Annotated in this window: 49 protein-coding genes and 1 tRNA gene (1 of these 50 running past the window's edge); 15 read left to right on the top strand and 35 right to left on the bottom strand. The window is 68.5% G+C overall.

What is annotated here, in order from left to right:
• Window positions 1-150: 150 nt before the first annotated feature.
• The 6 genes from ABN028_RS18145 to ABN028_RS18170 all read right to left on the bottom strand — a co-directional run bounded on the left by ABN028_RS18145 (window position 151) and on the right by ABN028_RS18170 (window position 6,977).
• On the bottom strand, window positions 151-615 hold the full coding sequence (locus ABN028_RS18145) for a hypothetical protein (protein ID WP_349697378.1): 465 nt from the start codon (window positions 613-615) through the stop codon (window positions 151-153).
• 254 nt (window positions 616-869) lie between these two features.
• Window positions 870-946 (bottom strand) — tRNA-Met (locus ABN028_RS18150).
• A gap of 82 nt (window positions 947-1,028) precedes the next feature.
• Complete coding sequence (locus ABN028_RS18155; RefSeq protein WP_349329747.1) at window positions 1,029-4,022, bottom strand: UPF0182 family membrane protein; 2,994 nt, start codon at window positions 4,020-4,022, stop codon at window positions 1,029-1,031.
• Window positions 4,023-4,199: 177 nt separating this feature from the next.
• On the bottom strand, window positions 4,200-5,252 hold the full coding sequence (locus tag ABN028_RS18160) for a YlbL family protein (protein ID WP_349697379.1): 1,053 nt from the start codon (window positions 5,250-5,252) through the stop codon (window positions 4,200-4,202).
• 229 nt (window positions 5,253-5,481) lie between these two features.
• Window positions 5,482-5,907: a molybdenum cofactor biosynthesis protein MoaE gene (locus ABN028_RS18165; RefSeq protein WP_349329749.1), complete on the bottom strand. Its 426-nt coding sequence runs from the start codon at window positions 5,905-5,907 to the stop codon at window positions 5,482-5,484.
• A 29-nt stretch (window positions 5,908-5,936) separates the two neighbouring features.
• Window positions 5,937-6,977: an NAD-dependent epimerase/dehydratase family protein gene (locus ABN028_RS18170; protein ID WP_349329750.1), complete on the bottom strand. Its 1,041-nt coding sequence runs from the start codon at window positions 6,975-6,977 to the stop codon at window positions 5,937-5,939.
• Window positions 6,978-7,206: 229 nt separating this feature from the next.
• Here ABN028_RS18170 and ABN028_RS18175 point away from each other — a divergent pair, with 229 nt between their 5' ends.
• Window positions 7,207-8,607: a zinc-dependent metalloprotease gene (locus tag ABN028_RS18175; protein WP_349697380.1), complete on the top strand. Its 1,401-nt coding sequence runs from the start codon at window positions 7,207-7,209 to the stop codon at window positions 8,605-8,607.
• Window positions 8,604-9,149 carry an NUDIX hydrolase gene (locus tag ABN028_RS18180; RefSeq protein ID WP_349697381.1) on the top strand — a complete coding sequence of 182 codons (546 nt, stop codon included), beginning with the start codon at window positions 8,604-8,606 and terminating at the stop codon, window positions 9,147-9,149. Before ABN028_RS18175 ends, ABN028_RS18180 begins: the two co-directional genes overlap by 4 nt.
• 62 nt (window positions 9,150-9,211) lie before the next feature.
• Here the strand turns inward: ABN028_RS18180 and ABN028_RS18185 are convergent, their stop codons facing one another.
• Window positions 9,212-9,409 (bottom strand): hypothetical protein, encoded by a 198-nt coding sequence (locus ABN028_RS18185; protein ID WP_349329753.1) that lies wholly within the window; start codon window positions 9,407-9,409, stop codon window positions 9,212-9,214.
• 210 nt (window positions 9,410-9,619) lie between these two features.
• Here ABN028_RS18185 and def point away from each other — a divergent pair, with 210 nt between their 5' ends.
• Window positions 9,620-10,177, top strand: a complete 558-nt coding sequence (gene def / locus ABN028_RS18190) for a peptide deformylase (RefSeq protein WP_349329755.1) — start codon at window positions 9,620-9,622, stop codon at window positions 10,175-10,177.
• Window positions 10,178-10,311: 134 nt separating this feature from the next.
• Here def and ABN028_RS18195 read toward each other — a convergent pair whose 3' ends face one another.
• The 3 genes from ABN028_RS18195 to ABN028_RS18205 all read right to left on the bottom strand — a co-directional run bounded on the left by ABN028_RS18195 (window position 10,312) and on the right by ABN028_RS18205 (window position 12,225).
• Window positions 10,312-10,857 carry an STAS domain-containing protein gene (locus ABN028_RS18195; RefSeq protein ID WP_349329757.1) on the bottom strand — a complete coding sequence of 182 codons (546 nt, stop codon included), beginning with the start codon at window positions 10,855-10,857 and terminating at the stop codon, window positions 10,312-10,314.
• Window positions 10,858-11,128: 271 nt separating this feature from the next.
• Entirely contained in the window at window positions 11,129-11,383 is a 255-nt protein-coding gene (locus ABN028_RS18200; RefSeq protein ID WP_349329758.1) for a hypothetical protein, read from the bottom strand.
• A gap of 323 nt (window positions 11,384-11,706) precedes the next feature.
• Entirely contained in the window at window positions 11,707-12,225 is a 519-nt protein-coding gene (locus ABN028_RS18205; protein WP_349697442.1) for a M48 metallopeptidase family protein, read from the bottom strand.
• Window positions 12,226-12,912: 687 nt separating this feature from the next.
• On the opposite strand from ABN028_RS18205, the gene ABN028_RS18210 reads away from it, so the two are divergent.
• Window positions 12,913-13,071: a DUF5679 domain-containing protein gene (locus ABN028_RS18210; protein WP_349329759.1), complete on the top strand. Its 159-nt coding sequence runs from the start codon at window positions 12,913-12,915 to the stop codon at window positions 13,069-13,071.
• A gap of 138 nt (window positions 13,072-13,209) precedes the next feature.
• Here the strand turns inward: ABN028_RS18210 and ABN028_RS18215 are convergent, their stop codons facing one another.
• Together ABN028_RS18215 and ABN028_RS18220 are read right to left on the bottom strand one after the other, a co-directional pair.
• On the bottom strand, window positions 13,210-13,578 hold the full coding sequence (locus ABN028_RS18215; RefSeq protein ID WP_349697382.1) for a DUF3817 domain-containing protein: 369 nt from the start codon (window positions 13,576-13,578) through the stop codon (window positions 13,210-13,212).
• Complete coding sequence (locus tag ABN028_RS18220; protein ID WP_349697383.1) at window positions 13,575-14,228, bottom strand: hypothetical protein; 654 nt, start codon at window positions 14,226-14,228, stop codon at window positions 13,575-13,577. The genes ABN028_RS18215 and ABN028_RS18220 overlap by 4 nt, the downstream gene beginning before the upstream one ends.
• Before the next feature lie 177 nt (window positions 14,229-14,405).
• On the opposite strand from ABN028_RS18220, the gene ABN028_RS18225 reads away from it, so the two are divergent.
• From ABN028_RS18225 to ABN028_RS18235, 3 genes are all read left to right on the top strand, one after another.
• A complete protein-coding gene (locus ABN028_RS18225) occupies window positions 14,406-15,572 on the top strand; it encodes a ThiF family adenylyltransferase (protein ID WP_349697384.1) in 1,167 nt (388 codons plus the stop codon).
• A gap of 70 nt (window positions 15,573-15,642) precedes the next feature.
• The gene (locus ABN028_RS18230) at window positions 15,643-16,521 is read left to right on the top strand and encodes an LLM class flavin-dependent oxidoreductase (RefSeq protein ID WP_349697385.1); all 879 of its coding nucleotides are present in this window, start codon (window positions 15,643-15,645) and stop codon (window positions 16,519-16,521) included.
• Between the two features lie 92 nt (window positions 16,522-16,613).
• On the top strand, window positions 16,614-17,987 hold the full coding sequence (locus tag ABN028_RS18235) for an ABC1 kinase family protein (protein WP_349329765.1): 1,374 nt from the start codon (window positions 16,614-16,616) through the stop codon (window positions 17,985-17,987).
• Between the two features lie 557 nt (window positions 17,988-18,544).
• Here ABN028_RS18235 and ABN028_RS35390 read toward each other — a convergent pair.
• From ABN028_RS35390 to nudC, 5 genes are all read right to left on the bottom strand, one after another.
• On the bottom strand, window positions 18,545-18,862 hold the full coding sequence (locus tag ABN028_RS35390; RefSeq protein WP_502877597.1) for a putative WhiB-interacting protein: 318 nt from the start codon (window positions 18,860-18,862) through the stop codon (window positions 18,545-18,547).
• Window positions 18,859-19,140, bottom strand: a complete 282-nt coding sequence (locus tag ABN028_RS18240; RefSeq protein ID WP_349690028.1) for a WhiB family transcriptional regulator — start codon at window positions 19,138-19,140, stop codon at window positions 18,859-18,861. Before ABN028_RS18240 ends, ABN028_RS35390 begins: the two co-directional genes overlap by 4 nt.
• Window positions 19,141-19,992: 852 nt before the next feature.
• Window positions 19,993-22,284 (bottom strand): ATP-dependent DNA helicase UvrD2, encoded by a 2,292-nt coding sequence (locus ABN028_RS18245; RefSeq protein ID WP_349697386.1) that lies wholly within the window; start codon window positions 22,282-22,284, stop codon window positions 19,993-19,995.
• A gap of 409 nt (window positions 22,285-22,693) precedes the next feature.
• Window positions 22,694-22,942 (bottom strand): mycoredoxin, encoded by a 249-nt coding sequence (locus ABN028_RS18250; protein ID WP_349697387.1) that lies wholly within the window; start codon window positions 22,940-22,942, stop codon window positions 22,694-22,696.
• A gap of 141 nt (window positions 22,943-23,083) precedes the next feature.
• A complete protein-coding gene (gene nudC / locus ABN028_RS18255; protein ID WP_349329771.1) occupies window positions 23,084-24,004 on the bottom strand; it encodes an NAD(+) diphosphatase in 921 nt (306 codons plus the stop codon).
• A 158-nt stretch (window positions 24,005-24,162) separates the two neighbouring features.
• On the opposite strand from nudC, the gene deoD reads away from it, so the two are divergent.
• From deoD to ABN028_RS18270, 3 genes are all read left to right on the top strand, one after another.
• Complete coding sequence (gene deoD, locus ABN028_RS18260; protein WP_349697388.1) at window positions 24,163-24,885, top strand: purine-nucleoside phosphorylase; 723 nt, start codon at window positions 24,163-24,165, stop codon at window positions 24,883-24,885.
• 152 nt (window positions 24,886-25,037) lie between these two features.
• Window positions 25,038-25,883, top strand: a complete 846-nt coding sequence (locus tag ABN028_RS18265) for a DUF1932 domain-containing protein (RefSeq protein WP_349697389.1) — start codon at window positions 25,038-25,040, stop codon at window positions 25,881-25,883.
• A 339-nt stretch (window positions 25,884-26,222) separates the two neighbouring features.
• The gene (locus ABN028_RS18270; RefSeq protein ID WP_349697390.1) at window positions 26,223-27,599 is read left to right on the top strand and encodes an alkaline phosphatase PhoX; all 1,377 of its coding nucleotides are present in this window, start codon (window positions 26,223-26,225) and stop codon (window positions 27,597-27,599) included.
• Window positions 27,600-27,630: 31 nt separating this feature from the next.
• Here ABN028_RS18270 and ABN028_RS18275 read toward each other — a convergent pair whose 3' ends face one another.
• Genes ABN028_RS18275 through ABN028_RS18285 form a run of 3 tightly spaced genes read right to left on the bottom strand, consistent with a single transcriptional unit; the run spans window position 27,631 to window position 31,125 of the window.
• On the bottom strand, window positions 27,631-28,578 hold the full coding sequence (locus ABN028_RS18275) for a carbohydrate ABC transporter permease (protein WP_349329775.1): 948 nt from the start codon (window positions 28,576-28,578) through the stop codon (window positions 27,631-27,633).
• Window positions 28,579-28,627: 49 nt separating this feature from the next.
• A complete protein-coding gene (locus ABN028_RS18280; protein ID WP_349329776.1) occupies window positions 28,628-29,599 on the bottom strand; it encodes an ABC transporter permease in 972 nt (323 codons plus the stop codon).
• Complete coding sequence (locus ABN028_RS18285) at window positions 29,596-31,125, bottom strand: substrate-binding domain-containing protein (RefSeq protein ID WP_349697391.1); 1,530 nt, start codon at window positions 31,123-31,125, stop codon at window positions 29,596-29,598. Before ABN028_RS18285 ends, ABN028_RS18280 begins: the two co-directional genes overlap by 4 nt.
• Before the next feature lie 170 nt (window positions 31,126-31,295).
• Here ABN028_RS18285 and ABN028_RS18290 point away from each other — a divergent pair, with 170 nt between their 5' ends.
• Entirely contained in the window at window positions 31,296-32,543 is a 1,248-nt protein-coding gene (locus ABN028_RS18290; RefSeq protein ID WP_349697392.1) for a GntR family transcriptional regulator, read from the top strand.
• A gap of 116 nt (window positions 32,544-32,659) precedes the next feature.
• Here ABN028_RS18290 and ABN028_RS18295 read toward each other — a convergent pair whose 3' ends face one another.
• From ABN028_RS18295 to ABN028_RS18365, 15 genes are all read right to left on the bottom strand, one after another.
• The gene (locus ABN028_RS18295; protein WP_349329779.1) at window positions 32,660-32,800 is read right to left on the bottom strand and encodes a hypothetical protein; all 141 of its coding nucleotides are present in this window, start codon (window positions 32,798-32,800) and stop codon (window positions 32,660-32,662) included.
• A gap of 196 nt (window positions 32,801-32,996) precedes the next feature.
• Window positions 32,997-33,695: a hypothetical protein gene (locus tag ABN028_RS18300; RefSeq protein WP_349329780.1), complete on the bottom strand. Its 699-nt coding sequence runs from the start codon at window positions 33,693-33,695 to the stop codon at window positions 32,997-32,999.
• 24 nt (window positions 33,696-33,719) lie between these two features.
• Entirely contained in the window at window positions 33,720-34,847 is a 1,128-nt protein-coding gene (locus ABN028_RS18305) for an ABC transporter ATP-binding protein (protein WP_349697393.1), read from the bottom strand.
• A 48-nt stretch (window positions 34,848-34,895) separates the two neighbouring features.
• Window positions 34,896-36,026, bottom strand: coding sequence for an ABC transporter ATP-binding protein (locus tag ABN028_RS18310; protein WP_349329782.1), 1,131 nt, complete (start codon window positions 36,024-36,026; stop codon window positions 34,896-34,898).
• A gap of 12 nt (window positions 36,027-36,038) precedes the next feature.
• On the bottom strand, window positions 36,039-37,061 hold the full coding sequence (locus ABN028_RS18315) for a carbohydrate ABC transporter permease (RefSeq protein ID WP_349690015.1): 1,023 nt from the start codon (window positions 37,059-37,061) through the stop codon (window positions 36,039-36,041).
• An 18-nt stretch (window positions 37,062-37,079) separates the two neighbouring features.
• Window positions 37,080-38,096, bottom strand: a complete 1,017-nt coding sequence (locus ABN028_RS18320; RefSeq protein ID WP_349697394.1) for a carbohydrate ABC transporter permease — start codon at window positions 38,094-38,096, stop codon at window positions 37,080-37,082.
• A gap of 10 nt (window positions 38,097-38,106) precedes the next feature.
• Window positions 38,107-39,795 carry an ABC transporter substrate-binding protein gene (locus ABN028_RS18325; RefSeq protein WP_349697395.1) on the bottom strand — a complete coding sequence of 563 codons (1,689 nt, stop codon included), beginning with the start codon at window positions 39,793-39,795 and terminating at the stop codon, window positions 38,107-38,109.
• Between the two features lie 87 nt (window positions 39,796-39,882).
• Window positions 39,883-41,517: an ABC transporter substrate-binding protein gene (locus ABN028_RS18330; protein ID WP_349697396.1), complete on the bottom strand. Its 1,635-nt coding sequence runs from the start codon at window positions 41,515-41,517 to the stop codon at window positions 39,883-39,885.
• A gap of 23 nt (window positions 41,518-41,540) precedes the next feature.
• Complete coding sequence (locus ABN028_RS18335) at window positions 41,541-43,430, bottom strand: WD40/YVTN/BNR-like repeat-containing protein (RefSeq protein ID WP_349697397.1); 1,890 nt, start codon at window positions 43,428-43,430, stop codon at window positions 41,541-41,543.
• Window positions 43,423-45,054, bottom strand: a complete 1,632-nt coding sequence (locus tag ABN028_RS18340) for a TCP-1/cpn60 chaperonin family protein (protein WP_349329788.1) — start codon at window positions 45,052-45,054, stop codon at window positions 43,423-43,425. Before ABN028_RS18340 ends, ABN028_RS18335 begins: the two co-directional genes overlap by 8 nt.
• Window positions 45,051-46,154: an ABC transporter ATP-binding protein gene (locus ABN028_RS18345; RefSeq protein WP_349329789.1), complete on the bottom strand. Its 1,104-nt coding sequence runs from the start codon at window positions 46,152-46,154 to the stop codon at window positions 45,051-45,053. The genes ABN028_RS18340 and ABN028_RS18345 overlap by 4 nt, the downstream gene beginning before the upstream one ends.
• Before the next feature lie 36 nt (window positions 46,155-46,190).
• Entirely contained in the window at window positions 46,191-46,964 is a 774-nt protein-coding gene (locus tag ABN028_RS18350) for a phytanoyl-CoA dioxygenase family protein (protein ID WP_349697398.1), read from the bottom strand.
• Window positions 46,965-47,011: 47 nt separating this feature from the next.
• Window positions 47,012-48,046, bottom strand: coding sequence for a LacI family DNA-binding transcriptional regulator (locus tag ABN028_RS18355; RefSeq protein ID WP_349697399.1), 1,035 nt, complete (start codon window positions 48,044-48,046; stop codon window positions 47,012-47,014).
• Window positions 48,047-48,224: 178 nt separating this feature from the next.
• Window positions 48,225-51,872 carry an ATP-dependent helicase gene (locus ABN028_RS18360; protein ID WP_349697400.1) on the bottom strand — a complete coding sequence of 1,216 codons (3,648 nt, stop codon included), beginning with the start codon at window positions 51,870-51,872 and terminating at the stop codon, window positions 48,225-48,227.
• Complete coding sequence (locus ABN028_RS18365) at window positions 51,869-55,177, bottom strand: ATP-dependent helicase (RefSeq protein WP_349329793.1); 3,309 nt, start codon at window positions 55,175-55,177, stop codon at window positions 51,869-51,871. The genes ABN028_RS18360 and ABN028_RS18365 overlap by 4 nt, the downstream gene beginning before the upstream one ends.
• A 463-nt stretch (window positions 55,178-55,640) precedes the next feature.
• Here ABN028_RS18365 and ABN028_RS18370 point away from each other — a divergent pair, with 463 nt between their 5' ends.
• The 4 genes from ABN028_RS18370 to ABN028_RS18385 form a co-directional block, all read left to right on the top strand.
• Window positions 55,641-56,159 (top strand): hypothetical protein, encoded by a 519-nt coding sequence (locus tag ABN028_RS18370; RefSeq protein WP_349697401.1) that lies wholly within the window; start codon window positions 55,641-55,643, stop codon window positions 56,157-56,159.
• A 2-nt stretch (window positions 56,160-56,161) separates the two neighbouring features.
• The gene (locus ABN028_RS18375) at window positions 56,162-56,527 is read left to right on the top strand and encodes a hypothetical protein (protein WP_349697402.1); all 366 of its coding nucleotides are present in this window, start codon (window positions 56,162-56,164) and stop codon (window positions 56,525-56,527) included.
• A gap of 1 nt (window position 56,528) precedes the next feature.
• Window positions 56,529-57,374, top strand: a complete 846-nt coding sequence (locus tag ABN028_RS18380) for a hypothetical protein (protein WP_349697403.1) — start codon at window positions 56,529-56,531, stop codon at window positions 57,372-57,374.
• Window positions 57,375-57,481: 107 nt separating this feature from the next.
• A protein-coding gene (locus ABN028_RS18385) for a hypothetical protein (RefSeq protein ID WP_349329797.1) crosses the window boundary here: on the top strand, window positions 57,482-57,671 show its 5' end (the start). The gene runs 416 nt beyond the window's last position; the window shows 190 of its 606 coding nt (coding positions 1-190); the start codon lies at window positions 57,482-57,484; its stop codon lies off the right edge, out of view.

Raw genomic sequence — 57,671 nt, forward strand, 5'->3', positions numbered from 1 at the left:
GCTGCCCACCGTCATCCGTCTTCTGCTGTCCAGACCCCATGGCCCCAGATGTCATCACTGTCCGTGCCCATCCCGCCGGACCCAGCCCGGCGTGTCGAGCCGGAAACACCGTTCAGTGCACAGTCCCCGAGCGAGTCGCGGGATCACCTGTCAGTCGGCTGGTGCCTCGGGGGGATCGATGTTGTGCAGCCGGAGCAGGCGCTGGCCGTGGGCAAGACGCGCGTGGAGTCGTTCAACCTCCTGGGCGATCGCGTCGGTGATGTCCGCCGTCGAGGAGTCGCGCAGGGTGGCCGCTGTAGCAGGGTCGCGCATGCTGCGCCTTAGCTCTTCGAGGGTCTGCTCGCACAAGTCGGCGGTCTGGTCCCGCCAGGCGGCGTGCTCTTCTCGTTGGTCCGCGACCTTTTCGCGTTCGTCGGCGATCGCTTCGCGTTCATCGAGGCGTCGCGCATGTCGCGCTGCGGTTGCCTGTTCGCGAAGCTTGGCGGCCTTCTTGCGGAGGTCTGCGGCGACCCGAGCGTGATCGACGGCCTCGGCCGACAGCTCCGCCGCAAGGGTCAGTTCAGCGTTGACCCACTCGTGCAGTTCCCCTGGCGGTCGACGCTCACTCGGCGTCATAACCACAGTGTATGAACCGCAACACGTAGCCCGGTCGCCGAGGGTGATCGACTACGACTCGCACCTCATAGCCAGTGCCTCATGATCTGCCGCCGTTCTCCATAGCGCACTCGGCGGACTACCCTCGATCAGCCGACTGTGACCAACCTGTTGGCCGGGTACACCTATGGCCGCCCGCAAGGGCCTGGTCACAAGTTTGGTCACATCGAGACTGAAAACGCCCCCGGAGATCAGGTCTCCGGGGGCGTTTTGCCTGGTAGCGGGGGCGGGATTCGAACCCGCGACCTCTGGGTTATGAGCCCAGCGAGCTACCGAACTGCTCCACCCCGCGTCGCCTGGACAAGAGTACGGGGATGGCTGGAGAACAGCAAATCGGGTCAATCCCCGCACCAGCCATCCCCGGCTGGCCTGCCTCAGCCCGCATCCGGTTCGTGTGGCTCCGTGCCGGTCGCGGGTGCTTCGGGCGTGGGGGTGGCGCCGTCCTCGGCACCGCCCTGCCCACCGCGACGGGCTTCCGCTGCCCGGGCGACGGCCGCCTGCGCGCGTTCCACGGCGTCGGCGTAGGCGCTGAGGTCACCCTCCTTCAGGGCAGCCTCGGCCTCCTCGAATGCCTCACTTGCTGCGGCCAGTTCGCGCGCCACTGCGTCGGAGGTAGGCGGTGCGGGCGACTCGCCAGGCTCCTCCGGCGGTTGCTCGCTGCCGGGGTTCTCGCCGGTGTCGGCGCCCGCGTTACCGGCGAACACCATGTCGAGCGCATCCTGCAGTGTCGGCCCGACCCCGATTCCACCCCCGAACGACGCGAGAACCAGCCGCATCAGCGGATAGGCCGCGTCACCGGAACCGCGCTGGACGTAGACCGGCTGGACGTAGAGCAGACCGCCTCCGACCGGGAGCGTCAGCAGGTTGCCCTTCTGGGCCTGGCTGTCACCACGGGTCAGCGGCAACATGGCGTCGGCCACCCTGGTGTCGGAGTCGAGCTTGTTGGCGATCTGGCTCGGCCCGTCGATCTGGGTCTCGTCGAGTTGGAGCACCTGGATCTTGCCGTAGTTCTTCGACGTGGCGTCGGCGTTGACGGCGACGAAGGCGGCGAGGTTCTCACGGTTGAAGTAGATGTAGGTCGACGTCAACGAGAACTCCGGCCCGTCCGCTCCCGGCATCTGCACCGACAGGTAGTACGCCGGCTGCTTCGTGGCGTCCTGCGCGCCCTTCGTCGGGTCTGCCGGCACCTTCCAACGTTCGGTGCCCTGGTAGAACGCGCCCGCGTCCGTCACGTGGTACTGCGCCAGCACCTCGCGCTGGATCTTCATCAGGTCCACCGGATAGCGGACGTGGCCCATCAGCGCCTTGGGCATCGCGGCCTTGGGCTCGACGGTGCCTGGGAACGCCTTCATCCAGGTACGCAGGATGGGATCCTTCTCATCCCAGGCGTACAGCCGCACGCTCCCGTCGTAGGCGTCGACGGTCGCCTTCACCGAGTTGCGGACGTAGTTGAGCCGCTCGCTCGGCTGCCCCACGATCGCCGGCTGCGGCGTGAGTGACGTGGAGGTCGCGTCGTTGAGGAGCAGCCGCTGGGAGAGCGGATAGTTCTCCGACATCGTGTAACCGTCGACGATCCACTTGACCCGGCCACCGACGATGGCGGGATAGGGGTCGGAGTCGACGTTGAGCCACGGCGCGACCTTCTGCACGCGCTGCCGGGGGTTACGGTCGTAGAGGATCTTCGACTCGGAGTTGATCCGCGACCGGTTGAGCAGGATGTTGAAGTCCTGGAACTTCGTGGCGTAGAGCAGCCGGCTGCCGAACGATCCGAGCGGCACTCCGCCGTTGCCCTGGTAGGTGTTCGTCGTCTGGGTGTCGGCGCTGCCGCCCGGGATGTCCAACTCGACCGGCTCGGTGCCCTTGGGCGCGCCGACGATGGAGTACGGCGGGGACGACTCACCGAAGTAGATCCGCGGTTCGTACTTCCCCAGCTCGCCCCGGCTGGGAATGCTGCCCTCCATCCACTGAGGGCTGCCCTCGCTGGTCCGCTGGTTGCCGTAGGCCGCGACGACACCGTGACCGTGGGTGTAGACGGTGTGGTCGTTGTTCCAGTTGCGCTGGTCGGCGGGTACGCCGTCGAGGTTGACCTCGCGGACCGCGACCACGGCGTCGCGGGTCTCCCCGTCGATGGTGTAGCGGTCGACGTCGAGCGCCGGCTCGGCGAAGGAGTAGAACCCACGGACCTGCTGCAGCTGTTCGAACGTCGGGCCGACGATGGCCGGGTCGATCAGACGGACGCCAGGAAGTGTCTCGGCGTCGTTGGCGAGCTGGCCTTCGCTCGTCGTGGTCTCGGCTTCGTACCTCGTGACCTTGGTGTCAGAGACGCCGAACGCCTTCCGGGTCGCGTCGATGTTGCGCTGGATGTAGCTCGCCTCGCGCACCGGCTCGTTGGGACGGACCTGGACCTGCTGCACGATCGCGGGCCACGCCCACCCGAGCAGGGCGGCGGAGAGGACGAGCAGGCCGAGGCCGAGGCCGGGAAGCATCCAGGTGCGGCGTACGACATTGGCGAAGAACAACACCGCGCAGATCGCCGCGATGAAGGTGAGGATGGTCTTGGCCGGTACGACCGCGTGCGCGTCGGTGTAGGTGATGCCGGTGAAACTCGAGTTCGACATCTGGTGCGCCGCGACCACCAGGCCGTAGCGGTCGAACCAGTAGGCGACGGCCTTCAACAGGACGAACAGCCCGAGGAGCACCGAGATGTGCGCCTGTGCCGCGGCGGACGCCTTCTGGCCCTGGGTCTGCAGCCGGATCCCGCCGTAGAGATAGTGCGCGACCAGGGCCGCCACCAGCGACAACAGGATGATCGCGAAGCCGAATCCGATCAGGAAGCGGTACCACGGATAGCCGAACACGTAGAAGGACACGTCGAGACCGAACTGCGCATCCTTGGTGCCGAAGCTCGTCGCGTTGCTCCACTGCAGGAACGTCTCCCAGCGCCCCGACGCGCTCGAGCCGGCGATCAGGCCGAGGAGACCCGCCACCACGCCGGCGATGAGCTTGCGGTGCGGGTCGATGACGTCGCGGTAGCGGTCCAGCGTCTGCTGCTCGTTGGACATCGTGCGGTAGCGCGGCCGGAGCCGGTGCGCGAGCGCCAGGTTGGCGAAGACGACCGCGCCCAGGACGACACCGAAGGTGACGAACATGCCCAACCGCGTCAGCAGCGTGGTCGTGAACACCTGGGAGTAGTTGACCGAGCCGAACCACAGCCGTTCGGTCCAGAAGCTCGTGAAGACGGCGAAGACGGCGGCCAGAACCACGAGGACGATGATCGTCGGCACGAGCGCCCTGGTACGGACGTTGCCGCCGCGAGGGCCCGAGGGTCCGCGCCGGAAAGGATCGCGCGGTGCGGAGAAGCTGCTCACGTCGTCATCGCTCCTGGAGGTCTGGGTCGGGCTCCTGCCCGTGGCTGAGGCGCCGCCTGGTCAGATCATCCCTGGAAGGGAAACTTAGCGAAAACGTCCCGGGTTCCCCCGCGACGCCCCGCGCTCCGATGGCCGCAATGGTCGGTTCGTTGTCGCGTCGTCGGCGGCCCGTCGCCTTCATCGCGCACAGCTCGGGACACGCGCCGACGGCTGGTCGCGCAGCCGCTCGAGGGACTGTACGGCGCCACGGAGCGTGTCGACCCGGACCAGGCGGATGCCGTCGACCTGGGCCGCCGCGGCCGCCTCGCAGTTGGCGGCTGGGACGAGGAAGGTCTCGGCGCCGTTCTCCTTCGCCCCGGCGATCTTCTGCTGGATCCCGCCGATGGGTTGCACCGTGCCGTCGGCCGCGATAGCGCCGGTGCCCGCGATGTGGTGTCCGCCGGTGAGGCTGCCCTTGGTCAGCTTGTCGACGATGGCCAGCGCGAACATCGTGCCCGCGCTGGGGCCGCCGATGTCCTGCCCGAGGTTGACGGTGACCTTGAACGGGAACTCGAAGCCGTCGAACGGCGTGATCCCGACGAACGCCTTGCCCGGGTCCTGGGGTGACTTCGCCGTGGTGATGGAGACGTCGACGTCCTTGCCGCCCCGGCGTACGGCGAACTGGATCCGGTCGCCCGGCTGGTGCCTGCCCACGATGTCGACGACATCCTGGGCACCCGTGACGTGCTTACCGTCGACCGCGACGATCACGTCACCGGCCTTCAGCCTGCCGACGGCCGGTGTGTCCTCGACGACGGCCTGCACCTGGACGACCGGTGTCACCTTCTCGTTCGCCTGGCGCAGCGCGGCCGCGACGGCTGTCTGCTGGGACGTCTGCATCGCCTCGGCGTTCTCCTGCTCGACCTGCTCCGGGGTGGGGTCGCCGGGATAGAGATAGTCGTACGGAACGACCGCGACGCGTGGGTCGATCCAGCCGACGATGACGCTGATGAGGTCCAGCTTCTGGTCAGGGCTGCTCACCGCGACGGTGGTGAGGTCGAGCGCGCCGTTGGTCTTGAACGTCTCGTGCCCGCTGATCTGGACGATGGGTTTGCCGTCGACGGTGCCGAGAGTGTTCTCGGTGGGCCCAGGGCTCATCGCGGCGAACGGCACAGGAACCAGCCAGGCGACGGCTACGAGGGCGATGAGCAGGACAGCGGTCAGCGTCATCGTCGCGACACGGCGAGACATGGGCCCCAGCGTAGGTGACCGTCCCGTAAGCACCCGCGACGGTCCTCGCGATCATCCCCGCTGTTCGCAGCCCGGTGATCATGTCGGTCGTCATGTTCGTGATCATGTTCGTGATCATGAAAGGAATCGGGACCATGAAGGAAAACTGGCCCATAGACCCCAAAAGTCTCCATGATCACCGACATGATCACGGGAGCCCGGGAAAACTGAGCCGAGCGGGGCGAACGAGTTATCCGGCGCCGACCCATTCGGCGGAGCCGTCGGTGAAGCGCTGGTGCTTCCACAGCGGCACCTGCGCCTTGAGGTCGTCGATCAACTGCCGGCAGGCGTCGAACGCCTCACCCCGGTGCGGCGCGGCCACGCCCACGATCACCGCGGCCTCCCCCACCGCGAGGTCACCCACCCGGTGGACGGCGGCCACCGCGCACACCGGATGCGCCGCCGCCACGGCCGAGGCGACCTGGCGGAGTTCCTCGATCGCCGCCGGGTGCGCTTCGTACCCGAGCTCGGTCACTCCGCGTCCGCCGTCCTCCTCACGTACGACTCCCACGAACAGCGCGAGCCCACCGGCCCGGCGATCGGCGATCGCCGCCAGGACCTCGTCGACCGACAGCGGCGTCTCTCGTACGTCGAGCAGCCGGATCACATCGGCCATCGGCCCAGTCGAACTTGAAGCCACCCGCGTCATGTCCCGCCTCGCGATCTTCTCCGCCGTGCCCTGCGTACGACGGCCGCGGCGCCCAGCAGAGCCACGGTGGCGCCGGCAGCACCCATCGTCGCCGTCTCGCGCCGACCGATCCGCCGACCGAGCGCCGCGTGCCGCCCGGCCACGTCGGTCGCCAGGACCTCGCAGGCCGTCACGTTGTCATAGGCCGGCTGCCAACCGGCGGCCAGCAACTTCGCCGACGACACTACCCACGGGTGACTCACATAGGCGAGATCGCTGGCCGGGGCGGGGGTGAGGCCCAACCGGTGCAGGCGTTCGGCAGCACCGAGGGCGAGGCCCTCGGGAAGCTCGAGCCGCGGCAGGCCGAACAGCATCTCCACCTCGTCCTGTTCGAGATAGCCCTCGCAGCCGACCGTGACCGGACCGTCGACCTTGCCCAGCACGGCGTACTCCAGCGCGCTCACGAGGTCGTCGACATGGCAGAACTGCCAGCTCGGCTTGCTCCCCCGGATCACCAGGAGCCTCGCCGCCTCGAAGTGCCGGGTGAGGAACGTGTCGACGTCGGGCCCGACCAGCATCGACGGGCGTACGACTGTCACAGACAACCCGGGATGCGCCTTCGGCGCGCGCCGGGCAAGCCACTCCATCTCCAGCATGTCCGACACGATGCCTTCGGGCCGTGCCCGCAGCGGCCCGTCCTCGTCGAGCGGCACGGAGTTGTCCGGGGCGGCGCCGTAGACCATGGCACTCGTACACAGCACCACCCGGGGTACGCCCGCCGCGGCTGCCGCCGTCAACACCGTCTGCGTGCCACCCACGTTGCGCGCGCTCCGCTGCCGCGGGTCGGAGTCGGGCGAGCGGTCGAGGTCGAGGTGGACTACGACGTCGCAGCGGGAGATGCGCTGCGCGATCGCGGGATCACGAACCTCGAGGACCCGCCATTCGACGCCCTCGAGATCGCCTCGGCGCTCGTCGATCCCGATGACCCGCTTGATCTCGGGCAGCCCGACCAGCCGCGCGGCGAGGGCCCGCCCTATTCCTGTGGACGCGCCGGTCACCGCCGCCACCAGTCCGCCGCCCCTGCGCGCCGTGACGGCAGGCCGGCGCGTCGTGCGGCGGCTCCGCCGGGCACGAACGCGGGTGGGTTCGTCGTTCAGCTGGAAACTCCCGGGCTAGGTTGGACGATATGAACGCAGTGCTACGTACGGCCGTGGCGCGCTCGTGCACCAGCCCCCCGCACACCATCATCCGTACGCAGCCATCTCTCATCCTGCCGGAGGTCCAACCGTGAGCAACGACGAGCCCGGTGCCGGGCACGAGGGCGAGGAGCCCGAGAAGCGGCAACCCGGCGGTTCGGACAACCCGTTGGCGGGGTTCGACCTCAGCGCGATCTTCGGACAGCTGCAAAGCATGTTCTCGTGGCAGGGCGGCCCGATCAACTGGCAGCTCGCCGAGGAAACCGCCCGCCAGACGATCCGCCAGGCCGGCGACGCCTCGCTGACCGCGGCCGAACGTACGACCGTGGACCAGACGGTCCGCCTCGCCGAACACTGGCTGGACGACGCCACGAGCCTGCCCGCGGGCTCGGCGGGTGAAGCGCTCGCCTGGAACCGCGTCGAGTGGCTGGAGGGCACCCTTCCCGCCTGGAAGAAGCTGATCGAACCCCTCGCGACCCATGTCGTCGGCGCGATGGAGAAGGCGCTACCCGAGCAGCCTGGACCGATGGGAGCCCAGCTCACCGGCGTCCTCACCCAGGTCGGCGGAATGATGTTCGGCGCCCAGGTCGGGCAGGGTCTCGGCCAGCTCGCCACCGAGGTTTTCGGGTCGACCGACATCGGACTCCCACTGGGTCCACTCGGTCAGCCGGTGCTCATCCCGGCCAACGTCGCCGCGTTCGGCACCGGGCTGGGGCTGCCCGAGGACGACGTACGCCTCTATCTCACCCTGCGCGAGTGTGCCCACCAGCGGCTCTTCCACCACGCGCCGTGGCTGTCGGCCCACCTGTTCTCCGCCGTGGAGGACTACGCACGCGGCATGCACGTCGACGTCAGCAAACTCGAGGACCTCGCCGGCAGGATCGACATGGCCAACCCCGAGGCGTTGCAGGATGCCCTCGGAAGCGGCCTGCTCGAACCCGAGGAGACACCGCGGCAGAAGGCCGCGCTCGCCCGGCTGGAGACCGCCCTCGCACTGGTCGAGGGTTGGGTCGACGACGTGGTGACCGCCGCCGCCGCGCCGCGGATGCCGTCCGCGGTCTCCCTCCACGAGGCTGTACGCCGGCGCCGAGCCGAGGGCGGGCCGGCCGAGCAGACGTTCGTCACCCTCGTCGGCCTCGAACTCCGTCCGCGCCGGATGCGGGACGCCGCCACGTTGTGGGCGACGCTGCGGGAGACCCGTGGCATCACCGGCCGAGAGGCATTGTGGGCACATCCCGACATGCTGCCGTCGGGCGACGATCTCGACGACCCGCGCGGGTTCGCCGAGCGGGCCGGATCTCCGGACCGGATGGATCTCGGCGACCTGGGCTTCGACGTACCACCGGATGGCGGCGGGGCGGCTGCTCCGCCGGAGGAACCCGGCTCGGAGGGTCCCGGCGACCGCCCAAGCCCAGACAGGCCCGACCAGGAGGGCCCTGACCAGGAGGGCCCTGACCAGGAGGGGCCTGACACGCCTGGATCCGGCCGGTGAGCTCGCTGCATGACGACGCCGTGGCGTCGCTCTCCCGGTGGAAGGCCCCCGACGCCGAGCAGGAGGCCCTCCGGCTCGACTATCTCGCCCACCTGGCGCGGCACTCCGATGGGGTGTGGCGCAGCTGCGCACCTGCCCATCTCACCGCCAGCATGGTGGTCCTTGACCCCACCGGGCGGCATACCGCGCTGGTCCTTCACAACCGGCTGAACCGCTGGGTCCAACCGGGGGGACACTGCGAACCCGACGACGTCTCGCTGGGCTCCGCGGCCCTGCGGGAGGCGCGGGAGGAGACCGGGCTGGACGAACTCACGCGCAGCCGCGAGCCGGTCATGTTGTCCCGCCATGGAGCGCCGTGCGGTGTGGAGTCGCACCTCGACGTCCAGTTCCTCGGCATCTCGCCCGCCGATCAGGCACCCGCGGTGAGCGAAGAGTCACGTGACGTTCGCTGGTTTCCGGTCGCTGACCTGCCGCGTGACCTTGCCTCCGGAGTGCCGCAGAGCGTCACGGCCGCGGTCGCCGCGCTTGCGCTGAGCCGCTGACCAGCGTCCGGAGGTAGGGGCAGGCCCCGCGGGGAGGGCGTTCCAGCTCTTGAACCCGCAGGTCAGTCCAGGAGGACGACCGCGAGGATCACGAGCGCGACGACGACCACGCCGACCACCGCCGCGATCCTGAGGGCGGTCTGCCGGGGTTTGGGTGCCCACGGAGGTCGGGCTCCCGGCTTCGCACCGTCATCGACGAAGCGCTGGAACATGGCCGTGTTGGCGCCGGGGTCCTCGTCGCCCCTTTTCACATTCGACATGTCCGAGACCATACCGGCGTTCACCCCTTGATCGGGGATTCCGTACATCCCGCCCATTCCGGAAAAGGGCAGTGACACTCCTTCCCTGCCCCGAGAAGGTCCGCGCCTCAGGGCTCCCGTGGCCGATGCCGGCCGACCCCGTACGGTATCTCCGCACCAGCGACGGCACAGGGCGAGAACGCACGAGCTCGCCGTACGGAAGGAGTGGGGTTGGGCACGCTTCCCGACGGAGGATCCGTCCGACCGATCACCCGATGGGGCGAGCCTGTCATGCACCGACCATGCCGCCCGGTCGAGGCGTACGACGAAGCACTCGCGACGCTCGTCGCGGACATGACCGCCACGATGGTCGCCGCCGACGGCGTGGGACTCGCCGCCAACCAGATCGGCGTCGACCTCCGCGTCTTCGTGTTCCGCTGCCCGGACGAGGACCAGGTCATGGTCGAAGGCGTTGTCTGTAATCCGGTCCTCGAACTGCCGACCGGCGCGGACCGACACCTCGACGACTCCGAAGAAGGCTGCCTCTCGCTGCCGGGCGCGTACGCACCCTGCGCGCGTCCCGACCGCGCCGCGGTCCGAGGCTTCGACCACAGCGGAGCGCCCGTCGTCATCCACGGCACGGGGATGCTCGCGCGCTGTCTCCAGCACGAGACCGACCACCTGGAGGGAATCGTCTTCGCCGACCGAGTGTCCAAGCGGACCCGGCGGCAGCTGTTCGGGGAGGCGGAGGAGGTCGCCGACGAGTTCGACCCGCAGTGGCCGGCCTGAGGAGGGGGCCGGGCTGGCGGTACGTCCGGGCTGAGCGCGAGCGTTCCGGCGGAGCGCGAGCGTTCCAGCGGAGGCGGGGAGGCTGCTCCGCAGACGCCCGCGAGGATCAACCCCGTCGGGTCCTACGACCGAACTCACAACGGCAGCGCGACCATGCGCAACTCGAGCGCCGCGACCACCTCCCGGGTGACCACCGCGGGACCAGCGAGTTCGCCATATGCCGCGAGCATGGCGGTCTGCAAACTCGGCCAGACCGCGTCGACACCGAGCCTGGACACCACGCCGGCCGCCCGAAGACGCTCGAAGACCGGTGAGCGGAGCGCGCCGACGTACAGACGGACACCGTTGGCCCGTAGCCGGTAGTGCAACTCGATCAGGGCCTCGCACGCACTGTCGTCGATCTCGGGCGTGTGCTGGAGGGAGAGGACGACGACAACGGGAACCGGATCGCATTCCGCGACCCGGTTCAGAACACCGCCGACCACCACAGGGGCGACCTCGTGATCGAGGGCGCGGGTCGGCGCGAGGCACAGGACATCCGTGGCGATCGAGGCCCGGCACGCATCGGTCCGCGCAAGCTCCGGTGCGACCTGACTGCGTACCCTCGGGACCGGCCAGCGAAGACCGGTGCCACGCGGAGCGACTCGGCGGGCAAGTGAGAACACATCGTCGAGCAGCATTCCGTCCCCCGCAAAGTCGTTCCCCCAAAAGACTTCTGCGAAAAGTCTCCGCGAGGAGGGTGGGTGCGGGCCTCACCCGCGCAGGATGATTGGGCAAGCGCAAAATCCCGGGCACGTGCTCCGGGCACACCGCAACGGCCTCGGGGCCGGGCGCATGCGCGATGAGTTCCCGCCCGCTCGGCGGCGTCATGGAGACACGACGACGAGCCGGACCCACGCACCCGACCCATGACTGGGTGGAGCAGGTGAGCCCGGCGCGAATCCGGTGAGCTCAGCGGCCCGACCGGCGCTCCGACGGATGCAACTGCGCGGCGACGTACGGCCCCACCAGATCGCCGCAGGATCGCCTCGGCGCCGCCACCTCCACGATGGCTCCGTCGTCCAGCCGCAGCCTGAGCAGCAGCGGACACGGACCCAACCGGCGAAGGTCGGCAGGCGCGTCCTCGAGATCCTCGGCGAACCGGCAGGCGAACAGCAGTACCCGCGTCAGTGCGATCCCCCGATACACGACAAGGACGTCATGCACCCACACAGCGTAGGAAACATGTCTCGACCAGCGTTGCGTCAACGTGTCGAGACCCCACGACGAGCTTCGTAACCTGCACCGGAAAACGCCCGATGCGTACACCACACGACGTCGCCGCCACAGGACGGCGATCGCGAGACTTAGCACTGCAATCACGGCAGCGCTGATCACCCACAGCATTCCCGCACCTCCCCCTGCGCGGCCCCTCCACCGTCAGCCTCGACGAGGGAAGGGGGTGCGACCACGTCCGCAGGGGATGAAACTGCGCCAGGTCGAGGGTGAAATCCGGTCCGGGCCGTCCTGGCGCCGACCCACGGGCTTGACTAGCTCTTGTTCTCGTTCTCGTTCTCGCACTCCGCGAGCGACAGTTGCGCCGCGGCCGAGACCCCCTCGAGGTAACCGCGAGCGCGGTCGGCCTGGGGGTAACGGCGTACGAGCTCCCAGAATCGCGGTGTGTGCCCGGGTTCGACCAGGTGTGCGAGCTCATGGATGAGTACGTAGTCGACGACCCAGACCGGCATGCCCTGCAGCCGCGAGGACAGCCGGACCGTCCCATCGCTCGGCGTACATGATCCCCAGCGCATGCCCTGGTTGGAGACCCATCGGACGCTGGCTGGCCCGGAGACCTCGCCGAGGTAGCGCTGGCACAGCGTCTGGGCCCGGGTCAGGAGCTCGGCGTCACTCGGCCGCCGGCGACGCTCCTGCGCGGCGAGCCGGTCGAGCATGACGTCGACCCAGCGGCGCTCCTCGGCGCGGGTCATTCGGGCGGGGACCATGACCACTACTCGGTCGCCCTCCCGGTAGGCGCTCACGGTGCGGCGGCGGCGGGCGCTGCGGCGCACCTCCACGTGGTAGGGCTCATCACGCGCCCGGTCTATGCGTGAACTCGGGCGCGCCTGGCTCCGCTGCCTCGACGCCGGTTCGGCCACCCCAGCAAGGTACCCCCAACAACCGACAAGGGCTGCCCCATCCACGCGCGAAGCGCCGGATTCCCACAGGCCGCAGGCCGGTGAACTCGCAGGTCAGGTTCATAGTCCTGGACAGAAGGTGCCAAGCGTCCACAGGTGTGCACACACCTCATCCACCGGGAATCCCCCAGATGTACACATGCTCTCCACAGGCTTTTCCACAGCCGTGGATAACTCAGCGTGGTGGGGCGACGGCGACCAGAGTGTCCCGTCCTGTCGACCACGCACTGTCGACCACGGCGATATGTCGATCACTGCGTCCTGTCGATCAGCACCCGCTGGGGCCACGAGGTGGCGATCGAGGGGCGGTCGGCTTTGACGATCTCGGGGGGTCGGGTTTGACCCGCCGCCAACCACGGGTAGCGTCGACACGGCGCCGTCCGGGAGGCACATCCCGCGACCATCACGCACACACGGGTATAAAAGGGGACACCATGGGCAGGACATGGCCATGGGGTGCCGCGCACGGAGTCGTGGACGGCGCTGGAATAAGGTGACCCGAGATCGGGCGGCCCGGGCGGGCCCGCCCTGCCCCGACCCAGCACAGCGAGGAGGGCCGTCATGGCGGAGACCTACACAGGCGAGTTCTACTGCGTCAAATGCAAGGCCAAGCGGAATGCAACCGGCGAGGTCAAGGTGAACGACAAGGGCACGCGGATGGCCAAGGCCACCTGTCCCGAGTGCGGCACCAACCTCAACCGGATCCTCGGCAAGGCCTGAGCAATCTGGCCACCGAAGGGGCGGCCGCACGATGGGCCGCCCCGCATGGTTCCACCTTGGGCGAGTTCTGGCTGCCTGGCCTCGCGCCGGTTCCTGTCCTCCGCGACGCCCAGATCCAGCTGACGGCGCTGGACACGGCTAGACCCGCTCACCCCGCCTGGTGCGACGCGTGACGATCCGCTCGGCGAGGAACGACAGGAACGGCACGGTTCCGGCTACCAGCACCGCCAGGGTCCCCCGCACCGACCAGCGGGCCCGGAGGGCGAGATCAGCCCCCAGCACGAGGTAGACCATGTACAGGAACCCGTGAATCGGCCCGACAATCGCGACCGCACGCGCGTCATCGCCCAGGTATTTCATCGGCATCGCGACGAGCGCGAGAACCAGCAGAAACACCCCCACGACGTACGCGATCACCCGGAACCGGGTGAGGCGCCCGCGCAGTTCGGGCGCCATCTGCGATGTCGTCGCCGGCGGAGTCACCGGTACGTCGGCGTTGGCCGTCATCCCTCGCCCCCAGGTGCTCCGGCTCCAGTTGCTCCGCCCCCAGATGCGCCGCTCCCACGTGCTCCGGCCCCGCGTGGCGCCGCGCTCGTGGATCTCCCATGCCCCGCCGCGACGCGGAGCGACCGGCGGTGCAGGGCGTCGAGATAGTCGTTGTACGCCTCGAGCTCAGGATCATCGGCCGCCCGGGCCATCGGGTCGGGCACGGGCGACCCCAGCGGTCGCTTCGAAGGTAGGGGTGGCAACGCCGCCTCGTCGTCGCCAGAAGAGACGTCACTGCCGGCGAGCAGGCCTCCGCTGTCGTGTGGCGTGACGGCGGCTGGGTCCGCGCGGCCAGGGCCAGCCGGTGCGCTTGTGTCCGCCACCCGGTGGGACTCGAGATCCGGCGGAGGTGCTGGTTCACGCAGCAGCTTCCACCACAGGTAGACCGCGAACGCCGCGAAGAAGGGCCACTGCAGCGTGTAACCGAAGTTCTGCCAGCTGCCAGACGACGACTCGAAGCGGCTCAGCTGCCACCACGCCAGGAACAGGAACGCCGCCACGGCGAGAACGACGGTGATCGTGAACGCGATCCACCGCGGGGTGAGCAGCCGGCGGAAGGACGGTGCGGCCGCGGCGGCGGGCTGCTCCGCCTCGGTGCGCGCGTCGTCCATGATGTCGGGTTCGACTTCCTCGTTCGGTGTGGTTCTCGTCCAGCGTCGATGCCTCGCGGCCGACACTAACACCGCCTGTGGATGACGCCCGCGGGCGTCCGTACGGACGTGGCAGGCTTCTCCCCTGCGGGCGGAGGCGTCCGCAATTGGCGCCAGCACACACGGGGAGGCACCATCGTGCGGCCACGAATCAAACCTGCCCTGCATCGGATATGGCGGGATCCCCACACGCTCCAGGTCGGTCTCGACCCTGCCCACGTTCTCGTCCTCACCGGGCTCGATCCGGTGCTCGCGGGTGTGGTCGATTCCCTGACCGGCATACGCACCGAGGACGCGCTCGTCACGCAGGCGGTCGCGCACGGCGGCAGCGGAGCCGATACCAGGCGGCTCCTTCGCCTGCTCGCGGAAGGCGGCGCGCTCGACGACGCCGGACGCGCCGCGGCTGGTGCCGTGCCAGGTCTGGGGCCCGCCGAGCGGGAACGTCTCCTGCCCGACCTGGCGGCGCGTTCGGTGGCCGAGGGTTCGCTCGACGGTGGCGTGGCGACCATGAGCCGCCGGCGCGAAGCGCACATCGCGGTGTTCGGCGCCGGGCGGGTGGGCGCGTCGATCATCACGCTGGTGTCGTCCTCCGGGGTAGCTCGAGTCGTCGTCGACGACCAGGCTCCGACCGCTCCGGGTGACCTGGCGCCGGCCGGTCTCGTCGCCGCCGACGTCGGTACGCCTCGCGGCGAGGGCGCGGCTCGGGCCGCCGCCCAGGCCGCACCGTCGACCGAGGTCATGGCGGTCAGTCCCGGCCATCCACTCGAGCGGCCCGATCTGGCGGTGATCGCGCCCGACGACGAGCCCGATCGCAGGATGGCGGACGCCTTCGTCCGGGCGGGACTGCCCCACCTCTTCGTCCGCATGCGCGAGGGGCGGGCGATCCTCGGTCCGTTCGTACTCCCGGGGGTGTCCTCGTGCATCCGGTGTCACGACCTGCGGCGTACGGCGCACGATCCTCGGTGGCCGAGCGTGCTCTCCCAGGCTCTCGCGGCGCCCCGAGGGGCTGAAGCCTGCGACGTGGTCCTCGCGACCGCGCTCGCGTCGCACGCCGTCATGCATGTCCTGGCGTTCCTCGAGGGCGGCCGGCCGCCGTCGCTGGACGCGACGATCGAGATGGACCTGCCTTTCGGTTCCGTACGCCGACGTACGTGGTCTGCCCATCCCGCGTGCGGGTGCCAGTTCGACCCGGAACAGCACGCCAGCGACGAGTCGGATGGTCCGCGAGACGCCGGGAAGACTCCGCGCTCCACCGGCTCGTCGGCCCACCGCCGTTCAGGCTCGTCACCGATTGCAGCGGCCTGAGGGCGGCGGCGGGATGTGGGCACCGTTCATGCAACGCGAGTAGTCGGAACCAGGGCCTAGGGTCGCGCCTATGCGCTTTGGATTCGTACTCCCCTATGGCGATGCCCGCACAGCCGGCGATCTCGCGGCCATGGCGGAGGAGCACGGCTGGGACGGCTTCTTCGTCTGGGAGGGCATCTGGGCGATCGACGCCTGGGTGAGCCTCACCGCTGCCGCCATGACCACGAACCAGATCCGGTTGGGCACGATGCTCACACCGCTCCCCCGCCGCCAGCCGTGGGAGCTGGCGAGCCAGACGTCCACGCTCGACAATCTCTCCGGCGGACGGGTCACCCTGTCGGTGGGTCTGGGCGTCACGGGCGACGACCGGTGGTGGCTGTTCGAGTCAGATCCCGGACGCAAGGTGCGCGCGGAGCGGCTCGACGAAGGTCTCGCGATGGTGTCGAAGCTGTGGACGGGCACACCATTCGACTATGTGGGCAAGCATTTCCGCTCGCGCGCCACCGGCTCGCTGGTCCCGCCGGCAGCTCCACCGCCCGTACAGAAGCCGCGCATCCCGGTCTGGGTGGTCGGTGGCTGGCCGCGCCCGAAGTCGATGCGCCGAGCGGCTGCCTGGGACGGCTGGTTGCCCCACTACGCGCCGCACGACACGTCGGCCGGATCCGACTTCACGCCCGACATGCTTGCCGAAGGCACCGACTGGATCAGGGCGCACCGGGCGGCACAGCGGCTCACGATGGACGACTACGACGTCGTGATGGAGGGTACGACGCCCCACGACGACCCGGTGGCGGCCGCCGAGATCGTCCGGCCATGGGCCGACGCCGGCGCGACCTGGTGGCTGGACGCCGACTGGTCGAGCCTGGACCCCGACGAGGTGCGATCTGCCTCCGAACGCCGGCTCCGGGCGGGACCCCCGCGCCCCGCCCGTCTAGGGTCGGTCGGGTGACGACGCCTGCGAACCGACAGCCCCACTCCGGAGAGGGCGATCTACTCCCCGGGCAGGACGCGGCACTTGCCCAGGAAGCGGACAATGGACGTGTGAGCGATCTTCCTCGCAAAGGTCTCGCCCGCACCGTCCGGCTGGCCGGCCTGCCCCTGGGAATCGCCGGCCGTACCGCGGTCGGCCTCGGCAAGCGGCTGGGCGGCAAGCCGGTCGAGGCCGTCACAGCCGACCTGCAGCGCCGCACCGCCGATCAGCTGTTCCGCGTGCTGGGCGAACTCAAGGGCGGCGCGATGAAGTTCGGCCAGGCGCTCTCGATCTTCGAGGCAGCCCTCCCGGAGCAGCTGATGGCGCCCTACCGTGCGACTCTCACCAAACTCCAGGACGCCGCTCCGCCGATGCCGGCGGCGACGGTGCACCGGGTGCTCGAGGAGGAACTGGGACCGCACTGGCGCCGCCGGCTCCGTGGCTTCGACGACACTCCGGCCGCCGCCGCGTCGATCGGCCAGGTGCACCGGGCACGGTGGTCCGACGGGCGGGACGTGGCGGTCAAGATCCAGTACCCCGGCGCCGCCGACGCCCTGCGGTCGGACCTGAACCAGATCGGCCGCCTCAGCCGGCTGTTCGCGGTCTGGCTTCCCGGCATGGACATCAAGCCACTCGTCGAAGAGCTCAAGGCCCGCATCGGCGAGGAACTCGACTACACCCTCGAGGCCGAAGCACAGGCCGGATTCGCGGCGGCGTACGACGGCGACCCCGAGATCGCGGTGCCGCCGGTGCGGCTCTACACCCCGAGAGTGCTCGTCACCGACTGGCTCGACGGCACACCACTCAGCGAGGTCATCGCCAACGGGACGACCGAAGAGCGGGACCGCGCCGGTCTCCTGTTCGTACGTTTCCTCTTCTCGGGTCCGGCGCGGGCGGGTCTGCTGCACGCGGATCCACACCCCGGCAACTACCGCATCACCCCGGACGGGCGCCTCGGAGTAGTCGACTACGGCTTGGTAGCCCGCCTCCCCGGCGGCTTCCCGCCACAGATCGGCCGGCTGTTGCGGATCGGCCTCGACGGCGACTTCCACGCGGTGACCGAAGGGCTGCGCGCCGAAGGTTTCATCAAGCCGGACGTCGACATCGATCCACAGAGCCTGCACGACTACCTTCAGCCGTTCACCGAGCCTGCACAGACCGCGACGTTCCGCTTCACCAGAGAGTGGATGCGGACGCAGTTCCAGCGGATCAGCGACGTGCGTGCTGACGGCGCCAGGACAGCGCTCCGGCTCAACCTTCCGCCGTCGTACCTCCTGATCCACCGGGTCTGGGGTGGCGGAATCGGAGTGTTGGCCCAGCTGGGAGCCGAGGCGCCGTTCCGGGAGGAACTGGAACGTTGGTTGCCCGGATTCTCCGACCTGCCGGCGGGCTGCCTCGCAGAAGCCGTTTCCGCTGACGAGGCTGACGAGGCGGCCGAAGCCTGAATGTCAGGCCCGCCGTTTCCTCACCGGCCCACGGGGTCGAGCCGGCCCTCGATGGTGTGAAGGTTGGCGCGAGCGCACGGCCCGCAGTAGTAGCTCGACGTCAGATCGCGCGTGAACGACACCGCCCAGCTGAGCGGCAGGTCTTCGGTTGGCGCGTGAACGCCGCAAAGGTCGCACTCGATCATTGATCCGTCACTTTCTCGCCTTGAACCCGTCCAGTAGGCCGATTCGTTCGTACGCACCATCGTCGCGCGACCGTGTAACGGCCGCGGGACAGACATGCTTCGAAACGGGCCCCTGCAAGCGCAGAATATTTCGACAGACATTGTGATGGAATGCGATTCCAGACAAGGCGCAGGGCGGCCCTTTTGTCGTCCGGCGCGTCGGAATGCGGGCGAGAGCGGGCATCGCGGCAAGTCCCGGGGTACCCGGCATCGTTCACCGGTCAGGATACGCGGGTCGGGCATGGCGGCGATCTTCCGCGTACCCGACCCCGCGTTCGAGAAGAGTGGGTCGGGCATCGCGGCGTTCACGAGATGCCCGACCCTGCTCGGTTCTTATCCGAATCGCGCCCGGATGAGGCGGGCCCGCAACGCGGCTTCCCGGCTCTTACGGCTCAGCCGCCGGGCGCGGACGAGCTGAGTCGCTTGTCGTGTCTTGCTGGACTTACTGACACGCTCATGTATCTGCGCGCGTGCCAGCTCTTCGTGGAGAAGATGCACGGAGGTGCTCCTTGGCAGATCGGTGGCCGCATCGCCCGGAATCGCACGCGCCGGGGTATCGACCGAGAGGTCTCTGGTCATCGGGTTCTCTGTGGGATAGGAGGCGGCGGCCGGGCATTCCCCGGACTCCGTCCTCAGTCGGATGGTGGTCATGCGGCGACTTCGTTCTTGCGAGGACGTCCACGCGGCCGCTTCCGCGGAACTACCACACCGGCGATGAACAGCTCGCCGCCCCAGACTCCCCACGGCTCGCGCCGAGCGAGAGCACCGTCCAGGCACTCGCGCTTGATCGGGCAGTCGACGCAGATGGTCTTGGCGAACTCGACATCGGCAGGTGATTCTGCGAAGAAGAGCTCCGGATCGAACGACCGGCAGGGAAGTTCGAACTCGCTGATGACCTCGGGTACACCGTCGAGGACGCTGAGACTCACTTTCCGGTCACCTCCTTGTGTCCTGGTCTGTGTCTGCTGGCCTGGTCTCGTTGTGCTGGCTTCCTGGTTGGGTGTGTGTCTCACTGCCTGACTGACTCCCTGGCTGTCGTCGTCGACATCGCACTGGCTGGTTCGATCGGACTGGCAACTCGATGGGCTGGGCTTTTCCATGGCTGGTCATCTCGTTCGAACTGGGCAAACAAAAGGGCCGCGGATCCCGAGTCGGGTTCCGCGGCCCTGGTGGCCGGTCAGGTCTTGTCATAAGACCGGAGGGCTCCAGGCTGGGACACCCGACAAGGGTCCCTTGGTGGTACGCCGCGAAACGCTGCTCGGAACGGACAGGTTGGCCGGGACGGACACGTTGATCGGAAGGGTGGCGGCGGACGGGGCGGAAAGAGCGGCAGGAATGCGGCCGGTCGTGAGAACACTGCTCTGCTCGACACCGGTCGTGGGCGCGGCTGGCGTCGCCGGAAGCTCCGCGCTCCACGGAAGAACGCTCACGTGGCCTTGGCCGGCGGTGTCATCGCGATAGACCTTCCGGCCGCGCGCGCACGAATCGAATCCGCCTGTGGGCAGACTCGTCCCCTGGAACGCGGGCGAGACGTATGAGATGGACCGCCGAGCAGGTGTCATCGAGCGGGGAGCACCGAGCGTCAGCTCACGGCGATGACGAATCACCATGATCATCTGGCGCACCTCCCTCTGCTCGGACATGCCAAACCGCGATGCGGCGGTGTGGGGTCGAGCTGACACTACGCCTCCCCCCTGCCGAGAGCAATGCAATTAATGGGGGGACCTGCAGCCTTTACCGTTTCGTGCCCACGAGGTCCGGCGCGACGGGACCTCGGCGACTCAGCTCTCCGGCGGGAGAAGCTCGCCCTGAACCGCGGGAGGGTCGTCGGACGACACCTTCCGCGTCGGTGAACCGCCGGCACAGATCGCGAGGACATCCTCGGCGTACCGGCCCAGCTTCGTCGAACCTACGCCCGGGACTTTCGCCAGCTCGGCGGCCGCGGCGGGTCGGGTCTCCGCGATCGCGACCAGGGTCGCGTCGGTGAAGACGCAGTAGGCAGGGACACGCTGCTCCTGCGCCTGTTCGAGCCGCCACGCCCGAAGCTTTTCGAACATCTGCTCGTCGTAGGTCGCGGGGCAGTCCCCGCACCTGCCGACCTTGCGTTCGCTGGCGTCCTGGAGCGGGCGATCGCAGGTGCGGCAGCGGGCGACGGTGCGCTGGGCCTTGCGGCCCGACCGCCCACCATTCGTTCCTTCCGCACGACGATCGGCTACCGCGCTCCCCTGCGGACGGACGGAGGCGAGGAACCGCGACGGTGATCGTCGCGACCGGCCGCCGGGCGTGCGGGCCAGCGCCCAGGAGACCGAGAGGTGGATGCGGGCACGAGTGACGCCCACGTAGAGCAGCCGACGTTCCTCCTCCACCTGGTCCGCGGTGTCGGCGTAGGTGATCGGGACTGTCCCTTCGTGGATACCGGCCAGGAAGACGGCGTCCCACTCGAGACCTTTCGCGGCGTGGAGGGTGGCCAGCGTCACCCCGTCTGCCGCGGGCGCATGCTGGGCAGCCACGCGCTCGTCGAGTACGCCGAGGAACGCCGCGAGGTCAGCACCCGGCCGCTCGCGCGACAGGTCGCCGGCGAGGGACGCCAGTGCCGCCAGCGACTCCCAGCGTTCGCGCATGGCACCGGAACCACTCGGTGGTTCTGGTGTCCAACCGATGGCGCCGAGGACGGCCTGCACTTCCGCGAGCAGTTCCGGCGAGGGGGCGTCGGCGTCGCTGGTGGCCTCTGCGTCGAGGGCCGAGCCTGCGTCGAGGGCCGAGCCTGCGTCAGGGGCCGAGCCGGCGTCGGCGGCGGCATCTGCGTCGGCGGCCTCTGCGTCGGCGGAGCCAGGCGTGGCGGCTACCGAGGAGCCGGCTGCGATGGGAGCGGAGTTGGCCGCCCGGGCCGCCCCACGGAGGAGCACCAGAGCTTCGCGCACCTCTGGCCGGTCGAAGAACCGTTCCGCGCCGCGGACGACATAGCGAATCCCGCGTTCGGCGAGGGCCTGCTCGAAGGCGGCGGACTGGGCGTTGACCCGGAAGAGGACGGCCATCTCGCGGAGTGGGGTGCCCTGGCCGACGAGGCGTTCGACCGCGCGGGCGATCCCCTCGGCTTCGGCTACCTCGTCGGGATACTCGGTGAAGACCGGCTCAGGGCCGTCCGGTCGCTGGGCCCGCAGCGTCAACCGGTGCTTGCTCGCCGCACCGCGGGCATCGGCCAGGACGCCGTTGGCCACCTTGACCACCTGCGGCGTCGAGCGGTAGTCGCGTTCGAGGCGTACGACAGACGCCCCGGGGTGTCGCCGGGTGAACTCGAGGAGGTACGCCGGACTCGCGCCGGCGAAGGAGTAGATCGTCTGGTTGGCGTCCCCGACCACGCACACGTCCGGCCGGTCGCCCAGCCACAGGTCGAGCAGCGTCTGCTGGACTGGGCTGACGTCCTGGTACTCGTCGACGACGAAGTGGCGGTACTGCGCCCGCACCGCCTCGGCGACCTTGGGCGAGTCGGCCAGCAGGGCGACAGCGCACAGGAGGACGTCCTCGAGGTCGAGATGGCCCCGGTCCCGGCGTACTTCCTCGTAACTGGCGAAGACACGGGCGATCGTGGCGGCGTCGTAACCGGCCAACTGGCGGCCCGCCTGGGCGGCGGCGACGGGGTAGTCGTCGGGGCGGACGTTGCTGACCTTGGCCCATTCGATCTCGCCGGCGAGGTCGCGACGCCCAGCGAGGTCGGCGGGTATCCGGCACCGCCCGGCCGCTTCCGCGACGTAACGCAGCTTGCTCTCCACGATCGGCGGTAGCTCGCTGCGGTAGACCTGCGGCCAGAAATAGCGCGCCTGTCGCAAAGCGGCCGAGTGGAAGGTGCGCGCCTGCACGCCGGCCACGCCGAGTTCGCGGAGACGGGTGCGCATCTCACCGGCGGCCCGGGTCGTGAACGTGACGGCGAGGACGCGCTGCGGCTTCCACTGCCCGGACAGGACGGCGTAGGCGATCCGGTGGGTGATGGCGCGGGTCTTGCCGGTGCCGGCGCCAGCAAGGATGCAGAGCGGTCCGTCGAGAGAGGTCGCCGCCGCGAGCTGCTCCGGGTCCAATGCCGCCAGGACCGCGTCCGGGGATGGCGCGCCAGACGCTCTTCCAGGGGCGGCCGGCCCGCCGCCTACCGGCCCCGAGCCGGCAGCACTCGAGCCAGCATGCCCGGAGCCGGTAGGCCCGGAGCCAGCAGGTCCCGAGCCAGCCGGTCCAGAGCCAGCCGGTCCCGAGCCGGTGGGTAGCAAGGTGAGGTGCGTGGCGGCAGCGTTCGCGTCAGTCACGCCGGACCATGATTCCAGCCGCAGCGGACAACCGCAGGCGCGCGGGCACCCGTTCCATGATCATGAAGCTTTTCGGGGCCCATACGCCACGTAACCTTCATGATCACCATCATGATCACGGGTAGGACGGGAGCCACCTGGGCGCGCGTGAAAGGTGAGAGAGGTGGCGGTGAGTAGCGTGGGCCCTTGATCAGGCGGGGGCGCCGAGGCGCTCGACGACCTGCGCGACCGACGGGTTGGTCAGGGCCGAGCCGTCTGGGAACACGACCGTGGGCACGGTCTTGTTGCCGTCATTGACCTTGGCGACGAGTTCGGCCGCGTCGGGGTGCTGCTCGATGTCCACCTCGGTGTAGGCGATGCCGGCGCGCTCGAGCTGACCCTTGAGACGGCGGCAGTAGCCGCACCACGGCGTGCTGTACATCGTGATGGCGTTCGACATCGAAGGTCCTTCCGGTACATGCGTCCGTTGTTACCCGACGCTTGCCTAACACCACGCAGCTTCGCGTTCTTCCCGGATCCTCGTTTGTCACGACCAGGTGGGCCAGGAGCGCGCGGGAGGCCCGGCCGATCTCCGGCCGCCTCACCAGGAACCGGGAAGCTCCTCGCCGTACCACGTCTCGATCAGCCGCCGGGCGATGGAGACCTTGCCCGGCAGCAGAAGCTCGCCGGAATCGATGGCCGTACGGAGCTCCTCCCGGGAGAGCCAGCGCGCCTCGGCGATCTCCTCCTCGTCGACCTTGATCTGCGTCGTCACCGCGCGGGCGAAGAACCCGAGCATGAGGCTTGACGGGAAGGGCCACGGCTGGCTGCCGGCGTACTCCGGATCGACGACCTTGATCCCCGTCTCCTCGTCGACCTCGCGCGCCACCGCGTGCTCGAGCGGCTCGCCCGGCTCGACGAACCCCGCCAGGGTGGAGAAGCGGCCCACGGGCCAGCTGGGCTGCCTGCCGAGCAGACAGCGGTCGTCCTCGTCGAAGACGAGCACGATGATCGCCGGGTCCGTCCGTGGGAAGTGCTCAGCGCCACACGACGGGCAGCGGCGTACGTGCCCTCCGGCAGTCGGTCGGGTGGCCGCGCCACAGCGGGCGCAGCACGGGTGGGCGGCGTGCCAGTTGACCAGGGCCACAGCATGGACGAAGAGACCCGAGTCGCGGTCGGAGAGGATCGCGCCGGCGTCACGCAGACCGGCCCGCCGACTGCCGCCAGCGGAGGAGTTCGGCTCGGCCGGCGTAGGACCCGGCACGGCGAAGTACGGCACTCCCTCACTGTCGAGCCCGAGAAGGTACCGCTCCTCCGGCGGCTGCGGGTCGTCCAGTTCCTCGGGCGTGGTGAAGAGCAGGGCGGTCGCGTCGTCGGTGACGGGGACCTCGCCGTCGACGACCACGAGCACCCGGCATCGCGGGTCCGCCCACCGGGCGTCGACCCAGGCAGCGTTTCGGCGGCGCTCGGTCGCGCGATCAAGGGTGGAGCGGGCGAGGGCGAGCTCTGCAAGGCGCGGCACGATGTGCACTGTAACTTCCCGGTCGGCATGGCTCCGCCGCTTGTCCAGTGGACGGAGGGCACCGGCCTCAACCGGTCGGCGCGGCAGCGATCACCGCCGGTGACCCGCCCGGGCTGACCGGTGGGAGTGCTCGGTCCGGTCTGGCAGGATCGCCGGCCATGAGCATCCACATCGGCGCGAAGCCTGGCGAGATCGCCGAGACCGTCCTCCTGCCGGGCGACCCGTTGCGGGCCCGGTGGATCGCCGAGACCTACCTGCAGGACGCGAAGTGCTATTCGACCGTACGCAACATGCTGGGATTCACCGGCAACTACGCCGGGCAACGAATCTCGGTCCAGGGCACCGGCATGGGTCACCCGTCGCTGGCGATCTACGTCCACGAGCTGATGGCGGACTACGGCGTACGCACCCTTGTCCGCGTGGGGTCCTGCGGCGCCCTGGTCGACTGGCTTCCGCTCCGCGCGATCGTGCTCGCGATCACGGCGTCGACGGACTCGGCGATGAACCGGGTCCGGTTCGAGGGTTTCGACTTCGCCCCGGCAGCGGACTTCGACCTGCTGCGTACGGCCTGTGACGTCGCCGTCGAGCGGGATGTCGCGGCGCAGGTGAAGCCCGTGGCGTCGGTCGACGCGTTCTATTCCGACCGCCCGGAGCTCCTACAGCGCCTGGCTGACCACGGAGTGGTCGCGGTCGACATGGAGACGAACCTGCTCTACACGCTGGCGGCGAAGTTCGGGGCCAGGGCGCTCACGATCCTGACGGTGAGCGACCAGATCCCCACCGGCGAGGCGACGACCGCGCTGGAACGCGAGCGGACGTTCGCGACCATGGCCGAGCTCGCGCTGGAAACCGTCATCCGAAGCGTTCCTCAGCGGTCCTAGCGACGCCTCGTCGCCACAGGCCGTCGCCCTGGCGTACGTGCGCAACGCCGACTGAGGGCACTCTTATCCAACGGCACGCCGCATGAGCGCGTCCCCATCCAACAGCCAACCGGGGGTGCCGCCAGGACGCCTGTACGCATTAGGGTTCCGGCGTGGACACGGTGACGATCGGCGTACTCCATCCCGGCGACATGGGCTCGGCCGTCGGCCGGCAGCTCGCGCTACGTGGCCACGAGGTGCTCTACGCCTCGAGCGGCCGCAGCGCGGAAACGCGGGCGCGCGCGGAATGGGCGGGAATGACCGACGCGGCCACACCGGCCGCCCTTGCCCGCGACTGTGCGTTCGTCCTGTCGATCTGCCCGCCGCACGCGGCGAAGGAGGTCGCCGGCGAGTTCGCCGGCTATCGCGGCACCTATGTCGACGCCAACGCGGTGTCCCCGACGACCGCGCGCGAGGTCGGCTCGCTGATCGAGGCGGGCGGCGGACGCATGGTCGACGGCGGGATCATCGGCGGACCGCCTGAACGCGAGGGTACGACCCGCCTCTACGTTTCCGGCGCGCACGCGGACTCCGTGGTGGACCTGTTCGAGGGCACGGTTCTCGGCGTCCGCAACGTGGGCGACGACGTGGGACTCGCCTCCGCACTCAAGATGTGCTACGCCGCCTGGACGAAAGGCACCAGCGCGCTCCTGCTCGCGATCCGTGCGGTGGCGACCCGGGAGGGGGTCGACGCAGGGCTGGTCGCCGAGTGGGAGCAGTCGCAGTCCGCCCTCGTCGACCGCAGTGCCGGAGCCGCTCGGGCCGCTCACGACAAGGGCTGGCGCTGGCGCGGCGAAATGGAGGAGATCGCGGCTACCTTCGCCGCCGCCGGTCTACCGGAGGGCTTCCACCAGGCAGCCGCTGACGTCTTCGCCCGCTCGCCGCGGCCGACTGGCACTGCGCCTGATGACGTCCTGGCCGCCGTCGTCGACACGCTTCTCCTTCCGCCGGCCGACTAGATTTCCACCCGGCCGACGAGTTTCCACCGACCGGCGAGTTTCCACCGGCCGGCGAGTTTCCACCGGCCGGCGAGGTCTCCGCCCGGCCGACTCGATGCGTGGTTCCCACAGGAGTCGCCTGATACGGTGCTCCGCTCGGAGGTGACCTGGGGGTCTCAGCTGGCCGGACGCGACAGGGTTCGGTCACCGGTTCGCCTTGCCAGCAGGAAAGTTGGCGAGCATCCTTCGCAGGACACGCAGAACGATCGTCGGCTGGTTCGCGGCGAGCGCATACGTGACCCCAGTGCTTGTCAGACGCACGCGGCCAGAACGGCGGACGACGACGAGCGGAGGCGGCATATGGCCATAACGCGACGTGATCTGCTGAACCGATCCGGAGGTGTGGGCCTGGGCGTGGTCGTGGCGGGCGCGGTCGAGTCGCTCTTCGCCGCCAACCCCGCCGCCGGCAGCCGCGGCCCGGCGACAGGCTACGGCCCGCTGGTGGAGGATCCGCGTGGCTACCTGGATCTTCCCAGCGGCTTCTCCTACCGCATCCTGAGCCGTGAGGGTGAACCCCTGCGTTCCGGTGGCGGCACTGTGCCCAGCCGTTTCGACGGGCAGGCGGCGTTTCCCGGCCGGCATGGGCGCGGAACCATCCTGGTCCGCAACCACGAGTGCCGCGAGAACGTGGCCCATCGTGTGCCGGGCCCGGCCTCCCATACGTACGACCCGTTGGGTCCCGGTGGCACCACCACGCTGGAGATCTCGGCGCGTGGAGAACTGAAGGAGGAGTACGTCAGCCTCGGAGGCTCGTTCGTCAACTGCGCCGGGGGCCTCACGCCCTGGCGGACCTGGCTGACCTGTGAGGAGACCGAGGCGAGCCCCGCCGGCAGCGAGCTGTCGCACGGCTGGATCTTCGAGGTCGATCCGTACGACAACGCCCGCAACGCCGACCCCACTCCCCTGGAGGCGATGGGCCGCTTCGCGCACGAGGCGACGGCGACCGATCCGCGGACGGGCGTCGTCTACGAGACCGAGGACGCCTTCGACCATCCGTTCGGGCTGTTCTACCGGTTCCTTCCGGAGAAGCCGCTCGGCGGCTACGGCAGCCTGCGCGCCGGCGGCACGCTGCAGGCGATGCGGCTGCCTGGCGTCACCGACCTGTCCGTGGTGACCGAGGTCGGTGCGCGCTTCGACGGTATCGAATGGGTGGACGTACCCGATCCGTTGGCCGAGACCGTGCCGATCCGGTTCCAGGACTTCGGTCCGGGCGGCATCACGCACTCGCAGAAGCTCGAGGGCTGCTACTGGGGCAACGACAGCGTCTACTTCGTCGCCAGCTTCGCGAGGAGCGAGGACGGATCGACCGCTGACCACGATGGTCAGGTCTGGCGGTACGCCCCCGACAGCAACATCCTCGAGCTGAGCCTGATCTTCCGCTACGAGCCCGACGACGACGCACCGGGAGAGGGCCCGGACAACATCTGCCTGTCGCCGTACGGCGGGTTGATGCTGGCCGAGGACGCTGGTGGCGAACAACACCTGCTGGGCGTCACCGGGAGTGGCGAGGTGTTCCCCCTCGCCCGCAACCGACAGAATGTCGGGACCCCGCAGGCACCGTCGTACGGCGAGTTCGCCGGTGTCGACTTCTCCGCCGACGGCCAGACGCTCTACGCCAACTGCTACAACCCGGGAACAACGTTCGCCATCACCGGTCCGTGGCGGCGCCAGCGCTGACTTCCTGCCTGGGCTGGGCTTCCGCGGAGGCTCAGCCCTTGACGGCGCCGAGGATGATGCCCTTCACGAAGTACCGCTGCAGGAACGGGTAGGCCAGCAGGATCGGGATGATCGAGAAGATGATCGTCGCGGCCCGGATGTTGTCGGCGGAGACGATGAGCCTCTGCAGGTCGTTCGTCGGTGCGTTGCCGCCGCCCATGCCGAGCATGCTCTGGTCGATGATGATCGACCGCATCACCACCTGCAGCGGCCATTTCGAGCTGTCGGTCAGGAAGAACAGGCCGGTGAAGAAGTCGTTCCAGTGGGCGACCGCGTAGAAGAGTCCGATCGTCGCGATCACCGGTTTCGACAACGGCAGCACGATGTGCCAGAGCACCTGCAGGTCCGACGCACCGTCGATGCGTGCGGACTCCTCGATCTCCGGCGGCAGGCTCCAGAAGAAGTTCCGCATCAGGATGAGGTTGAACGGTGATACCAGCCCGACGACGATCAGCACCCAGATGCTGTTGATGAGTCCCAGCCCCTTGAGTAGGAGGTAGGTCGGGATCAGGCCCGCACCGAAGAGCATCGGGATGATGACGAGCCACATCAGGAAGCGGTAGCCGGGGATGTAGGTCTTCGACAGGCCGTACGCCGCGGTCGTGGTGAAGAACAGGTTGAGTGCCGTCCCCACCACGGTGACGAAGACCGTGATGGCGAACGAGCGCATGAGGACCGGAGTCTCGAAGATGTAGAGATACGCCTCGACCGTCAGCGACCTGGGCAGCAACATCAACGGGTGGGCCGAGATCGCGGTGCCCGAACTCAGCGACTTCGCCAGGATGTTGACCATCGGGAGCAGCGTCACGAGCCCGAGCACAATCAGGACGACGTGGATCGTCGTGTCGGCCCACCACGGGTTCCGGTCGAGATGGGATCGGCGCGGCGCGACCTCCTTTCCGGAGGTGAGGTTGGCGTCGGTCACCGGAGTCGTCGTCATTTCCTGCCTCCGTTCACCATTGCGAGGTCCGTGGCCACCGATCGCTCGCTCACCAGATGGACCGCTGTCCAAGCCGGCGCAGGACATGGTTGGCCGTGACGATCATCACCAGCCCGACCACACCCTTGAAGAGCCCCACGGCGGTGGCCAGTTCGAACTGCGCCTCGAGCAGTCCGACCCGGTAGACGTAGGTGTCGATGATGTCGCCGACCTCGAGGACCGCGGCGTTCTGCAACTGGAAGATCTGGTCGAAGCCCGCGTCGAGCAGGCTGCCGAGTGACAGCACGAGAAGCACTGCCATCACCGGTCGCAGGCCGGGCAGCGTCACATGCCAGATCTGTCGTAGCTTGCCGGCACCGTCGACGCGGGCCGCTTCGTACAGCTGGGCGTCGATTCCGGAGAGTGCGGCGAGATAGATGATCGCGCCCCAGCCGAACTCCTTCATGATGCCGGTGATGACGACGACGGACCGAAACGTGTCGGGGTTGGTCATGAAGTTGACCCGATCCCCACCGGATTCGATGATCAACGTGTTCAACAGTCCGGTAGGCCCGAGGATGTTGATGACGATCCCGGCGAAGACCACCCAGGAAAGAAAGTGCGGGAAGTACGTCACTGTCTGCACGCCGCGCTTGAACCACATCCGGCGTACTTCGTTCAGCAGCAGGGCGAAGATGATCGGCACCGGAAAGCCGAACACGATGCGGTAGAAACTGATCAGCAGGGTGTTCTTGATGAGCTGGGGAAACTTCTCCGAGGAGAACATCACCTGGAAGTGCTCGAGGCCCACCCACGGGCTCTCCCACATACCGCGGAAGACCTTGTAGTCCTTGAACGCGATCTGCAACCCGATCATCGGCAGGTACGCGAAGATCACGAAGTAGAGGACTGTCGGCAGGATGAGGGCGTAGATCCAGCGGTAGCGCCAGACCTCGGTCGCCTTGCGCTGGAGCCGCCCGCCGCGGGGCCGCGGTCCGGTCGCCACCCTCGCCCCCGCCGGCGAGCGGATCGTCGACGTCATCGGGGAATGTAGGAAGGCTTGGACTTGTCCTTCTGCGCGGTGTTGATCTCGTCGATGATCTGATCACCGCCAGCTGCCCGCCACTTGTCCACGGCCTTGCGCCAGTCGTCACGACTCACGTCGTGGTTGATGATCGTGGACTGGGCGACCTTCTGCAGATAGTCCTCGTAGAGCTGGGTGCCCTTCTTGTCCTCGACCGCCGACCTGACCGTCGGGTCGCGATAGTCCGGGTACTCCTGGGCGCAGTACTCGTCGAACTTCCCCTTGACGTAGTCGAAGCGGTCAGGGATCTTGGCGGCCTCGAAGGCCAGCTTGGTGATGTCCCAGTCGAGCTTCTCGCTGAACGGACCGAGAAAGCCCATGGGCTCCAACTGCGGCCCCTGGAACGCCTTCTCGCGTTCGTTGTCGGGGATCGGCTCCTTGCCATCTTCGCTGACGGTGAACGTCTTGTCCCTGATTCCCCAGCGGCGAAGCTCGGAGCCGTCGGTGAGCGTCCAGTTGAGGAACCGGAAGAAGCCGTCGGGATCCTCCATCGTCCCGGATACGTAGAAGCCGCGGTCGACCGGGAAGACGAGACGGTTCCCACCGAGCTCACCCAGCGGCGAGACGACACCGACCTTGGCATTCTTGTCGATCGACCTGAGCTGGGTCGTCGCGTCCGGGATCGATGACCAGTGCGAGATCACCATGACCGACTTGCCGGCCTTGAACTTGTCGTCGGCGAAGTTGGGTTCCTTGTTGACGCCGTAGTCGGGATCGAGCAGACCGCGCTTGTGCAGATCCTGGAACCAGAAGTACATGTCGACTTCCGGCTCTTTCATGTACCACGGGATGAGCAGGTCCGGGTCGGCCGGCGACGGCTCCCAGCTGAACATGCTCACACCGAACGACGTGGCGATCTCCTTCGCGCTCCACTCGTACCCCATGGTGAACGGCACCTGTTCGGGGAATGCCGACTTGACCTTCGCGACGGTCGGGGCGAACTCGTCGACGGTGGTCGGCGGCTCGATGCCCGCCTTCTCGAACAGATCCTCGCGATAGCAGAGGAAGAACGGCACCTGCGGCCAGATCAGATTGGGAATGAAGTAAGTGTCGCCGTTCTCGTCCTTGAGGATCTTCCAGATGCTCTCCGGCACGGCCTCACGCAGGGCGGGATACTGCTCGAGGTAGTCGTCGATCGGGAGGAAGGCACCTTCGTCCTGCGCTTCCTTCCACGTCGCCGAACTCGGGCCCGATCCCCAGATGACATCGGGAATGTCGCCCGAGGCGAGGATGGTGTTGACCTTCGTGTCGTAGTCGATGACCGGAATGATCTGCACATCGATGTCGGCCTTGCCCTGCTTCTCCAACGCCTTCTCGAACGGTCCGTCCTTGGTATAGGTCGCGGGGCCCCAGGTCGGTCTGAGGTAGGTGAAGCTGACGGCCCCGTCCCCTCCCCCGGCACCGTCGTCCTTGCCTGCACAGCCGGCGACGGTCACGGTGGCGAGAACGGCGGCGCCGGAGAGGAATTGACGACGGCTGACCATGAGCGGACCCTCTTCTCCGTGTGGGCATCGTTGGCAACCTGAGCGACGCCCGAAACCTAAAATTCATGTGTCAACATGTCAACGAGATCGGCCGCGGCTGGCCCGATCCCTGTCCGCTGTCGGAAGGTCAACATGGTAAATCGGAACGGACACGCGAGAATGCGGCATCGATGACCGTGGAACGTGGGGCGGGGCGGATCCCGCTGTACGAACAGGTCACGCAGGCGCTGGCCGAGGATCTGAGCAACAACACCTACACACCGGGTGGTCGTTTCCTCACCGAACGGGAGGTCTGCGAGCGTTTCGGTGTCAGCACGACCACCGCTGTGCGTGCGCTCAACGCCCTCGTCGGAGACGGTCTGCTCGTCCGCCGCCAGGGCAGTGGCACCTTCGTGGCTGACCGGCCGCCGGCATCCATGGGGCCTGACTCCATGATCCCCGGCCCTGCCGAAGGCATGGGGACCGACCCGGCCACCAATGCGGCTACCGACACGGACGCCGACTCAGACCCGAGGGGCGCGGGCAGTTTGGGAGGCGGGCGCCGGCAGAAGACCGTGGCGTGCATCCTGCAGTACGTCGACGGCACTCACGTGACCCAGCTCCTTGGCGGTCTCGAAGCCACCTGCAACGAGCTGGGTTACCGGATGTTCCTGACCCACACGGAGAACTCCGGCGAACGCGAGACGCAGGCGATCCGCAGCGCGATCGCCGCCGACGTGAGCGGCATCGTGCTCTATCCCGCCGAGCGAGGTGCCGACCCCGCCCTCTTCGCGGAGGCCCGGCAGCAGGGCATCCCGCTCGTCACCGTCGACCGCTACCGCACTGATGTCGCGACCGATGCCGTCGTCGCGGACAACCTGGCCGTGGGGTACGAGGTGACGAGGAAACTCATCCAGCTCGGCCACGAACGGATCGCGCTGCTGTGCGACGAGACCGACTGCACCAGCGTGCGGGACCGGCTGGCCGGACACCTCAAGGCGCTGCGCGACCACCAGGTCCCGACGAGACCCGAGCTCACCGTGCTGCGCAGATACGTACGCCCCACCCATCCGACCGAGGACGGGCTGGTGGCGTCGCTCCTGGACAGCCCGGATCCCCCGACCGTGCTGCTGTGTGGCAACGGATTCGCGCTCGCGCAGGCCGTCGAGGATCTGGTCGCCCTCGGGCATGACGTGCCCGGCGACATCGACCTCGCCGGCATGGACGATGCCGGACCGTTCGACATCTTCCCGCTCACCGCGGTGGCCGCGGCGTTACCGTCGCGGGAGATGGGCGAACGGGCCGCACGGCTGCTGCACACGCGGATGTCGAGCGGTGAGCCCTACCGCGACATGCACCATGTGGTGCTGCCGATCCGCCTGCGCACCCGACAGTCCGCCCCCGGCTACCTCCGCGTCGTCACTGCGGACACTCCTTAGAAGACGGGTCCACCGGTTCGCCGATGCCGTCGACTCGCAGCCTCCCACGCCCTGCCTGCCGCGACGCCGGCACCGTGGAGCGGCGGCGCGCGGGCAGGCAGGGTCGGGGACCCGGGTCAGAGGTCGAGGACGACGACCAGGTCGTATTCGCTGTCGATGATGACACCGCCTTCACGATTCACCGGCACGGCGACCCAGCGCTCGCGATGGGCTTCGTACCACATCAGGTATTCCCGGGCTTGGTCGAGATGACGCATGGCAGGGGCTCCTCCCCGTCGGAACACTGGCCTGCCAGCCCCTCCACGTCCTTGCCCGCCGACTCATAGCGGCCGCCACCGGAGCACGATGCTCGGGAAGCCGCCGTTCGCACTATGCCGACGGCGAGTTCGAACGCATGACCGGATACTAGGTGCGGCTACCGACAGTCCTGATCGCCATCCCTTCGACGTCCCCTCATCCGGCCCGGCGGGGCGCCACTCCGGCGGCCTCGCGGTAGCGGTGGGTCTGCAGGGTCGCGACGAACATCGGCACGATGAGGACGAGTCCGCCGATCGACACGGCACCGACGATCCACGACACGCCGACCATCGCCCACGTCGCCAGTGTCCCCTCCGGACGGCGCCGGGTGAGCCGCACCGACTCCCGGGCCAGCGCCACCATGGACAGGTCGGGCTTCGCGACGAACAGCGGACCCCAGTACGTCGCACACACCGACCACAGCAGCGTGACCAGGGTGAGCACCACGACGACCGGGGCGAGATCCCGGGCATCGGCGAGCACAGCCACCCAGATCAGGATCCCGAAGGTGCCGTAGAGCGGGGCCAACGTGCGCGCGCTCCGCACGGCGTACTCACGAAGCAGTTCGCCGGCGAGTCCCAGGTCGACGTGCTGGCCCCGGCAGGCCTCGGCGGCGATCCCGAAGAGCACGGCAGTGGCCGGCGGCAGTGCCGTCGCGGAGTAGAGCGCGAAGACGATCCGCAACCAGCTGGGCAGTTGCGGAAACGCCAACGCCAGTAGGCCGGGCACCAGTTGCAGCGCCCAACCGAGATTGGCGGCTACCAGGCGTTCGACCTGCGACGAGACGGTGGCGAAGGCCGCCCAGATCGGACCCCGCCGCTCGTCGCGCGGACCCGTGTCATCCAGAAACGGCATCGCCGGCGCCCATTCGATAACCCCTCATGCCTTGCCAGACAGCGATTCTCCGCTCTCGGCGTCGAAGATGTGGACCTTGCTCATGTCCACGCCGAGCGGAACTTCCTGGTCGAGATAGCTGGTCGGCAGCCGCACCTTGAACGTCGCCACGAAGTCGGTCTGCTCCGCGGTGCTGAGGTAGACCGTGCTTCCCGCGGCGGTGGGCTCGACGAGGTTGACGATCCCACGCAGCGTGTTGTCGTCGGTGACCTCGAACGGCGCCATCCTGGGCACGTGCAGGTGTTCGGGACGAACGCCGACCTTCACCGTCCTGCCGAGGTGCCGGCGCATCCGTTCGGTCATGTCCGGATGGAGGTGCAACGCGACACCGCCACCGGTGGCGACGATGCCGTTGTCCCGGTCGGGCGCGGCCTCCAACACCAGCTCGAAGAGGTTGATGCTCGGAGTGCCGATGAAGTACGCCACGAACAGGTTGTGCGGCGTGTCGTAGAGCTCCGGCCCGGTGCCGATCTGCTGGATCTTGCCGGCGTTCATCACCGCGATCCGGTCGCCGAGTGCCATCGCCTCGGCCTGGTCGTGGGTGACGTAGACGGTCGGCTTCCGCTTCTCCCGGTGGAGGGTGAGAATGTCCTCGCGTGCCTGGTAGCGAAGCTGGGCGTCGAGATTGGACAGAGGCTCGTCGTAGAGATACAGCGACGCATGCCGCACCATCGCCCGTGACAGCGCGACCCGCTGGCGCTCACCTCCGGAGAGCTGTCGGGGCTTGCGTTCCAGCAGGTGCTCGATCCGGAACGTCTTCGCCGCCTCCGGCACCCGTTCACGCACCGTACGGCGTGGTGTCCGGCGCGACCGCAGGCCGTAGGCGATGTTCTCGAACACAGTCATGTGCGGGAAGATCGCGTAGTCCTGGAACACCATCGCGACGTTGCGATCCTTCGGCCGGATCTCGTTGACCACCTTGTCGCCGAACCTGATCTCGCCGCCAGTCGCCGGCTCGAGCCCGGCGAGCAGCCGGAGAGTCGTCGTCTTGCCACACCCGGACGGCCCGACGAGAACCAGCAACTCGCCCTCGGTGATCCCGAAACTCACCTGGTCGACGGCACGCTTCTCGTCGAACTGCTTCACCAGGTCCTCGACCGCGATCGCGTTCACAGCTTCACTCCTCGCCAGTTCTTCGGGCAGCCCATGACGGAGACGCCCCTAGAAGAGTTCGAGTACGCCGGGCAGGTGGACAGGTTCCTCGCTGTCGGCGGCGAAGAAGTACGCCCGCTCCCAGTCCGGGGTGACGCGCACCTCCGCCGTATCCGGGTAGTCCACCGGCGCCGTCACGGCGACATTGGCACCGTCGAGGTTGCCGTAGACGAAGCTGGCTCGCTCGGTGGGAATCCGCTCCAGGTGCCGCACCGGCATCCGCGCGCCGTCGGAGGTGTCGAGCCGCCAACCCTCGGCGCGTACGCCGATCCTGACCGGGCCGACCGGGACCTGCTGAGCCAACTCGAACGGCAGCTGCCACCGCGCCGCCTCGCCACCGCCGACAGTCACCTCACCACCGTCGACGTACGCCGGCAGCACGGCCATCGGAGGCGAGCCGATGAACGTGGCGACGAACAGGTTCGCCGGGGTGTAGTAGAGGTCGTCGAAGGTGCCGATCTGCTCGATGTCGCCGTCGCGCATCACCGCGATCCGGTCACCCATGAAGATCGCTTCCTGCTGGTCATGGGTGACGTAGAGAGTGGTGATCGCGAACTTCTTCAGCAGGCGCCGGATCTCGATCCGAGTCTGCTCCCGCAGCTTCGCGTCGAGGTTGGAGATCGGCTCGTCCATGAGGAACAGCTGCGGCTCACGCACGATACAGCGCGCGATCGCGACCCGCTGCTGCTCGCCGCCGGAGAGCGTGGTGGGGACCCGGCCGAGCAGGTGCTCGAACCCGATGCCCATCCGGTCGGCGGTCTCCCGCAGCCGCTGCTCCTTCTCCTCCTCGGTCTTGTGGCGTACCTCGAAGTAGTAGGCAAGGTTGCCTTGCCCCTTCATCGACGGATAGAGCGCGTAGTCCTGGAACACCATGCCCACGCCGCGTTCTTGTGGACGTACCTGGGTGACGTCCGCACCGTTGTAGAGCACCCGACCGGCGTCGGGATACTCAAGGCCCGCCACCACCTTGAGCAGGGTGGACTTGCCACAGCCGGACGAGCCGACCACGCTGACGGTCTCACCGTCGGCGACCTGCAGGCTGACACCGTTCAAGGCCGGCCGCTCCCTCGACGACTCCAGGTCGACGATCCGCTCTGCGGCGTACCGCTTGACCGCCTGGTCGACATCGATTCTCGCCACGAGTACCTCACCTCACTTCAGGCCGCGCAGGCGAATACCCTTGAGCAGGTATTCGCGGCAGACGATGAACGCGATGAACACCGGCAGCGACTGCAGGATGCCCAGCACCATCAGGCCGTTCCACGACATGCCCGCGGACAAGATCTCCTGCATCTGCTGGGCCTGGGCGGACGCCTGTTCGGCATTGGTGGCGCCCGCCTGGGTAAATCGTTGTAAGAGCAGGTAGATCTCGACCGAGGCCGGCATCTTCTCCGGCGTCTGCAACACGATCAGTGGCCAGAGGAACTGATCCCACGCCCCACTGAACGCACCCCAGATCGCCACCGCGTAGACGGGCACACTCATCGGCAGCACGATCCGGCGGAAGATGTTGAACTCCGAACCGCCGTCGACCCGTGCCGCCTGGATGACCGAGTCCGGGATCGTGTCGAAGAACCCCTTGAAGAGCAGGAAGTTGAACGCCTGGAACACGATGGGCAGGATCACCGCCCAGTGTGTGTCCCAGATGCGCACGCTCGGGAACTCCAGGTCCGTCCCGGGAATGGTCGGCACGTCCGGCAAGGCGAACGGGAAGTTCCGGGTCAGCAGGAAGTTGGGGATCAGCGTCAACGCCGCCGGCATCATCAGCGTGCCGATGAAGAACAGGAACGACCACCTGGCCAGTGGTCCTTTCTGGAGCTTGCTGTTGGCGTAGGCCGCAAGGGACGTGATCGGGATGCCGAGGATCAACGTCCAGAACGTGATCTGCACGGAGTTGAGGAAGAACAGCCAGAACGGCCCGTCCATCAGCGACTCCGCCGCCGTGTTGGAGCCCTGGACAAGGCTCACCACCAGCCGCCAGCCGGCGAGTGTGGCGTCCTGCGGGAACCACGTCGGCGGAAACTGCAGGACCTCCTCACCGGACTTGAACGACGTGATCAGCATGAAATAGAAGGGGAACAGGTGCAGGGTGATACCGAGGCACAAGAACGCGACGACCAGCCACCATGCGATCCGGATGACCGGCTGCTTCCGCCCCACGCGTGGGAACAGCATCGCTTGGTCTCCCCTCCTTTACGTGTCGGGATCTTCGCGGAAGAACCGGCGCTGGATGATCACCAGTGCCATCGTCACGACGAACAGGAACACGCCGAGTGCCGTCGCATCCGCATAGCGCAGGCTGCGCAGCAGGTCGTAGAGATACATGACGACCGTACGGCTCGCGCCACCCGGTCCGCCGCCGGTCATGATCAACGGAAACTCGAACACCTGCGACGATCCGATGACGGCGAAGATCAACAGCATCGAGATGACCGGACGCAGCCGAGGCAGCGAGATCGTCCACACCTTGCGCCAGAAACCGGCACCTTCGATCTCGGCCGCCTCGTAGTACGACGCCGGAATTCCCTGCAACGTCGCCATGTAGATCAGGCCCGGACCAAAGAACAGGATTCCCGGGAACACCAGCCAGAACAGCACCTGGTCGCTGGAGTTCAGGAACGGCTGCGGAGGAAGGCCAAGCCACTCGGTCGCGATGTACTGGAACAGGCCGTACTGCGCGTTGAACATGTAGCGGAACAGCAGCGTGCTCGCGATGCCCGACAACGGCAGGAACCACAGCAGCATCATCCAGCGGATGTGCCGCTTCGGCATCTCCATCAGCAGGATCGCGACCACGATCGGGATCATGAACGTCAGCGCGAGGCTCAACGCGGCATAGATCGCCGTGACCTTGAACGCCTGACCCACCAGGGGGTCGTTCCACATCCGGATGTAGCTCTCCAGCCCGGTGAACTCGATCGGGCCCCGGAAGCGGGCGTTGGTCAGGCTGATCACGAACGCCATCAGCAGCGGATACCAACCCCACGAGAGTTGGAAGAGGAACGCCGGCGCGACGAAGAGTCCTCCCTCGAGCCGGCGCCGACGGCTCAGCCTGTGCGACGTCGGCGCGACGGTCGCGATGTCGGGTGACCCCAACGGCGGGCCGGCGCCGTCCCCGGACCGTTCCGCCTCGCCAGGCCGGTCGGCTCCCTGGTCGGCCCCCTGGTCGGCGCGGTCACCCGCGCCGACCGTCGGCTGCTGACTACTCATAGGCGAACGTTCACCCCTTCAACGCCGGAAGCACGGTGCCTTCGTACCAGTCCTTGAACACGTTCTCGTAGTAGTCCGGTGCATTCTCCTGCCAGTAGCTGGCATGCGCCTCGAAATAGCCGCTTGCGGCCTTGATGAACTCCTCGTCGGCGACGCCGGAGGTGAAGCTCTGCGCCTGCTGGTTTCGGGTCGTGTCCAGCTTCTTCAGGTCCGCACGGATGTCGAGGGTGCCGCGTTCACTCGTCCACCGCGACGTCATGTCCTCGCGGGCGGTCTCGGTCGGCGCGGCGTTGGGCTCGGGCGGGAAGTAAAACGCCTCGTTGGGGGCGATCGGGATCTGGGCCGCCCGACGCACCTCGTCCATGAACTTGGTGCCCCACGCCTCGTCCGGCGAGCTGGGCACCTCGTCGAGGAGGCCCTTGTAGGTCGGCATGAAGTTCTGCCAGTCGTAGACCCGCCGGGCATCCTTGGTGCTCTCGTACACTGCCTTGCGCTGGGCGATCCAGCCAGGTCCCTGCACGTGCAGGAGCAAGCTGATCGCCTTGTCGAGCGCATCGTCTTCCAGGTCAGGTGAGAAGCCCACCAGGTCGACCTGACCCTGCGTACCCGTGGCGCGGCCGTCAAGGCCGACGGGCTGGGTCATCCAGCCGGCGACGTCCTCGATCGGCTTGCCCAGCTTGTCGGCCAGGTCGGACGGCGTCGGGTTGTCGCCGCCAGGCGTGGCCGTATAGAAGACCACGCTGTTGCTGTGCATGCAGGCGTCGCCGCGGGCGAACGCGGCCTGCACGTCACCATCCGGCATGGAGATGTCGGCGAGTGCGGACTGGTCCTCGAAGATGATCGCCCGCAGCCGTTCGATCAACGGCACCCACAGGTCGGCCTGGGCGGAGTAGTCCCACCGCCAGTTCCACCCGGTGTCCGGCGCCGGCACCTTGGCGTGGAAGTCCATGCCGTCGGCGTTCAGGCTGCCGTTGAGGGCCTGGCCCTGCATCATGAAGCCCTTGCGCTTGCCCTTGGTGAGACCCTTGGCCAGCACCCGGACGTCGTCCCAGGTCCAGTCCGGTGTCGGCTCCTTCAGGCCCAACTCGTTGATGAGGTCACGCCGGTAGTGGATGCCGGTCCCGACGTTGTAGAGCCAGGGGGCCGCATAGAACTTCCCGTCGATGCCCCACTTCTCCCAGATCGGGCTGACGTAGCTCTCGAGCTTGTCGGCGACGTTGTTTACCTCGAGATACTCGGTCACGTCGGCCGTGAGCCCCTGCAGCATGGCCGAACGGACGTTCGCGCGGTTCCAACCACCGATCACGTCGCCTGGGTACGCCGACGGAGCCGTGCCACCGGTGATCGCCGTCGTGAGCGTCTCCTGGTCCCAGACGTTGAGCGCGGAGTTCTTGATCGTGACGCCTGGATTCTTGTCCAGCCACTGCTTCAGTACCTGTGCGTACGCCTTGGTGCTCGGGTTGGCCTTCTGCTCCGCCGCCGTCGGCATCCGACCGAACGGCCATCCGTCGAAGGTCGTCAAGGTGACGTCCACTGCTTCGCCGGCGCCGCTGCCACCGCCGCCCCTCGAACACGAGGCGAGCGCCCCGCCACCGAAGGCCAACATCCCACCTGCCGCCATCGCCTTCAGCACAGCGCGACGCGACGACACACCACCCATCGCTTGACCCGCCGAGGCGGTCTTTCCCAAGAGTCCCATGATGATCGAGCCCTCCCTTTGTTCCTCCGAGACGAGGCCAGTCCTACGAGACAAGGCCATTCGAACAAGCCGTGTCGGTACGACACCTCAGCCCAGCGCGGGAGCGACGGTCTGGTCGTACCAACCCTTGAAGACGTTCTGGTAGAACTCAGGAGCGTTCTTCTCCCAGTACGTCGCGTGATCCCCGTAGTACTTCTTCGCGGCCGCGACGAACTCCTCGTCGGCGGCACTGGACGTGAAATCCGCAGCCTGCTTGTTGCGGGTCTGCTCGAGGTTTCCGAGGTCAGCCCGGATGTCGACCTTGGCCTCGGAATACCACTTCTGCGTTGCGTCGTCGTACGCCGTGGTGGTGGGTCCGGAGTTCTCTTCGGCCGGGAAGTACCACGACGTCTGTGGAACAAGGGGAATCTGGGTGGCATGGCGTACGGCATCCATGAACGTGGTTCCCCATGCCTCGTCCGGAGAGCTGGGCAGCGCCTCGACGATGCCCGCGAAGATCGGTGTGACGTTTGCCCAGTCGTAGATCCGGCGCGGGTCTTTCGTCTGGTCGAAGATCGCCTTCTTCTGCAGGATGTAACCGTCGCCGGACATGTACGTGTGCAGGTTGACCGCGGCGTCGAGCGCGTCTTCGTCGAGGTCGGGCGAATAACTCAACAGGTCCGTCTGGCCTTGAGTGGTTCCGATCCGGCCGTTGGTGCCGATGGGCTGCGTCATCCAGCCGACGAGCTCCTCCAGTGGTTTGTCGAACCGCTTCTCCATGACCACGTTGGTCGTGTCCTCGTCAGGACTGTTGGTGAAGAAGACCATCGAGTTGTTGTGCATCGCTGCCGTGCCGCCGATGAAGGCGTTCCAGATGTCGGGGTCGTTCAACGTGACGTCGGCCAGCACCGACTTGTCCTCGAAGATCATTCCGCGGACACCCTCGACGAGCGGGACCCACGTGTCGGCGTTCGTGGTGTAGTCCCACCTCCAGTTCCAGGTCGTCTCCGGCGCCGGGATCTCGGTGAACATCCCCATACCGTCGGCCGCCATGCGCATGCCGAGACCCCAGCTCTGCAGCCCGATCCCCTTGCGCTTGTCCGTGGTGAGGCCCTTGGCCAGCTCGCGTACGTCGTCCCAGGTCCAGTCGGGCGTGGGCTCCTTCAGCCCCAGCTCCTTGATCAGGTCCGCGCGATAGTGGATTCCGGTGCCGCAGTTGTAGGCGAGGGGCGCCGCGTAGTACTTGCCGTCGATCGCCCAGCCGTCCCAGATCGGCTTGGCGTAGTCGGCGAGCTTGTCGTGGAGCTTGTGCTCCTCCAGGTGGTCGGTGACATCTGCGACGAGACCCTTCACCATGGCCGCCTTGACCGCGGTGCGGTTCCAGCCACCGACCACGTCGCCGGGGAACATCGACGGCGCCGTACCGCCGGCGAGTGAGGTGACGAGCAGCTCCTGGTTGTCGGTGTCGAAGTCGAGGCGCTTGATCGTGATGCCAGGGTTCTTCTTGCTCCAGGCCGAAAGCGCCTCGGCGTACGCCCTGAGCGTCGGGTTGGCCTTCTGCTCCGCCGCCGTCGGCATCGGCCCGTACGGACGGTTGCCCGTCGTCAGCACGATGTCGGCACCACCCGATCCACCACCGTCCCGGGAACAGGACGCCAGAGCACCGCCGGCCACGGCGAGCACACCGCCCCCAGCCATGCCCTTGAGCAGCGACCGCCTGGTGATGACGTCGTGGAACGTCATGGGGTAGGAACCTCCGGGGTTTCTCACCGCTTCGTGGACGTGTGGTCGTGGAGTTCGGGCCAGGTGGCACCTGGCTCGTCGTGCTCATCCGCCGGTCGCGCGCCGAGCTTCACGTCGCGCCACCACACCCGGCCTCCGGTCAGCAGAGCGTGGAGCCGGCCCTGCGAGAGGGCGATGTCGAGGACATCGGCCACAGGTAACCCCTCGTCCCACCGGACACCGACCTCACCGGTGGCGGCCACCGACCAGATCGCGGTACGGGTGAGGACCGCCAGGCCCTCACGACCACCTGCCACGGCCCGGATCCCCTCGTCGAGCTCGGCCCATGTGGACCAGTGGCCGTGCTGGTCCCGCGCGCACAGCGTGCGACCGAGGCTCACGAGCGGCGGGTCGGCGACGGAGCGGACAAGCGGCCACGGTGTCTCCGCCCGTACCTCCCGCGCCCATGAAGCGCCCTCGTCGGTCGAAGCCCAGAGCTGGATCGCGCCCATCCGCGGGTCGCGGGTCGCCGCGAGGACGATGCCAGCGGTGACCTGCAGGACGACGAGGGGGAGGACTCCGAACGGCGCCGGGACCGACTGCCAGCTCACACCGCTGTCGGTCGTACGCAGCAGATGGTTGCCGTGCCGGGCGGGTGCCGCCAGTCCGAACCCGTCTGGCCGGAACGACAGGACTCCCGCATGACCGCCCTCGCCCGCCACGACGGCGGTCCAGGCGGCGTCGCCTCCCGCGTTCCGGCAGAGCCCCGCCGGCCCCGACGCGACCAGGGCACCGTCAGGCGCGACCGCGAGTGCCGTCAGCGGGAAGGGGGTGTCAGCCAGAGCGGACCAGGTAGCGCCCTCTCCGGCGGAGGCTTCCGGTCGCACCACACCCGACCGTGCGCCCCCGACCGCCGGGCGTCCGTTCACCAGGAGCAACCGGTCGAGGTCGTGGGTAGGTGCGGCGTGAGCGGGGCGCCACGTGGCGCCGGCGTCGGCGCTCGTGACCAGGCCGCCGGCGGTCCCCGCGTACACCGCCCCGTTGTGCACCGCCAGGCAGAGGACCGTCCGCGCGGACCCGCCGTCGTCGGCGGCGGCGGTCCAGGTCGCTCCGGCATCGACCGAACGCCAGAGCCCGGCGTCGGTGGTTCCCACCAGCAGGGTTCCGTCGTCGAGGGCAACCACCGCCGTGACCTGACCGTCGACCCTTCCGCCGGGTGTCCAGGTACGCCCGCCGTCGCGGGAGGTGAAGGTCTGCCCCGACTCGCTCGCCGCGGCGAGGACGCCCCCAGGAGTGCCGGTGACGTCCGCGTACGCGATCGCCGCGACCGCCACCCCCTGAGTCCCCGCGGACCGGCGCCACGCCTTCACACTCGTCGTCGCCGTGAAGATGCCGTCCGCCGTCCCCGCCAGCACGGTCCCGCCCGGACCGACGCAGAGCGTGCTCACCTCGTGGTCGTCGAGCCCGAAAGTTGCCGGGGCCCACGACCGGCCTCGATCGAGGCTGCGGAGCACACCGTCGCCGAGGGTGCCGGCGAGCAGGAACCCCGTGTCCTCCTGCCGCTCACCATCCCCGACGGGCGGGATCGCGACGAGTGCCGCGACCGGAGCGCCGGACCCCTGCACGTCGGCCAGTTCGGCTTCGCCGTCGCGGTGGCGGACGATGCCCTCGGCGCCGCCGGCCACCAGCCAACTGCCGCTACGGCAGATGGCCGCGACCGAGGTGAGTGCCGTCGCGATCCCGGGAACGGCATCAGCATGGGGAACTGCGCGGGTGCCCAGGTCTCCGCCAGAGCTGGGACCCGGGCCGCCGTCGAGGCGCGCCAGCCCGCCGACACCACCGATCCACAGCCGATCGCCGTCCGCCGCGAGGGCGAGCACCGGCGTGGTCAGCTCGATGTCCGGCAGCTGCCGCCATGGGGATCGCTCAGCCACGGCCCGACACCACCTCGGCGGAGACGAGCAGCGCGGCCGTCTCGCCCCCGGCCTCCAGCGCGACCGACAGGACACCGGCGACATCGCAGATACCCGCGGAACGCATGTCGACGAAGGTGTTCGTCAGCACGTCGACGCCATGGCCCGGACCCAGCTCCAGCGCCTTGCTCAACGCCACCCTCGGCTCGCGCCGGCCGCCGTTGTGGACGATCTGCAGGAACGGCGCTTCGAGACCGGTACACACGGCGTCGATGCCGAGCATCTCGTCGGAGGTCGCGCAGTCGTCCCGGTGGGCGCGTACCCGCGGGATGCAGTCCAGGAACGCCACACCGCCACCTGGTACGACGCCGTCGCGGAGGGCTGTGTGCAACAGGCGTACGGCCTTTCTGGCATTGTCCTTGCGGCCTTCGATCTGCTGGCTTGTCGCCGCGCCGACGCGCAGGGCACCCACCCGACCGGAGAGCCGGGCCTGTCGTAGCCACAGACGTTCACGGGTGGTGCGTTCCTTGGCCTGCGTGGTCTGCTCGAGCTCCCACGCGCGGGTACGCAGCCGGGCCGCCAGCTCGGCGATCGCGTCCGCGTCACCGTCGCCGCCCTGGATCGTGACGTACCCCTTCTGCACGACAGCGCGGCGGAGCCGGCCGAACCACGCCGGCTTGAACGACTCCGGCGGCCGACCCAGCTCGCTCGCCAACACCTCCGCGCCGGTCAGCAGCGCGATGTCGGCCAGGTCGTCGGACAGGTGCGTCTTCGACGTCGTGACCACGACAGGTGCGCTCACCAACGTGCCCCGGAGGTCGTTGAACCCGAACATCGCGAGCGCAGCGTCAGACACCTCGCGCGCGACCACGAGCACCGGCGGGCGGCCGGGGACGCCCAGCGTCGCTTCGAGCATCGGACGTACCTGCTCGACTGTCTTCAGCTCCACGTCGGCGACCACCACGACCGGATCGACCAGCGTCAGCTCGGTACTCGCCCCAGACAGCAGGTCCGGATCCGCCGGCCGGCCGCGCCAGCGCGCGCCGTCGATGAAGTCATACGACAGGGTCATCGGCTCGTGCTCTTCGATCTGGACGGCGCCGTCGACCCCGAGTACGTCGAGCATCTCGCCCACGACCGCGGCCAACTCGGCGTCCCCGGTCACCGCAGCGGCGAGGCCGACGAGACCCGACGCCGGCGTTCTGTCGAGGGAAGCCACCGGAGCGGCCTGGTCCTTGAGCGCGTCGCACGCGGCGGCGACACCGACCTGGATACCGCGCCGGACTAGAACCGGGTTGGCGCCCGCCGCCACCACCCGCGTGGCATGCCTGAGAATCGACCGGGCAAGGACCGTCGCCGTGGCACCGCCGTCGCCGTATCCCCCACCGACCCGGCGTACCATCTCGCGGACGAGCGCGGCGCCCGCGCTGCGGCGCCGACCTGGCAGCGCCGTGATCCGCCGCGCGATCGTGGCCGAGTCGACCAGGCTCTCCGCCGAGCCGCGGCCGACCTCGCTCAGCACGACGCCCTGCGCCGGGCCGAGAGTCACGGCCAGGAGCTGCGCGAGGGTGTCGAACCCGCCGCGCAGCTCGCGCAACGCCTGTTCGGCGTCGTCGCTTCGCCAGGTCTGCGATGCCGTTCTCATGGGACCAGGGCCTGCGCGCTGTCTGCGTCGAAGAGCCGCATCCCCTCGGCAGCCACGCCCACCCGTACCGGATCACCGGGGCCGAGGTCGCCTTCCTCACCCGCGCGGAAAACGACCGCCAGCGGCTTCTTCTCCCGGGTCATCAGCCGGACGACCGTCTCGCCGATGAGCGGCTCGACGTCGGTCACCTCGCCCTCGAGAGTGCCGGCGCCGTTCTCCGGTCCGAGTACGAACGCCTCCGGGCGGATGCCGACTGTCACCTTCTCCTTGCCGTACCGCGCGAGGGCGGGACGCCAACTGTCGGGCAACACCAGGCTGGCGTCGTCTGCCACCGCGACGTAGGAACCATCGGAGTCCTGGAGCCGGGCGTCGAGCAGGTTCATCGGCGGAGTGCCGACGAAACCCGCGACGAACGTGTTGGCGGGGCGTTCGACCAGCTCGCCCGGTGGACCGGCCTGTTGCACCTTGCCGTTGGCGACCACCGCGACCACATCACCCATCGCGAACGCCTCGCTCTGGTCGTGGGTGACGTAGACGCTCGGCTTGCCCTTCTCCCGGTGCAGCGCCATGATGTCGCGGCGCAGGCGGTACCGCAGCTTGGGGTCGAGATTCGACAACGGTTCGTCGAAGAGGTACGCATCCGCGTCCTTGACCATCGCCCGCCCGAGCGCGACTCGCTGCTGCTCGCCACCGGACAGATCGGTGATCGGAGACTTCAACAACGGCGTGAGGTCGAGCTTCTCGGCCGCGGCGCGGACGCGTTCCTCGATCTCCTTGCGGCCGACCCCACCGCGCGCCTGCAGGCCGTACGCCATGTTCCCGAACACGTCCATGCTCGGATAGAGGCCGTACTCCTGGAACACCATGCCGAGGTTGCGGTCCCGCGACGGCAGCGACGTCACCGGCCGGTCGTCGATGAGCACCTCCCCCGAGTCCGGCTGCTCCAGACCGCAGATGATGCGCAGCGTCGTGGTCTTGCCGCAGCCCGACGGCCCCAGCAGGACGAGGAACTCCCCTTCGGCAACGCTGAACGACAGATCGTCGACCGCGAGATGGTCGCCGAGTCGCCGGACGAGGTTGCGAACTTCAAGACCAGGCACAGCGCTTCCTCCATTCCGAATCGGTCGGTCGCGTCGTCATCTCGCCGCCGCATGCGCGACGACGTCCTTCATGCCGGCCCACTCTCGCCAGATGTCGGTCATGCACTCCCACCTGACCTGTTCGTGGTCGACATGGCTGAGCCGGAAGAAGATGGCGTAGCGGATGTGTGGGGACGCGTTCCCCGTGATGCCGTGGCCCAGCTGGTAGTGCGCGAGCACGGCGTCGCCTGCCCGGGCGGTCACCTGTTGTGGCTCGGGAAGCTCGACCAGCGGCATGCCCTGCAACAGAGCGGCAGGACCGTGCTCGCGGAAGTACCTTTCGTAGCGTCGATGCGTACCCGGCCAGACGGTGAAGTTGCCCGAGTACGGTCCCGGAACATCGCTGAGGAAGACACCGATTAGTGCGGTGAAATTGCGGATCTCCCCCTTCGGCACACCATTGTTCGGCGAATACATCCCGTCGATGTGCGGATGCGGCTCATGCGGCGGGTCGGTGGACGGGAACCGCAACGCCACCTGGCCGGCCCCGCGTGCGCCGGGCGCGATCTTTCCTTCACCGATGGCCGACTCCGCCAGCTCCCACAGCGGGGACTTCGTCAGCAGATCGGTGATGGCCGAGGTGGTCTGCACCTGCGGGGTGTACGACTGGGCGCGGAACTTCTGCAGCTGGTCCGGTGGAATTCCCTGCGAACCGAGCGATGCGTTGATCGCCTGCAAGGCAGCGTTGACGTACTCCTCGGGGACGATACCGGGGAGCTGTACCAGACCATTCTTGTACAGCGCCTCTTTCTGCATCCGCGTCAACTGCATGGAGCACCCTTCGGTCGTCGTACTTCCTTGTTCAGCTGGTGCTGTGGCTAGGTGCGTGGAGCAGTGGAGCTTCGCTCGACGAGATGGACGCGCAGGCGGGTATCGCGCACGCCCATCTGCGGATGGCGGACACGTTGGGCGAGGTTCCAGACAGCCTGCATGCCTAGGTGTTCCTTGTCGACCGCGATCGTCGTCAGTCGCGGCACGGTTTGCGCGGCCATGTCGATGTCGTCGTAACCGATGACGGAAAACTCGTCGGGCACCGCGATCCCCTTCTCACGCAGGAGATCGATGGCGCCGATGGCGGTGTTGTCGTTGCAGCAGAAGACGGCGGTCGGTGGCGTGGTGAGGTCGAGCAATGCCCGCATCTCGTCGCGCCCGCTTTCGGCGCTGAGCCGGCCCTCACGGACATAGGCGTCCTCGACCGGGATCCCGGACTCGGTCAGCGCATCCCGATATCCGGCGAACCGCGCCTCGATGGAGGTCGCCGTCGACGGACCGGTGATGATGGCCGGCGGCGGATCCCGGTGACCGAGCTCGAGCAGATGCATGGTGGCCAGGTAGCCGCCCCGATGGTCATCGGCACACACGCTGTCCACCGCGACACCGGCGGCATGGTGGTCGATCACCACGCACGGGGTCCCGGTGCGCAGGATCGCGGTGATGTACTCGGCAGACACATAGCCGGCGAGGAGAAGCCCCTGAGCTTGTCGACGCTCGACGATGAGCGGCATCTGGTGGTGCGAGCTCGGCTCGTCCCGCAGGGTCTCCAGGACCAGCGACAGGCCGAGCTCGCCGACCGCCCACTGCGCGCCGTACAACACCGGGCCATAGAACGGGTTCGACGGGCCGACGTAGTGCTCAGCCCTCGCCAGCAGGCCGAAGGTCGTGATGCCGGTCGCGAACTCCTTCGTCTGGCGTCGGCGTGGGTGATAGCCGATTTCCGAGGCCGCGGCCAGGACCGCCGCCCGCGCTTCGTCCGACACCGAGGAATTGCTGGTGAACACGCCGGAAGCGGTACCGACGGAGACGCCAGCGCGTTGCGCCACATCCCGCAGAGTCGACCGCCGCCGCGTACCCACACCACGCAACCCCTTCGTTTCAATGAACGTTCAGGGAACAACGTTGGCTGGACCTTACGCGCAGGAAACGGGGGTGTTCCATGCCTGTGTCCCAAGATGGACAGGCAGGCGTACGACGCCTCGACGTCCAGGGCGACGCCATGAAGGTTCCACTGAACGTTCAGCGGCGCAAGGATGTTCAGGCCTCGTGCGGCACCGACGTGATCAGTGCTTCGAGTCCGGCAGCGTCGAGTAGGTCGACGGGACGAACCGTCAGGCAGTGGCGGACGTAGTGGAAGGCCGCGCCGACGCGTTCGAGTGGCAGCCCGGTGAGCTGCGCCCACGCCAGCCGGTACGCAGCGAGCTGGACGGCGCGGGCGGCCTCCTCCGCGGGATCGGTGGGTGGACGCCCGGTCTTCCAGTCGACGACCTCGATCCCGGGTGCGCCCACGGCGTCCGATGTCGCAGCAGGTCCCGTCTCCACCGCGCCGGTAAGGCCCGTCTCCGACTGGAGAGAGAAGACGGCATCCGCGCGTCCACGGACGACCACCCCCGCAAGCACCAGCTCGAACGGCACCTCGACCTCTATCGGCTGACGTTCTGCCCATTCGGAGGCAAGGAAGGCTTGCTGCAATGCGGCCAGCTCCTCGTCCGGTGCCGCCTCCCCGTCGGCCGAACCAGGAAGCTCGTCGACGTCCAGCAGCTGCGGCTTGCCGTACCTCGCCTCCAGCCAAGCATGGAACGCGGTTCCCCGGCGGGCCAACGGGTTGGGCGCGCGGGGAACCGGCCGCCGGATCGCCCGGGCGAGCGCGTCGGGATCCTGGCGTAGCTGGACCAGCTGGCTCACCGACAGGCGTTCGGGGAGTTCGACGACGAGTTCGTGCCGGGCCTGGCGACGCGCCCGCTCGGCCAGCAGCAGGTCGACGTCGCGAGCCCACTCATCCGCGGCATCCGAGGTGTCCGTTGCAGGCCCGGTCTGGCTGACCGTCGCAGGTTCACCGGTTTCGGCGGCCGGAGCGACGGAGCCGCGGCCCACCGTGATCTGCTCGGCGGCCGCGGACACCAAGGCTGCTCCGACCGCGATGTCGCCTCGCCGGTCGGGAGTGAGCGGGTCATAGGGCCACGCGTGTCGTGGCGGATCCGCCGTCACGGGATTGCCCGCCGCGACGTCGACGTCGGCACACCACACAGGGACGGTCCCCGCGCCGGAGCGGCACGCCTCGGCGACCTCACGCAGATACTCGCCCGGTTCCCGTGGACGCCTGGTCTCGTCCCAGCGGTAACCCGACCACATCACCAGATGGCGGGCCCGCGTGGTCGCGACATAGGCGAGCCGGCGTTCCTCGAGCCGGGACCACTCACCGCACTCCTGCGCGAAACGGTCGAACGCCTCCTTGACCTCGCGCTGGTCGCCGGCCGGCTCGACGTCGAGCACCGGCAACACGTCGGCGTCACCACGCAGCGCGAACGGCAGGGCGCCGACATCGGTGAGCCACGCCTTGTCCTTGGCACTCGCGGCGGGGAAAACGCCCTCGACGCCACCGGGGACGAACACGACGTCCCACTCGAGGCCCTTCGCTCCGTGCACGGTGAGCACCTGGATGCGTTCCTCGGCCACCTCCGCCTGGCCAGGTTCCAACCCGCGCTCCTCCGCATCGGCGGCGTCGAGATAGGCGAGGAACGCCGGCAGGGACGCACCCTCACCGCTCTCAGCGAACGCGACCGCGACGTCGAGGAACGCATCGAGGTCGGCGCGGCTCACCGCCACATCACCGGTGCGGGCCGCGACCTCCACGTCGAGGCCGAGGGTACGGACGACATCGGCCACGAGATCGACCAGCGGCTGACCGGCCCGGCGGCGTAGTGAGCGGAGCTCGTCGGCGACCGCCCGCAGCCGCCGATATCCCTCGCCGGACAACCGGACGCCGCCCGACGTCCTCCCGCCGTTCGGCACGTCTTTGTCCGGCCGCTCCTCGTCCGCGCCCTCTCCGTTCGGCGCGACCTCGTTCGGCGCGACCTCGTCCGGCGCGACCTCGTCCGGCGCGACCTCGTTCGGCGCGACCTCGTTCGCGGACTCGTCCTTCGGGAGCAGCCGAGCTGGCATCGCGTCGAGGGCATCCAGGGCATCGACGATGCTCGCGTCGTCGACCTCATCCGCGGCGGGCTCCGCAGTGGCTTCGGCCCTTGGCCCGGCCGTACTGGCCGGCTCGGCCTCCCCCCGCGCCGCCTCGGACGTGCCGGCCGCCTCGGACGTGCGGGCCGCCTCCGTCGTGCGGGCCGCCAGCATCCGCGCCCACATGCCCAGGGCCGCCAGGTCCCGCGGGCCGATCCGCCAGCGCGCGCCGGTAAGCAGCCGCATCAGCGCGTCGCCCCGACCCGGATCGGCGAGCACCCGCAATGTGGCCACAACATCGGAAACCGCAGGCGTGGTGAGCAAACCACCGACGCCGACGATCTCGACCGGCAGGCCGGCATCCCGCAACACGTGGGCGATCCGGTCGATCTGGCTCCGTTTGCGGATGAGCACCGCGACGGTACGGCCAGGCTTTCCCCGTGCTCGCAGGCGAGCGTCCGCATCCCAGATCGCCTTGGCCCGCTGCGCGATGTCGCGCGCCTCGTCGTCGACGGTGTGATGAAGCGCCGCGACCACCTTGCCGCGGCGGTTGGCCGGGTGCGCCGTCAACTCGCGTACGTCAAGACCGCCTTGACGCAACGGTTCGGCGAGCACATTGGCGACCTGGAGTACGGCGGAGCCGTTGCGGAAGCTGGTCGTCAGATCCCGAGTGCGGGCGAGCGTGCCGTCGGAGGTACGAAAATGCCGGCCGAACGCCGTCAGCGTCGCCGCGCTCGCCCCTCGCCAGCCGTAGATCGACTGGCAGGGATCGCCGACGGCCGTGATGGGATGTCCGGTCGACCCGCCGAAGAGCCCGCGCAGCATCACCAGCTGGGAGTGGCTCGTGTCCTGGTACTCATCCAGCAGGACGACGCCGTAGCGGGCCCGCTCCTGCTGCCCGACCTCGGCGAATCCTTCAGCCAGCTTGGCCGCCAGCGCCGCCTGGTCGGCGAAGTCGACCGCCTCCCGACGTCGTTTCTCCTCCTCGAACGCCGCCACCAGAGGCAGGATCTGCAGCCGGGTCCGTTGCCGGGCAAGCGCGTCGGCCACGTCTGCGTACAACGCCTTGCGCGTCCGCGCGACCGACGGTTTGGCAGCCACCGAGGCGTGCAGGCGTTCGGTGAATTCGATGATCCTCTCAGCCGACACCAGGTGGCCGCTCATCTCGCCGTGCAGTGTCAAGACAGCGTTGACAATGGTCGAGAACGCCTGATCGACGGCGTCCATCGACCCGTCGTAGGACTCAGCGACGCGGGTGGCGTACTGCCAGGCCATCGCCGGCGTCACCAGTCGCGAGCCTGGCTCTCGCCCGAGCCGCAACGCGTGTTCGGCGACGATGCGCTGCGCGTAGGCGTCATAGGTGGACACCGTGACATCGCCCGGCGACCCGTCGACGTCGCCGTCGAGCTCCACATGCCCACGGGCGCGGAGTTGGGAGAGCCGGCGCCGGATCCGCGCGGAAAGTTCGCGGGCGGCCTTGCGGGTGAACGTGAGACCCAGAACCTGTTCAGGGAGTACGAACCCGTTGGCTACCAGCCACACGACCCGGGTCGCCATGGTCTCGGTCTTACCCGATCCCGCGCCCGCCACGATCACGCCGGGTTCCAACGGCGCCTCGATGACCGCCGCCTGCTCGGGCGTCGGCGGGTGCAGGCCGAGCAGGCCGGCAAGCTCGGGCGCCGTGTAGCGGACGCCGCTCTCGCGCTGGAGCGGCAGACCCAGCTGGGTCGTCATGGTGTCACCTGCCCACCCTCGGCGTGGACCGGGCACGACCGGCGCGAAACGCACACGCCGCACCAGCGGTTCTCGGTTCCGGGGAACTCGGCGCCCGCCATGCCCTCGGCGGTGTCCGCGACCAGGCGTTCCGCCCAGTCCGGATCCTCGGCGTCGGTCAGCGCAGGCTGGCGTTGCTCCGACACCTTCGTACCACTGCCCAGCTGGACGAGCATCGCCCCACCGGGTTCGCCCTCCGCTGTGGCGAACCCCTTCTTGGCGACGGCGAGTTGGTAGGCACCGAGCTGTGGATGCTCGGCCAGGTCAGCGGCCGCCGGCTTGCTTCGACCGGCCTTGAGATCGACGATGACGAGACGTCCGTCGGGATCGCGTTCGAGCCGGTCGACGCGCCCGGTGAGCCGGGCCCGGCCGATGTCCACCTCGAAGTCCTCTTCGGCGGCGACCAGTTCGCGGGGATTGGCGCGGAGCCAGCCGGCCAGCCGCTCGACGATCGTCGCGGCCCGGTCGTGCTCCTTGACGGAGTACCACCCGGTGCCGGTGTCGAGCAGAGCCCACCGTTGTTCGAACACCTCGGGCAGGTCCGCCACGTCGACGTTTCCGGCCGCCACCTCGTAGGCGAGCGCGTGGACCAGCGTGCCGACGCCCTGGCTCAGCGCGTCGCCCGCGGTGCCGCCGCAGCTTTCCAGCAGCCAGCGCAAGGCGCACCGGCTGAACGCCTCCACCTTGCTCGGCGAGACGCGCACGGTCTCGCCGGCGCCGCGGAGCGCCCGGTCGTCGGACAGCGGCGCGAAGGCGTACCACTGTGCGGGGTCGGCGCCGCGGATGCCTGCGGCCGCGAGGCGGGCAAGTTGGTACGCCGCGGCCCGCCGTCGCTGATCGGCGCCTTCGCGATCCGCAGTGTCCGCACCGTTCGCTCCGTCCCCCTCATCCGCGGCGTTCGCTCCGTTCTCACTTTCCGCGCCGTCCCCACCGTTCACGCCGTCTGCCCTGGCGCGACCGTCCGCACCGGCGGCCGGAGCACAGACGACCGAACGCAACTCGGCGACGACCGCGGCCAGGTCGAGTCCTCGCGGTACGCGCGTGACGGGGCGTTCGTCACCTGCGCCGGTCCACGGCAGAAGTTCGTCGAGGAACCGGGACGGGTGCGCCTCTTCGCTCGACACGGCCGTCACCACCAGCCGTCGCCGCGAACGCGTCACCGCGACGTAGAACAGCCGGCGTTCCTCGGCGAGCAGGTGGCTCACGGTCGTGACCGGCGAGGCGTCGCGGCCGGCCACCAGGTCGACGAGAGACTCCGAGCCGAGCAGCGATCCCCGCAGCCGCAGGTCGGGCCAGACGCCTTCCTGTACGCCGGCGACCGCCACCACGTCCCATTCGAGGCCCTTCGCGGCGTGCGCGGTGAGCACGGCAACGGTCTCGCCCTCGGGCGCGCGCGGCGCGAGCGTGTCGGCCGGGATCTCCTGACCCAGCACGTGATCGAGGAACACCTCCGGCCCCGCCGCCGGCAGCCGGTCGACGAATCGCGCCACGGCGTCGAACAGCGCCGTCACGGCGTCGAGGTCTCGGTCGGCGGCCGCTCCGCCCGGTCCGGCGCCGGCTGCCTGCCGCGCCCACCGGTCGGCCACCCGGCTGGTCGACCACATCGCCCACAGCACCGTCTCGGCCGTCGCCGCCGGGACAGCGATCGCCTCGCGTGCCGCGGTCAGCAGGCGGGCGATCCGGGCCGCCGGAGCGGTGGCGATCGGATCCAGGTCCACCAACGCGGCCGGGTCGTCGAGCGCCTCGACCAGGAGTACGGACGACGACCTGCCCCCACCGGTGGACAACTCGTACCGGCGAAGCTCCTGGCGCAGGCGCCGCAGGGCTAGCGCATCGGCACCTGCGTACGGACTGCCGAGCAGGTCGACCGCCAGCTGCGGATCCAGGTCGCACCGGCCGACGGCGAGTTCGAGCAGGGTGAGCAACGGTCGAACGGCCGGCTGGTCGACAAGGGGCATCTCCTCCAGCCGTACCGTCGCGGGTACGCCAGCCGACGTCAGCGCGCGACGCAACAGCGGAATGTGCGTCGCCGCCCTGACCAGTACCGCCATCCGCGACCAGGCCACCCCGCCGACCAGGTGTGCTTCGCGGAGCTGCTGGGCGACGAAGGCGGCCTCCTGGTTGGCCGAGCGCAGCAGGTGCACCTCGACCTCACCCTTCGGCAGCTCCGGTTCGGGCACCAACGACCGGTGGGCCGTGGGGCCGCCGAGCCGGCGGGCGAACCGCCGGGACGCGTTCAGCAGCACCGGACCGGACCGGCGACAGCGACCGAGGGCGACCGTGTCCGCCTCCTCGCCGTCGGCGCGCCGGAAGCGTTCGGTGAACCGCCGGATCCCGTCGATCTCCGCACCCCGGAACGCATAGATGGACTGGTCGGGATCGCCGACCACGGCCAGGTCTCGGCCGCCCCCGGCGAGCAGCGACAGCAGCTCCTCCTGGGCGGGGTCGGCGTCCTGGTACTCGTCCACGAACACGGCAGTGCGCGTCTCCCGCTCCCGCGCGAGCAGTTCGGGATCGCTACGGAGGAGGTCGACCGCCGCGCGGACCAGCTCGGCCGGGTCATAGGCCGGAGCCTCGGGCCGAAGGGCGGTGATCGCGGCGTACTGCCGGGCGAACTTCGCGGCCGCCACCCAGTCGTCGCGACGCTCTCTGCGACCCAGTGCCCCAAGTGCCCTCGGGTCCAGCCCACGCTCGGCCGCCCGGAGCAGCAGGTCGCGCAGCTCCTGGGCAAAGCCGCGGGTGAGCAGCGCCGGTCGCAGCCGCTTCGGCCAGTCCTTCGCCCCGAACTCGTCGACGTCACCGCGCAACAGGTCGCGGATCACGAGATCCTGCTCAGGGCCGGACAGCAGTCGCGGCATCGGCCGGTCGTGCAGGACCGCCTCACCGCGCAAGAGGCCGAAGGCGTAGGAATGAAACGTCCGCGCCAGCGGCTCGCGGATCGTGCGGTCGAGTCGCGCGGCGATCCGGTCCCGCAGTTCGGCCGCCGCTCGGCGCCCGAACGTCAGAAGCAGCACGCGCGCCGGATCGAGCCCGTCGCGTTCGATCCGGTCGACGGCCGCCTCGACCAGCGTCGTCGTCTTGCCCGTGCCCGGGCCGGCGAGCACGAGCAAGGGACCGCCACGGTGCTCGACGACCTGGCGCTGTGCGTCGTCGAGTGCGGGTGCGGTCTGGTGCGTCGCAGGCCTGTCGTGAGTACGCCGGACCAGTCGATAGGTCGGAGCCGCCTCGGCGCGCCCGCTCGTGGCGACTCGATGCGTTCCGGACATGCTCGGCATTCCATCAGAAAGCACGGACAGTGCAACGACCGACGCCCGCCTGCCGCGTCCGGTGGCGGCAAACGTGGTCGATCCGGCAGGGGATCGCCACGGTGTTGGACTCCGACGCGACGCGACCATTGCCCCTTCCGCATTCTCCAACGATGAACAGCCGTCCACACCGCGCCCTTTCGGTGGATCTTCCACAGGCGCCGGATCGCGTAGTGGTCGAGATTGTCCGTGAATGCGTACTGTGTGACCGCACACAAGCCGGTTCGTGCTCATAGCCGCAGGACGGGGGTTCGCGAGAGTGCGTTACGACAACGGTGAGGAGCCATCCGGCGAGCTGACCGCGACTGACCCGACCGGATGCGTCCAGGTGCGGCTGGATCCTCACTCTGGACGTCTGACCGACGTTGCACTGACGACGCGTTGGCGAGACAAGGTGGGTGTCGCCGGAATGGCTGAGGCAGTGATGTACGCCGTCATCCAGGCGCGCCTCAGCTACCTCGACTCGCGGACCAATGTGCCCGAAGACCATCCACCCGCCGCGACGGCACCACTCCTGGAGCCGGATGCGCTGGCGGGACTGACGCCCGAGGCGCAGCGCGAAGCCTGGCATCGGGTGGCCGACCTATTGGAGTCGGTCAACTCCGAAGCTGCCGCTACCATCAGCCGGCTGCAATCCACGACTGCTGACGGCCCCGACTCTCATCCCGGACACACCGGGAGCGATGACCGCCGGAATGTTTCGGTTACGTTGAACGCATCTGGCGCCATTTCCGGGCTCACCCTCAGCGAGAAGTGGCTCGGCTCGGCTTCGACCGAACGTGTGGTCGAGGCCCTTCTGGAAGCATTTCAGGCGGCTTACGAATCGCTCGACGCTGTACCTGGATACGACCAACCGTCCCAGACGCCGGCGGCTGACCGCATCATGGCTTTGACCAACGACCCTGCCCGCTTGGCGCGGTGGCTGCGACAGGAGGAGGACTGACCGTGCCCGGACCACGCGCGAACTCAGCCAGCTACGACATCGACCTGATGCGGCAGGATGCCAAACGTTGGGGAGACTCCGCCGATGTGCTCAAGAAGGCACAACAGGTGGCCAAGACTCTCGAACTCGACCGACACAGCTTCTCCGTTGTCGCCGAACATGTCACTGCTGCGCAAAGGTTCAAGGACATCAGCGCTACCTACAAGGCGCTGTTGGAAACGGTCATCCGCCTGCTCGGCGAGGGTCAGAGCTGCTTCGACACAATGGAGTCGCACCTCCTGACCGTGGCCCGCAACGTTGAGGTGAACGAGGACGTCAACCACGGAACCTCGACGCACATCGAGCGGTCCATAGATGGAGGGAATTGAGATGAGCGGCAGCGCGAACACGGATTGGTTGGAGTCTCCGTGGGATGAACAGACACCCGAGGTAGTGAAGAAGGCGATCGAGTCGGGTCTCGAGAGCATCAGAAAGACCCTGGAGTCGCTGCACGGTCTCGATATCAGAACCCTTGCTGTCGGCGGAGGAGCCATGCTGCTAGGTGGCCCCATACTCGGTCCCCTCGTTGCCGGATCGGCTATAGCGCTCCTTCAGGATCGGTTCAACGACAACATCGGCGACGCTCTGGAAGTCCTTGACAACGAACGCCGCAGGATCCATGGCTACCTCGAAGGAGTTGGCAATCCTTGGAGACTCAATCATGCCGCTGGCACCTGGGGTTCGGGGATCGGTCTGCCGGTGAGCGAAGAAGCCGGGCGGTACGGCAACAGCCAGATGCTGTTGGTCGACTACTGGACGGGTGATGCCGAGAAGGCGTACGAGGATCTCCTGCCCGATCAGAAGGCCGCACTTTCCCACATCGCCCAGATCGCCAATGGCCTAAACCAACCGCTCACCGAATGCGCCAGTCACGTCACGCAATTCTGGGTGCGCATCGGCCTGACGATTGCGCGCACACTCGCGGACGTGGCAACGGCGCTGGACAACGCCGCGACGCCCGACATTCTCTCGGTGCCGGTCGAGGCCGCCGCTGCTCTGGTGAAGGGTGTTGCCGACGCCCTGGAGAACTTCCGCGAAATGATGGCAAACTTCATGAGCTCATTTGCAGAGGTCGAGGCCCTGTTGAACAGCAGTGAGGCATTTCCCGGTGGTCACTGGCCGCGGTCTAAGGCGGTCATCGGCGACCCGACGCGCTGGGACAAGAAGGAGGCCTGATGTCCGATTCACGTACTCGCTCCGGCGGTGAATGGGGGCGGAGCAACACACCTCGCCAACCGGGTGTCGCGCAGCGGCCCCCGAACCCACGGAAAGCCAGCAAAGGTGTGCTGCTCGCGATCTTCTCGACTTCGATCATCGGGATTCCTGTGCTGCTCGGGCTGACCTACCTCTTGTCCAGCCGGTTCCTCACAACGGAACCTCCGACTCCGCCGCCTCCGCCGAGAGACCTGTGTGCGGCAGTCGGCAAGGAACGAATCGCCGAGTTGGTCCGTGAGCCGGTAGTCACCTCCGACC

This window comes from Actinopolymorpha sp. B17G11 (genome assembly GCF_040196095.1).
In the GTDB taxonomy this organism is placed as follows: Bacteria; Actinomycetota; Actinomycetes; order Propionibacteriales; family Actinopolymorphaceae; genus Thermasporomyces.

Coding starts and splice junctions, on each gene's coding strand:
- ABN028_RS18185 (WP_349329753.1), bottom strand. CDS start 9,409: ATGTCGAATGTGAAAAGGGGCGACGAGGACCCCGGCGCCAACACGGCC.
- ABN028_RS18350 (WP_349697398.1), bottom strand. CDS start 46,964: ATGCAGTTGACGCGGATGCAGAAAGAGGCGCTGTACAAGAATGGTCTG.
- ABN028_RS18195 (WP_349329757.1), bottom strand. CDS start 10,857: ATGCTGCTCGACGATGTGTTCTCACTTGCCCGCCGAGTCGCTCCGCGT.
- ABN028_RS18285 (WP_349697391.1), bottom strand. CDS start 31,125: ATGGTCAGCCGTCGTCAATTCCTCTCCGGCGCCGCCGTTCTCGCCACC.
- ABN028_RS35390 (WP_502877597.1), bottom strand. CDS start 18,862: ATGACCACCATCCGACTGAGGACGGAGTCCGGGGAATGCCCGGCCGCC.
- ABN028_RS18340 (WP_349329788.1), bottom strand. CDS start 45,054: ATGAGAACGGCATCGCAGACCTGGCGAAGCGACGACGCCGAACAGGCG.
- deoD (WP_349697388.1), top strand. CDS start 24,163: ATGAGCATCCACATCGGCGCGAAGCCTGGCGAGATCGCCGAGACCGTC.
- ABN028_RS18300 (WP_349329780.1), bottom strand. CDS start 33,695: ATGCCGTTTCTGGATGACACGGGTCCGCGCGACGAGCGGCGGGGTCCG.
- ABN028_RS18370 (WP_349697401.1), top strand. CDS start 55,641: ATGTACGCCGTCATCCAGGCGCGCCTCAGCTACCTCGACTCGCGGACC.
- ABN028_RS18380 (WP_349697403.1), top strand. CDS start 56,529: ATGAGCGGCAGCGCGAACACGGATTGGTTGGAGTCTCCGTGGGATGAA.
- ABN028_RS18280 (WP_349329776.1), bottom strand. CDS start 29,599: ATGACGTCGACGATCCGCTCGCCGGCGGGGGCGAGGGTGGCGACCGGA.
- ABN028_RS18360 (WP_349697400.1), bottom strand. CDS start 51,872: ATGACGACCCAGCTGGGTCTGCCGCTCCAGCGCGAGAGCGGCGTCCGC.
- ABN028_RS18320 (WP_349697394.1), bottom strand. CDS start 38,096: ATGAGTAGTCAGCAGCCGACGGTCGGCGCGGGTGACCGCGCCGACCAG.
- ABN028_RS18165 (WP_349329749.1), bottom strand. CDS start 5,907: ATGGCCGATGTGATCCGGCTGCTCGACGTACGAGAGACGCCGCTGTCG.
- ABN028_RS18210 (WP_349329759.1), top strand. CDS start 12,913: ATGGCGGAGACCTACACAGGCGAGTTCTACTGCGTCAAATGCAAGGCC.
- ABN028_RS18325 (WP_349697395.1), bottom strand. CDS start 39,795: ATGGGACTCTTGGGAAAGACCGCCTCGGCGGGTCAAGCGATGGGTGGT.
- ABN028_RS18315 (WP_349690015.1), bottom strand. CDS start 37,061: ATGCTGTTCCCACGCGTGGGGCGGAAGCAGCCGGTCATCCGGATCGCA.
- ABN028_RS18215 (WP_349697382.1), bottom strand. CDS start 13,578: ATGACGGCCAACGCCGACGTACCGGTGACTCCGCCGGCGACGACATCG.
- ABN028_RS18330 (WP_349697396.1), bottom strand. CDS start 41,517: ATGACGTTCCACGACGTCATCACCAGGCGGTCGCTGCTCAAGGGCATG.
- ABN028_RS18220 (WP_349697383.1), bottom strand. CDS start 14,228: ATGGACGACGCGCGCACCGAGGCGGAGCAGCCCGCCGCCGCGGCCGCA.
- ABN028_RS18230 (WP_349697385.1), top strand. CDS start 15,643: ATGCGCTTTGGATTCGTACTCCCCTATGGCGATGCCCGCACAGCCGGC.
- ABN028_RS18270 (WP_349697390.1), top strand. CDS start 26,223: ATGGCCATAACGCGACGTGATCTGCTGAACCGATCCGGAGGTGTGGGC.
- ABN028_RS18295 (WP_349329779.1), bottom strand. CDS start 32,800: ATGCGTCATCTCGACCAAGCCCGGGAATACCTGATGTGGTACGAAGCC.
- ABN028_RS18365 (WP_349329793.1), bottom strand. CDS start 55,177: ATGTCCGGAACGCATCGAGTCGCCACGAGCGGGCGCGCCGAGGCGGCT.
- ABN028_RS18145 (WP_349697378.1), bottom strand. CDS start 615: ATGACGCCGAGTGAGCGTCGACCGCCAGGGGAACTGCACGAGTGGGTC.
- ABN028_RS18275 (WP_349329775.1), bottom strand. CDS start 28,578: ATGACGACGACTCCGGTGACCGACGCCAACCTCACCTCCGGAAAGGAG.
- ABN028_RS18250 (WP_349697387.1), bottom strand. CDS start 22,942: ATGTCGAACGCCATCACGATGTACAGCACGCCGTGGTGCGGCTACTGC.
- ABN028_RS18290 (WP_349697392.1), top strand. CDS start 31,296: ATGACCGTGGAACGTGGGGCGGGGCGGATCCCGCTGTACGAACAGGTC.
- ABN028_RS18160 (WP_349697379.1), bottom strand. CDS start 5,252: ATGTCTCGCCGTGTCGCGACGATGACGCTGACCGCTGTCCTGCTCATC.